This window comes from Mesorhizobium sp. M4B.F.Ca.ET.214.01.1.1 (assembly GCF_004791545.1).
In the GTDB taxonomy this organism is placed as follows: Bacteria; Pseudomonadota; Alphaproteobacteria; order Rhizobiales; family Rhizobiaceae; genus Mesorhizobium; species Mesorhizobium abyssinicae.
This window is the reverse complement of record NZ_SRUX01000009.1, coordinates 189376-245234: the sequence shown is the minus strand read 5'-3', so window position 1 is coordinate 245234 and position 55859 is coordinate 189376. Positions and strand designations below refer to the sequence as shown.

Here is a 55859-nt window from a genome sequence, read left to right as displayed (position 1 = left end):
TTGCCGTCTAGCGTGATCGTGCCCGCATCCGGCGTGTGCGAACCCGACAGGATCTTCACCAAGGTCGATTTGCCGGCGCCGTTGGCGCCCATCAGCGCCACGACCTCGCCGGAGGCGACGGCAAGGTCGGCGCCGGCGAGCGCACGCGTCGGGCCGAAGGATTTCTCGATGCCGGCAACGGAGACGGCGATGGCGGAGGCGGCTTGTGGCAAGGTGCGTTGGCTTCGGCTGGTGGGCTGCGTTGGGTGGGGCGGCGGGTGACGCTTGTCACCCCTCATATTCCAAGATCGCTGGTCCGGCATTGTGGTCTGGCGAATAGACGACGCCGTTGGCGTCGACGAACGTCGGTCGACTGGATCACCTGCGGCCGGTTCGGGCGCTTGTCGACCATGCAGGCAGGCGCCGCCGGGACCAGCGCGCCGGTTTCCATCGGCGTGTAGGGGTCGGATATGTCGAACACGCGCATGCCGGCATTCTGATAGGTGGCCCCTTTGAAAATCGGCCGCATTCTAGGAAGGGGTCTTGTTGCTTCCGAGAACGCGCGTTGCGAGTTTCGCGAACGCCAGAGCATTTCCGCTTCGTTTCCTTTCGGTTCGTAGCAATTGAAAGCGAGGCTGCGCCGGGTGCCGTGGAGGAACAGAAGTGTTTCAACCTGGGCGCCCTTGCTCTAAAGCTCGCCAATCGAATCCCTGGACCCGTTGTGAATGAGCGAACCGGTTAGCCCTTCGGAAATCGAACAGACGGATGACGCGCCCGAGCCGCGCCGCGAACCGATATTCAATCTGCCGCCGGTGGTGCTGGCGGTGATCGGCATCTGCGTCGTCGTCCACCTGATCCGCGTTTACGCGCTCACCGACGATCAGGATTTCGCCCTGCTGGTGCGGGCAGCGTTCATCCCGGTGCGCTATTCCGGCCGCTACGATCTCGATGTCTATGCTTTCACCAGCCCCTTCACCTATGCCTTCCTGCATGGCGGGCTCGCGCATCTCGTGATCAACATGGTGTGGCTGGCCGCTTTCGGCTCGCCGTTGGCGAACCGCTACGGCGCGCTTCGCTTCGCGCTGTTCTTCGGGGCGACCGGGCTTGCGGCGGTTGCGTTGTTCTTTGCCTTGCATCCGCTCGAGCAGACGCCGCTGGTCGGCGCGTCGGGGGCGATCTCGGGCATGATGGGAGCGGCCGCGCGCTACGGCTTCCGTGTCGATCGCTCGTCCGGCCATGCGGCCTTCGCCGGAGCGCCGCTGCCGATCGGCGCGGTGCTGCGCTCGCGCGGCGTCATGACTTTTCTTGGCGTCTGGATGGTCATCAACCTCGTCACCGGACTTGTCGGCTTTGCTCCCGGCATCGACGGCCAGATCGCCTGGGAGGCCCATATTGGCGGCTTCGTCGCCGGCTTTTTCGGGGTGCGCGTTTTCGACCGCCGCGACCGGACGCCCTGAGCGATCCCTGCTGCGGGCCAAGACGTGAGGTTTCCGAGCGCCATTCTTGCTCCGATTGCATCCCTTCGAAGCCTATTTATTGGAATCTCTCCATCATTCTAATGCTTTGGAACGTTGGCTTACCACCACTTTACACCTTTTCGTCATCTTGCATCGCGCTCCGCCACACGCATACATTGTGGAAAGGAAGCTAGGACGATGTCCAAATCCAACAATCTCGGGAAAGCCGAGGCCGCCATCGCAGGCGATGTTGGCCCCGATACGCAGGCCAAGGATCCTGCGAGCCCTTTGTTCAGCAAGAAACTCTATCAGCAGTGCGCCCTGGTCGCCGGAGCAAGCGGCGGGATTGGCAGATGCATTTCCTTGGCCCTGGCAATGGCTGGGGCGCGTTTATGTCTAGTGGGTCGAGACGAAAGTCGACTAAATTGCACAGCCGATCTCTGCAGGCCGTTTGGGCAACAAGTCAATATCAGGATATGCGATCTAACTGATGAAACAGCGATCAAACAATTGTGTCGTTGTATTGATCGGGCATTCGGCCGCCTTGACATACTGGTTCACTGCGCTGGAATCATAAGTCACGGAAAATTGGAAGAGGCCGCTGCGAAGCAGATCGATTTGCAATATGCCGCCAATGTGCGTGGGCCTCTGGTCCTTACACAGAAAGCGCTGCCTCTCCTTAGGCGACCCAGAGGTCAAATTGTCTTCATCAACTCAAGCGCGGGGCTGACTTGCGCAGCAGGACGAGGCCATTTCGCGGCTACCCAACATGCGCTCAAATCCATTGCCGACACCCTCAGGCAGGAGGTCAATGGGGACGATGTGCGCGTTCTCAGCGTATTTCCGGGCCGCACAGCGACGACCAGAACCGAAAATTTATGTGTGAACGAGGGACGAGCTTTCGAGCCAGATCTGCTACTCCAACCGGAGGATGTCGCCGCAATCGTGATTGATTCACTTACGCTCCCGTGGACCGCCGAGGTAACGGAGATCAGCATTCGGCCGATGAAGAAATCCTACTGAGATAGCGATCCGTCGGACTGCCGCGACGCGGCAGGCCAGACAGGCCGCGCCGCACTTGAAATGCAAACAATCACGGCGCACCATGTTCACCGGAACGTGAATGCCGGTCAGGGCAGGAACCGGCAGCAAAAGCTGAGGAGGACGCCATGACTGTTAAGGCAATTCTCGAGAAGAAGGGCCATGACGTGTTGACGCTCGGGCCGAACGAAAAGCTGAGCGAGGCCATTCGCATCCTGACCGAACACAGGATCGGCGCGCTGGTCATCACCAATGGCGACCACAAGATCGTCGGCATCCTCTCCGAGCGCGATATCGTGCGCGTGCTGGCCAAGGAAGGTGCTGCGGCGCTCGATATTGCGGTGCGTTCGGCGATGACGCCGAAGGTGAAGATCTGCAACGAGAACCACACCGTCAACGAGGTGATGGAGATCATGACCAAGGGCCGCTTCCGCCATCTGCCGGTGGAAAAGGACGGCCTGCTCTATGGCATCGTGTCGATCGGCGACGTCGTCAAGCGTCGCATCGAGGATGTCGAGCGCGAGGCCGAGGAGATCAGGGCCTATATCGCCACCGCCTAGCGGACGCACAGACGATCCGCCGGCCGCTGCCGGTCGGCGGAAGTTGAGGCGCGAACGCCTCTATCTGTTGTCGAGTTCGGCGCGTACGAGTTCGAGCCCGCGCCGGGTGATGCGGTAGGGGCCGCCGCCCGACGAGGACACCGCCTTCTTCCGTCTCAGTTTTCGAAAGAGCTCGAGATCGACGCCTGGGTAGCGCCAGCCGTCGCGGGTCAGGCATTGGACCGAAGCGATCTTCTTACTGGCATTCTTTTCCATTTCGATGCGCCCGCCCTGCGCGAGCAGGTGCAGGATGCGCTGTTCAATGCGCGAAATGTCCATCTGGAGAATTCCCGGGAAAACAACAAAAGCCGCCGCCGCGGGATTTCGCGGCACGGGGTTTCAGGTTTTGTCGCCCTGCCTCGCTACGAGGTCAGGGCCTTACCGGGACTGAGCGTAAGTGGACATCCACTCTCCATTGGATGGACGTCCTATAAGCGAAGGCGGCCGAAAAGGCCAGCATGCGGGCTTTGCGCTTGCCTGATGGAGCGGATTGCACTAGCGAAGGCCAACACCCAAATTCGCGAAAATCGCAAATCTCGCGAGCCAGAAGCGCAGGCCACCATGAGCATCATCGATACCCGCACGCCCGACGCAAAACGCCTGATCCCCGGCGCCACCGGCGACTGGGAAGTCATCATCGGCCTCGAAGTGCATGCCCAGGTCACCTCGGAGGCCAAGCTGTTCTCCGGGGCGGCGACCTCTTTCGGCGCGGCGCCCAATGCCAATGTCAGCCTGGTCGACGCGGCGATGCCCGGCATGCTGCCCGTCATCAATGAGGAATGCGTCAAGCAGGCAATCCGCACCGGCCTCGGCCTGAAGGCCGAGATCAATCACAAGTCGGTCTTCGACCGGAAGAACTATTTCTATCCGGACCTGCCGCAGGGCTACCAGATTTCGCAGTTCAAGCAGCCGATCGTCGGTGAGGGCAAGGTCATCGTCTCGGTTGGCCCGGACCGGCAGGGCGAGTTCGAGGACATCGAGGTCGGCATCGAGCGGCTGCATCTGGAGCAGGATGCCGGCAAGTCGATGCACGACCAGCATCCGACCATGTCCTATGTCGATCTCAACCGTTCCGGCGTGGCGCTGATGGAGATCGTCTCCAAGCCCGACATGCGCTCGGCCGACGAGGCCAAGGCCTATGTGACCAAGTTGCGCACCATCGTGCGTTATCTCGGCACCTGCGACGGCAACATGGACGAAGGCTCGCTGCGCGCCGACGTCAACGTCTCGGTGCGCAAGCCGGGCGGCGACTTCGGCACGCGCTGCGAGATCAAGAACGTCAACTCGATCCGCTTCATCGGCCAGGCCATCGAATACGAGGCGCGCCGACAGATCGCCGTCCTCGAGGATGGCGGCAAGATCGATCAGGAAACGCGGCTGTTCGACCCCAACAAGGGCGAGACGCGTTCGATGCGCTCCAAGGAAGAGGCGCATGACTACCGCTATTTCCCCGACCCGGATCTTCTGCCACTTGTATTCGACCAGGCCTATGTCGACGCGCTGGCCAAGGACCTGCCGGAACTGCCGGACGACAAGAAGGCAAGGCTGATAGCGGCGCTCGGCCTGTCGACCTACGACGCCTCGATCCTGGTGTCGGAAAAGCCGATCGCCGACTATTTCGAGAAGGTGGCTGCCGGGCGCGATGGCAAACTCGCCGCCAACTGGGTCATCAACGATCTGCTCGGCGCCCTCAACAAGGCCGGCAAAGACATCGAAAACGCTCCGGTTTCGCCCGAGCAGCTCGGCGCCGTCCTCGACCTGATCAAGGAAGGCACGATCTCCGGCAAGATCGCCAAGGACCTGTTCGAGATCGTCTGGAACGAGGGCGGCGATCCGCGCGCGCTCGTCGAAAGCCGCGGCATGAAGCAGGTCACCGACACCGGCGCCATCGAGAAGGCGGTGGATGAGGTGATCGCCGCCAATCCGGACAAGGTTGAGCAGGCGCGCGCCAAGCCGACCATGGCCGGCTGGTTCGTCGGCCAGGTGATGAAGGCGACCGGCGGCAAGGCCAATCCGCAGGCCGTCAACGACCTGGTCAAGGCCAAGCTCGGCATCGAATAAAGCGATGTTCGTCCGTACCGCCAGCGAGCGCGATCTTGTTGCGATCCGCGCGCTGCTGGTCGAGACGTGGCACGCGACCTATGACGCCATCTATGGCGTCGAAAGGGTGACGGCGATCACCGACGACTGGCATTCGATCGCCTCGCTGAAGGCGCGGCTGACGCGGCCGAACTCCGAATTCCTGGTCGCCGACGACGGCAAGCGGCTCGGCGGCATGGCTTTCGCCGCCGCCACCACCGACCCGAAGATTGTCCTCCTGCACCAGCTCTATGTGCACCCGGCCTGCCAGCGGCAAGGGATCGGCACGGCCTTGCTCGACGAGATCGAGGTCAGCTTTCCGGAGGCGAACAAGCTGCGCCTCGAAGTGGAAGAGGTCAACGCGGCGGCAATCGCCTTCTACCGATCGCAAGGCTTTGCGTCCGCCGGCAAAACCGCCGATTGCGGCGGCGGATCAGGGCTGCCGGCACTTATCCTGGAGAAGGCGCTCGGATAGTCACCGCGGGGGCAGCGCCGCGGGCGAAAGGTATGACCGGGCGCCTCAGGGCGGCTACATGCTGGCAGGGATTTCCAAGTTGTCGATCAGCCTGGTCGTGCCGAGCCAGGCGGCGGCGAGCAAGCGGCCTTCCCGATCGCGTCGCCAGGGAGCGAGTGTCAGGCTTTCGCGCGCGGCGACATAGTCCACCTTCTGGAAGCCTGCCTCGATGAGCGCCTGCCGGGCCTCGGCGGTCGCGCCGGCTTCGTCGGCGCCGGCTGCGAGCGCGGCCGCCGTCCGACGCAGAACCACGTTGAGCTGGCGCGCCACCGCAAGGCCTTTCTCGTCGAGATAGGCGTTGCGCGAGGACATGGCGAGGCCATGCGCGTCGCGGACCGTCGGCGCGCCGATGATGTCGACGGGCAGGTCGAGATCGCGGCAAAGCTGTCTGACGACGCAAAGCTGCTGATAGTCCTTCTCGCCGAAGATGGCACGGTCGGGAGCCGCCTGCAGGAAGAGCTTGGCCACGACGGTGGCGACACCGTCGAAGAAGCTCGGCCTGAACTCCGATTCCAGGCCGGAGGAGGGGCCGCCGACGGAAATCCTGGTGGCGAAGCCGGCCGGGTACATCTCCGCGACGCCTGGCGTGAAGGCGAGATGCGCTCCGGCTTCGGCCAGCCGGTCGAGGTCGCGGGCAAGTTGGCGCGGATATTTGTCGAGGTCTTCCGTCGGCGCGAACTGCGCCGGATTGACGAAGATCGAGACGACGCAGCGCTCGGCGCTTGCAAGCGCCATCCTGACCAGCGAGATGTGGCCGTCATGCAGCGCGCCCATGGTCGGCACCATGGCGATGCCGAGGCCCTCGCGCCGCCAGTCGCGGATTTGCTCGCGAAGGGCGGAAACCGTTTCGACGACGATCGGTCGGCTCATACGTTGTCCTTATCGGGTGTGGCGGCAAAGACGTGGTCCGGGCCGGGAAAAGTGCGGTCGCGCACCTCCGCCGCGAAGCGGGCGGCGGCGTCCGAGACGACATCGCGCAGGTGGGCATATTCCTTGACGAATTTCGGCACGCGGTCGACGGTCAGGCCGACCATGTCGTCGGTGACCAGGATCTGGCCGTCGCAATCGGGGCTGGCGCCGATGCCGATGGTGGGAATGGCGATGGCGCGGGTAAGGTCAGCCGCGACGCTTTCAACCGTGCCCTCGATGACGACGGAAAAGGCGCCGGCCTTTTCCACCGCTTCGGCGTCGCGGAACAGGGTCGCGACATTGTCCTCGGTCCGGCCCTTGATCTTGTAGCCGCCGTCCTTCTCCACCGATTGCGGCTGCAGGCCGATATGGCCCATGACCGGGATGCCGCCGGCCACGATCGCGGCGATCTGCCGGGCCATGTCGACGCCGCCCTCCAGCTTGACCGCCTGGCAGCCCGTTTCCTCGACGATCCGCCGCGCCGAAGCGACGGCCTCAGCCGCCGAAGTCTCATAGCTGCCGGCCGGCATGTCGACGACCACGCAAGCCCTGGTGGAGCCGCGCATCACGGCCTGCCCGTGCGCGATCATCATCTCCAGCGATGCGCCGAGCGTGGTCGTGTGGCCGTGCAGCACCATGGCGACGCTGTCGCCGACCAAGAGCAGGTCGACGTGAGGATCAAGCAGGCGGGCGACGGGATAGGTATAGGCGGTCAGGCTGACGATCGGCACGCCGCCCTTGCGACGGCGAATGTCGTCGGCGCTGATCCGGCCACTGGCGGGCGGGTCTTGGACCAATCTTCACCTCCCTCAGCCGGCACCGACCAGGCGCCCGTTGGCGGGCGAGCAGAGCTTTAGAAATATGGGAACTGCTTGGCAAGCATGGCTGCGACCGCCCGCGCCGCTGTATCGATTTAGCGCACGAACCATTTACATTGCGGCCACGGCAAAACCCTTGCCTTCGCGGTTACCTGACGCCATAAGCAGGATAAAGGCGCTGCCGCTGCCGCCGCGAGGACTTGGATGAAAACTTTCCTTACGCAGTTTTTCACCTGGTGGAACAGCCAGACGCTGGGAACGCGCTTCCACACCTGGCGCCACGGCAGGAAGGTCGGCCAGGACGAAGCCGGCAACGTCTATTACGAGGGCGGCATCGATTCGGAAGGCCGCACCCGTCGCTGGGTCATCTACCGTGACTACTCGGAAGCCTCGAAGATCCCGCCGGGCTGGCACGGCTGGATCCATCACCGTGTCGACGTGGCGCCGCCGAGCGATGACTACCGGCCGCGCGAATGGCAGAAACCGCACCAGGCGAACCTCACCGGCAGCCCCGCCGCCTACCGTCCGAAGGGCTCGGTGCTCACCAACCAGCATCGCCCGCAGGTGACCGGCGACTATGACGCCTGGACGCCCGGTTCGTAATCCACGGTCAAGGTGCTGATCGGTCCTTTGTCGCCACAATTGACGTTTAGCTGCTTGCTGATCTGAAAACGGCGACTAGCCTTGGCGTGAAAGAATCACCCGGGCGCAACCACCGGTATCCTCGCATGAGCATCTTTAGCCGAATCTCGATGGGCGCCGTGGCGGCGGCAGCAGCCGCTCTCGCCCTCTGCACGGTGACGTTTGCAGCCGCGCAGACACAGGCGGCGCCGGTGGCTGCCGACCGCATCACCAATCCGGTGGCCGAGTTCGCGGGCATTGACAAGATCACCGGCCGCATCATCACCTTCGATGTCTATATCGACGAGACGGTGCAGTTCGGCGCCCTGCAGGTGACGCCGCGCATCTGCTATTCGCGGCCGGAGACCGAGGAACCGAAGACTGATTCCTTCGTCGAGGTCGACGAGATCACGCTCGATCGCAAGATCCGCCGCATCTTCACCGGCTGGATGTTCGCCGAGAGCCCCGGCCTCAACGCCGTCGAGCATGCGGTCTATGACGTCTGGCTGAAGGGCTGCAAGCAGAAGTCGGACGTGCCGCCGCCCGAGGCCGCCAAGACCGGTGCGTCACAGGTCGATACGTCCAAGCCGAAGGCCGCCGCCGCTCCGGCTGCGACCGAGCCGGATAGCGGCGAGGCCAACTGATCCAACAGCAGATTCGGGGAACCGCTTCGTTCGCCACACGTTGGCAAAGAGCGATTGCGCACTGTTGCGCATGGAGGATCTTGCGATGTCAGCAACCAAGCACATGACGGCCAGCAAGAAGGAATTGCTTGACCTCGAAAGGGGATTCTGGACCGGCGATGCGGCCTACTATGCGGCCAACGCCGATGCCGAATGCCTCGTGGCCTTTCCGGAGATGGCGCATGCGATCAGCAATGCCGATCTGGCTAAAACCGCCAGCAAGCCACGTCGCTGGCGCGATCTCGACATCGACCTAAAGGGCATGGTGGAACCCGGCAGCGACATTGTCATGCTGACCTACGAGGCGCACGCGACGCGCGAGAATGGCGAAATCTACAGCGCGCTGGTCAGCACCGGCTACGTGCATCGCACCAATGGCTGGAAGATGATGTTCCATGCGCAAACGCCGATAGAGGCTTCAGCAAAAGGCTGATCGCTACGGCTTCATGGCGAGAAGATGGCCTCGCCCTTCAAGGCCTCGGCCAGCATCTTCTCATATTGGCCGCGCGGCACGTCGACGGCGCCGAAGCGCTTGAGGTGCTCGGTGGTGAACTGGGTGTCCAGCAGCGCGAAGCCGCGCGCCTTCAACCGCTCGACCAGGTGATAGAGACAGGTCTTGGACGCGTCCGTTTCCTTGGCGAACATGCTTTCGCCGAAGAACACGCGGCCGAGCGAGACGCCGTAGAGGCCGCCGACCAGCCGTTCCTCGCGCCAGGCCTCGACCGAATGGCAATGGCCGAGCCGATAGAGATCGACATAGGCCTCGCGGATCGGCGCGTTGATCCAGGTCGAGCGGCGTTCCTCTCGCCTTTCGGCGCAGCCGTCGATCGTCGCCTCGAAATCGAAATCGTAGCGGATCTCGAACGGGTGCTTGCGGATCGTCTTCTTCAGGCTGCGCGGCGTATGAAAGCCGTCCAGCGGTATGATCCCGCGCGTTTCCGGCCGCACCCAGAACACTTCCGGATCGCTGGCACTTTCGGCCATCGGGAAGACGCCCGACGCATAGGCCTTCAGCAACAGGTCGGTCGGGATGCGATAGCCGGGCGCATAGGGACGGGTCATCGCGGCATTATAACTGCAAGCTCAGCGGCTATTCCTCTTTAGCCAGATATTTTTCCAGCCAGTGGATGTCGTAGTCGCCATTGGCGATGTCGGGGTTGCCGACCAGGTCGCGGAACAGCGGCAGCGTCGTCTTTATGCCGTCGACGACGAATTCGTCCAGCGCCCGGCGCAGCCGCATCATGCATTCGACGCGGTTGCGGCCATGCACGATCAGCTTGCCGATCAGGCTGTCGTAGTAGGGCGGGATCTTGTAGCCGGAATAGACGCCGGAATCGACGCGGATGCCGAGCCCGCCAGGCGTGTGGAAATGGGTGATGGTGCCCGGCGAGGGCGTGAAGGTGCGCGGGTCCTCGGCATTGATACGGCATTCGATGGCGTGGCCGTTGAACTTGATGTCCTCCTGCCGGACCGAGAGACCGCCGCCGGAGGCGACACGGATCTGCTCGTGCACGAGGTCGATGCCGGTGATCGCCTCCGTCACCGGATGCTCGACCTGCAGGCGGGTGTTCATTTCGATGAAATAGAACTCGCCGTCCTCATAGAGGAATTCGATGGTGCCGGCGCCGGAATAGCCGAGATCGGCGACGGCCTTGGCGCAGATGCCGCCGATGCGCGCGCGTTCCTCGGCGTTGAGCGCGGGCGAATTCGCCTCTTCCCAGACCTTCTGGTGGCGGCGTTGCAACGAGCAGTCGCGCTCGCCGAAATGGACGCCGCGGCCGGCGCCATCGCCGAACACCTGCAATTCGATGTGGCGCGGCTTCTCCAGGTATTTTTCGATATAGACGGCGTCGTCGCCGAAGGCGGCGCCGGCTTCCGACTTTGCCGTCTGCAGGGCGATCTCGAGGTCGGCCTCGCTGCGCGCCACCTTCATGCCGCGCCCGCCGCCGCCGGCCGAAGCCTTGATGATGACGGGGTAGCCGATCTCGGCGGCGACGCGCTTGGCTTCCTTCTCTTCGCTGATCGCGCCGTCGGAGCCGGGAACGACCGGAATGCCCAGGCGCTTTGCGGTACGCTTGGCCTCGATCTTGTCGCCCATGATGCGGATGTGGTCGCCGGTCGGGCCGATGAAGGTGATGTTGTGGGCGGCGAGGATGTCGGCGAACTTGGCGTTCTCCGACAGGAAGCCGTAGCCCGGATGCACCGCGTCGGCGCCGGTGATCTCGCAGGCGGCGACGATCTGGTGGATGTTGAGATAGCTGTCGCGTGACGGGGGCGGGCCGATGCAAACGCTCTCGTCGGCCAGCCTGACATGCATGGCGTCGGCGTCGGCCGTCGAATGCACCACCACGGTCTGGATACCGAGCTCCTTGCAGGCGCGCAGCACCCTGAGGGCGATTTCGCCGCGATTGGCGATGAGGATCTTCTGGAACATTCCCGGCTCTACTCGATGACGACGAGAGGCATGCCGTATTCGACCGGCTGGGCGTCCTCGAACAGGATCGCGGTCACCGTGCCGGCGCGCGGCGAGGGGATCTGGTTCATCGTCTTCATCGCCTCGATGATCAGCAGCGTCTGGCCCTCCTTGACCTTCTGGCCGATCTCGATGAACGGCTTGGCGTCGGGCGAGGGCGCCAGGTAGGCGGTGCCGACCATTGGCGAGGGCACCGCGTTTTTCGACTGGTCGGCGGCCGGCGCCGCGGCGGCCGCCGCCGCGGACTGCGCCGGGGCTGCCGCCGGCGCATAGGCGGCCGCGGGAGCCGCCACCGCGTGCACTGTCTGCGCCTGCCGCGACACGCGCACCTTCAGGTCACCGAGCTCGACCTCGATCTCGGTGAGGTTGGTGTCGTTCAGTATGCCCGCCAGATCGCGGATCAGCTGCTGGTCAACACCGGTCTTCTTTATAGACATTTTCGAGCCTTCTGTTTGTTGGCCGGTCACAGGCGTGCCGCCAGCGCCTGCAGCGCAAGCGTGTAGCCGAGCGGCCCGAACCCGCAGATCATGCCGACGGCGACCGGCGCGACCATGGAGACGTGGCGGAACGGTTCCCGCGCATGGATGTTGGAGAGATGGACTTCGGCGACGGGCAGCGGCGCGACAGCGCGGATGGCGTCGTGAATGGCAATCGAGGTGTGGCTGTAGGCGCCCGGATTGATGACTATGCCAGCAGCCTTGTCGCCGGCTTCGTGGATCCAGTCGACGAGGTCGCCCTCATGGTTCGACTGACGGAAATCGATCTCCAGCCCAAGGTCGGCGCCTGCCTTCTTGCAGTCGTCGGCGATGGCGGCAAGCGTCTTGCCGCCATAGATGCCGGGCTCCCGCTTGCCGAGCGCGTTCAGGTTGGGACCGTTCAGGACGAAAACCGTTTTCAAGAATGCCGACCTTTCCCGGCGCCGGCCCCAAGCCGGCGCACTGGGCCTCTATAATGGGCATAGACGCCCGCGAAAAGAGCGCAAGTGCGTTCTTTCGCTGTCCACAACAGGCGGAAAACCGCCTGCCGCAAGGGCCCGACTGGGGTCAGAGCGCGGCCTTCGCCGCCTCGATCTTTTCGGTCAGGACGTTCTTTCCGAGGGCGCCGAACACCACCTCGTTGCCGACCACATAGGAGGGGGTGCCGGTGATCGACAGCTTGGTGGCAAGATCATAGGTGCGGGCCAGCGCCTCGTTGATGCTGGGATCCTTCATTTTCTCGCGCAGCTTGGCCTCGTCGGCGCCAAGCGAGACCGCGGTCTTGATGGCGATCGACTCGGTGGCGCGGCCCTGGCCGCCGAGCAGCGCGGTGTGGAAAGCGCCATACTTCTCCGGCATCATCAGGTGGAAGGCCATGGAGACGACGCTGGCCTTCTGCGAATCCGGGCTGAGGATCGGGAATTCCTTGAGCACGAAGCGCAGGTCAGGGTCGGCCTTGGTCAGCGCCTGCATGTCCTCGATGGCGCGTTTGCAGAAGCCGCAATTGTAATCGTAGAACTCGACGATGGTGACCTTGCCGTTCGGGTTGCCGACGATGCCGTCGAAGGTGGAGTTGAAGATCTCGTCCTTGGCGTTCTTGATGACGCCGAGGGCGGCAATGCGCTGCTCTTCCTTCTGCTTGGCCTCGAGCGCGTCCTGGACCTCGAGCAGCACTTCCGGGTTCTTCAGCAGATAGTCGCGGATAATGCCTTCCACTTCCTTGCGGTCGATTTTGGTGTCCGGGGACGCGGCCTCGGCGACTTGCGCCGTATCGGCCTTTGCCACCTGCGGATTTCCGGCGGCGAAGCCGACCGCCAGCATGGCGAGGGCCGCCACCGCCCCCGTCGTGCCAAGCAGGATTGCCTTGTTCATGATCCTCGATCCCTTTTTTGCCTGTTGCGGTCGCTTCAGTCGCCTGGCGCGGCCGGAAGGTTCACTTGGTTTTGCCCGAAGGCGCGTAGTTTATGATATCCTGGGCGCGAAGCCAGCCCGGCTCGCCACGCTTCATCTTCTGCTGCGCGCGCATGGCGAAGATCTTGGCGTTCCTGTAGTCGCCGGAATAGAAATGGCCTTCGGCGGTGGCGAGATCGGCCGCCGGAATCTCGCCGAGCTCACCATAGGCCTGCGCCAGGTAACGGTAGCCGGCGGCATTTTCCTTGTCGCGTCCGAGACCGTTGCTGATCTGCGCGGCCGCCTTCTTGAGCGATTCCGGGGTGCCGATCGCCATCAATGCCTGGCCAAGCGAGACCGGCAGCAGTCCCGATTTCGCCGGATCGAGGCTGACCGCCTTGGCGTAGGCGTCAGCGGCGTCCTTCGGCTTGTTCGCCTTCATCAGTATGTCGCCGCGCAACTCCTGGAAGTAAGGGTTCTTCGGCTGTTCCTTGATCAAGGCGGCGGTCTTGGCGAGCGCGGCATTGAGGTTGCCGTACAAATAGGCGATCTGCGCATCGCCATAACGCGAGGCAAGGCTGCCCGGGTTCTTGCGCATCAGACGCGAGGCGGCCGCCTGTCCCTGCATGTAGACGGCGATCTTGATGCGCATCATGTCATGCCGCTGCTGCAGCGCCGGCGGATCGAGCTTGTTGACGTAGGGGCTTTGCTTGACCAGCGTTTCGAGGTTGGCGATGCGCTCCTGCGGCATCGGATGGCTGATGCGGTAAGGATCGACCTGGGTGCCGGACAGCGACAAGGCGCTCTGGAAGCGGGAGAAGGTCTTCAACATGCCCATGCCGGACTGGCCGGTGGCGTTGAGATAGGTGATCGCCGAGCGGTCGGCGGTCGTCTCCTCGGTGCGCTGATAGGCGAGGATGCTGCGCTGCGCCATCTCGCCGCCACCCGCCGCGACACCCATGCCGGCGCCGGCGAGGCCCCGGCTGTTGGTGGTGGCGCCGGCCACGATGGCGCCGGCGCCGAGCAGCGTGGCGATGATCGCCATCGTCTTGGCGCGCTCCAGCTGGTCGCGCAGCTTCTGCTGGTGGCCGCCGGCGATATGGCCGGCTTCATGGGCCATGACGCCGATGATCTCGTTGGGCGTTTCCGCCGTCATCAGCGCGCCGGTGTTGATGAACATGCGGCGCCCGGTAACGAAGGCATTGAAGCTCGGATCGTTGACCAGCACGATGTCGATGCCGTCATTGGCAAGGCCCGCCGCCTTGAAGATCGGCCGCGCGTAGTCGCGAACCAGCGCCTCGATCTCGGCGTCGCGCACGATAGGCACGTTTTGCGCAAACGCGCTGACCGAGCCGGAGATCGCGACGGCGGCGGCAAGCAAAAGCGAGACGAAGCCGCGCGCGGTTCCTGCAATGGTCGATCTGGCAGTGGTCGATCTGGGTCGGCTCAACATGACAGGTCCACTGGTAGACGAGCGGGCGAAGGATGAAAAGTCGGCACCGAAAACTTCCTGCGCTTGTGATCCCCACATCAATCGGGCATTTGTGCGGCGCGGCCAGGGCGGATCCTGGCGTGTTGGATTTGAAAATGGTTGTTTCGCTTTCGCGCCGTGGCGAGGTCGAGCCGTTCCACGCCATGGACATCCTGGCCGAGGCCAACCGGCTGAAGGCGACCGGCGTGCCGGTGGTTTCGATGGCGGTCGGCCAGCCGTCTGACCCGGCACCTTCAGGTGTGCGGCAGGCCGCCGCCGCGGCCTTGAAGGTCGGCCGTATCGGCTACACCGATGCGCTGGGCCTGGCGGACCTGCGCCAGGCGATCGCCGGGCATTATGGCGAACATTACGGCCTCGATGTCCCGGCCAGCCGAATCGCGGTCACCACAGGGTCGTCCGCGGCCTTCAACCTGGCTTTCCTGGCGATGTTCGACCCGGGCGACCGCGTCGCCATCGCCGCGCCCGGCTATCCGGCCTATCGCAACATCATGGCCGCGCTGGGCATCGAGATCGTCGAGGTCGAGCTTGGCGGAGATGCCTATCTTCATGCCGAGCATCTGAGAACCGCGCACCGCGAAAGGGCGCTGAAGGGGGTGCTGTTCGCCAGTCCGGCCAATCCGACCGGCGCCGTAATCCCGGCCGACGAGCTCGCCGCGCTGGTTTCGACGGCGGAAGAACTCGGCATCGCCGTTATTTCCGACGAGATCTATCACCGGCTCGCCTATGCCGCGCCGGACACGACGGCGCTCGCCTACGGTTCGGGCGTGACGGTGATCAATTCCTTCTCGAAATACTATTGCATGACCGGCTGGCGCATCGGCTGGATGGTGCTGCCGGAAGCGCTGGTGCGCCCGGTCGAGCGCGTCGCCCAGAGCCTCTATATATCGCCGCCGGAACTGTCGCAGATCGCCGCGATCGAGGCGTTCAAGGCGACACAGGAGCTGGAAGCGGTGAAGGCACGCTACGCCTGGAACCGCGAGCTGTTGATGAAGCGCCTGCCGGAACTGGGCTTCGCGCTTGCCGCACCGATGGACGGCGCCTTCTACGCCTTCTGCGACGTCACAAGGCACACCAATGACAGCATGGCCTTCGCGCGTCGCATGCTTGCCGAGGCGCATGTGGCGGCAACGCCCGGCCGCGACTTCGATCCGCTTCAAGGCCATCGCACAATGCGCCTTTCCTACGCCGGCAGCCACGACGACATGGTCGAGGCGATGGCGCGCATCGAGCGCTGGCTGAAATAGCGGGGACGTCATGCCGGAACTCGAACAGGCGCTCGCCGAAGTCGCCGCCGAAATGGCCGAGCGCACTGACCGTGGCGACGTCGCCACCTACATCCCGCAGCTTGGCAAGGTCGACCCGAGGAAGTTCGGCATCGCGGCGGCCACCAATGACGGCCGCGTGCTGCTTGCCGGCGACGCCGAAGAAGCCTTCTCCATCCAGAGTATTTCCAAGGTGTTCACGCTGACGCTGGCGCTCGGCAATGTCGGCGATGCGCTGTGGCAGCGTGTCGGACGTGAGCCGTCGGGCAATCCGTTCAACTCGATCGTTCAGCTCGAGCATGAGAACGGCATTCCGCGCAATCCGTTCATCAATGCCGGCGCCATCGTCGTCTCGGACATATTGCTGGCCGGCCACCAGCCGCGCGAGGCGATCGGCGAAATCCTGCGCTTCATCCAGTTCCTGGCCGACGACGAGACGATCATCATCGACCGCGAGGTCGCGGCCTCCGAACGCGCCACCGGCTACCGCAACTTCGCGCTTGCCAACTACATGAAATCCTTCGGCAATCTCCACCATGCGCCGGAACTGGCGCTGGGCGTCTATTTCCATCACTGCGCCATTGCCATGAGCTGCCGGCAACTGGCGATGGCCGGTCGCTTCCTGGCCAATGGCGGCAAGAACCCGGCAACCGGACATTCGGTGGTGTCGGCCGAGCGGGCGCGCCGCATCGGCGCGATGATGCTGACCTGCGGCCACTATGACGGCTCCGGCGATTTCGCCTTTCGCGTCGGCATCCCCGGCAAGAGCGGCGTCGGCGGCGGCATATTGGGGATCGTGCCGGGCGTCGCATCGCTCGCCGTCTGGTCGCCGGGCCTCAATGCCAACGGCAATTCCAAGCTGGGCTCGATCGCGCTGGAGAAGCTGGCGAGGATGATGAACTGGTCAATCTTCGCGCCTTAGCGCCGACGGATCCTAGCGCCCAGAAGATCCTGGCGCCCAAACAAAAATCCCGCGTCGTGCACGACGCGGGATTTTCTTGTCAGAAAGTCAGTCCAAGCAACTGAAAAGCTTAGAAGAAGCCCTTGCGCTGCCACCAGCCGGCGCGCTTCGGCTTGTCCTCGGCCTTGGCCTCGTCGCTGACGCTTGACGAGATCACCGGCACGACGGGAGCATCCACCGCCGCCGGCTTGCGCCGGTTCGAGCGGACCGATGCTTCTTCCTCGGACGCAGCCGGAGCGGTGGCGGCTGGCGCCGGCTCGACCGGTGCCGGGTCCTTGACCGGGGCTTCCGTCACGACCTCTGCCACCGTCTCGGCGGCAACTGCCTCCACGGCCTTCTTCGATCTCGATGCACGCTTTGGCTTCTTTGGCTTCTCGGTGCTTGGCGCGTCGTCATTGGCGGGAGCAGGCACGGCCGGCTCCTCGACGGGCGCGGCTGCCACCGGTTCGGCCGCGACAGCCTCGGCTTCCGGCGCGTCGGCCTCGACGCCGTCGGCTTCCTCGCCGGCAGCCGCGTCAACGCCTTCGCCCTCTTCGCGACGATTGCGCTTGCCGCCGCGCTTGCCGCGCCGGCGCTTCTTGCCGTGACCGTCATCCGCTGCCTCGGCAGCCTCGGCAATGCCGACCGGAGCCTCGTCGCCCGCTTCGATCGCTTCGTCGCTTGCAGTGGCGGGAACGCCATCGGCAGGAGCCGGAGCGGAAACAGCGTCCGCATGGGCGCCATGCTCCCGTTCGCCGTGTTCGCGATCGCGATCCTTGCCGCCGCGCCGCCGGCGGCGCTTGCGGCGCTTGCGGTCACGGCCTTCGCCGTCCTCGCCGGACCTCGGCTGAGGTTGCTGCTGCTGGGGATGGCGCGGCTGTTCGGCCTGGGCGGCGGGTGCCTCGTCTTCGTCCTCGATGACGATCTCGTCCTCGGGCTCCTCCGGCTCGACATAGGTCGGCAGGCTGCGCGCTTCGACGAAGCCCTCCGGCTTTTCGGCGATCGCGCCGCGGAAGATCGCATAGTGCTGCGCGCCGACCGTATCGTCGGCCTCGATGGTGATGGTCAGGCCGAAGCGGCTTTCGAGCTCCACCAGCGTGCCGCGCTTGTGGTTGAGCACGTAGAGCGCGGTCGCGGACGGCGTGCGCACCGTGATGTGGCTGCGCGAATCCTTGAGCAGGAATTCCTCGATCGCCCTGACCACCATCAGCGCCACCGAGGAGTCGGAACGCACATGGCCGGTGCCACCGCAATGCGGGCAGGGCTTCATGGTCGATTCCAGCACGCTGGCGCGGATGCGCTGGCGCGACATCTCCATCAGGCCGAAATGCGAGATGCGGCCGACCTGGATGCGGGCGCGGTCGTTCTTGAGGTGATCCTTCAGCCGCTTCTCGACGGAGCGGTTGTTGCGGTTCTCCTCCATGTCGATGAAGTCGATGACGATCAGGCCGGCAAGGTCGCGCAGCCTGAGTTGCCGGGCGACTTCCTCGGCCGCTTCCAGATTGGTGTGGAGCGCGGTGTCCTCGATCGAGTGCTCCTTGGTGGAGCGGCCCGAATTGACGTCGATGGAGACCAGCGCCTCGGTCTGGTTGATGATGATGTAGCCGCCGCTCTTCAGCGTCACCTGCGGCTGCAGCATGCGATCGAGCTGCGCCTCGATGCCGTTGCGCACGAAGATCGGTGTCGTGTCGCGATAGGGCTGAACCACCTTGGCGTGGCTCGGCATCAGCATGCGCATGAAGTCCTTGGCCTCGCGATAACCGTCCTCGCCGGAGACCAGGATCTCGTCGATGTCCTTGTTGTAGAGGTCGCGCACCGAGCGCTTGATCAGGCTGCCTTCCTCATAGACCAGGGCAGGGGCCGTCGACTGGAGCGTCAGGTTGCGGACATTTTCCCAAAGCCGCATCAGATACTCGTAGTCGCGCTTGATCTCGGCCTTGGTGCGGCTCTCGCCGGCGGTGCGCAGGATAACGCCCATGCCCTGCGGCACTTCGAGATCGGCCACGACCTCCTTCAGCCGCTTGCGATCCTGGGCGTTGGTGATCTTGCGCGAAATGCCGCCGCCGCGCGCCGTGTTCGGCATCAGCACCGAATAGCGGCCGGCCAGCGACAGATACGTGGTGAGCGCGGCGCCCTTGTTGCCGCGCTCTTCCTTGACCACCTGCACCAGAAGGATCTGACGGCGCTTGATCACTTCCTGGATCTTGTACTGGCGGCGCACCGGCTTGCGGCGGTTGCGGACTTCTTCCAGCGCATCCTCGGCGCCGACCGATTCGATCTCGTGGTCGTCGGGATGCGAGGACTGCACCTCTTCCAGCATGCCGCGGTCGTCGTCGCTCGAAGGCGCTTCGCCATTCTGTTCGGGTTGCGGAACGGCCTCGGAAATCACATCGGCGTCGACGCTGGCGGCGATCGAGGTGGGGCCGCCCTCCAAAGATTCGCCGGTGTCGTCAGAAGCGGCCTCATCGCCATGCCCGGCAGCGCCTTCGTCCTGGCCGCCTTGCTCTGTCTCGGCCTCAGTGCTGACTTCGATGGTCTCGGCGACCGCCTCGACGACGTCTTCGCCGCCTTCGCCAGCAACTGAGGCGTCCTCGCTGCCTGCCGCCTCGCTGCTTTCGCCGTTCTCGTCCGAACCAGCGGCGCTCGCCTCGCGCTTGTGCTCGCCGCGATCGCGGTTCTTGCCGCCGCGCCGGCGGCCGCGCCGGCCGCGATCGCGGGCCTGGTGCTCCTCGCCGTCACCGTCCTCATCGTCGTCGTCCTCGGCCTCCTGCGCTTCCGCGCGCAGCAGCGCCTGACGGTCGGCGACCGGGATCTGGTAGTAGTCGGGATGGATTTCGCTAAAGGCGAGGAACCCGTGACGGTTGCCGCCATATTCGACAAAAGCTGCCTGCAGGGACGGTTCGACGCGCGTTACGCGGGCGAGGTAGATGTTTCCTTTGAGCTGCTTCTTGTCCTGTGATTCAAAGTCGAATTCTTCAATACGGTTACCGCGAATGACGACAACGCGTGTTTCCTCCTGGTGGGAGGCGTCTATCAGCATCTTGTTGGGCATTATTTCGTTTCCCCCCGGCAGCCGCCAGCCGCAGCCTGCGGGGCAAAGCCCGCTGCTTCGGTCCTGGGTAAACATGGGTGCCGGACAATTGAACGTCCGCCGGCCGCCGCTTGAGCGCCATGGCGGTGCCGCCCGCAGCCACAATGGCGCGGTTCGTTGCGGACCTTTCCATGATTGCGCTTGAAGCCATCGGCACCAGCAGAACCTTTTGAACCAAAGCCCGGACGAACCGGACCAGCTTGTTTGCTCATACAGAGCCGGCACGGGACAACCCGGCCGTTTTCCTCACGCAGGCGATTCCCCCGCCACGGGCGCACGCCTGCGAAATTCGTCGCGATCACCTGAAGCCTTTTCGCTGGAAGCGAAAGGAGCCGCCTTTCATCTGACCTGTAGCAGGAAGCTGCGGAGGAAGCGGTTCCAGGATTGCAGTGATCCACCATCGCTTTTATGATTTGGCGGCAGGGAAGGCAACCCCGATTTCCGATGCCGGCAAAAAGGAGTTCCCTTAGGGAAGCCCGGCCGTCGGTTCCTTGCGTGAAAAGGCTTGGTTAACCTTCTCTGGATACCAATCGTTAATCGAGTTCGCGGCCTAACCGGCACTTCGATGAAACGACCCGGCGCCTGGCGCCAAACCGGGAGCGACTGGAAAGAGATGGGACTGGCAGGCACCGCAAACAAGGGTCGTTGCGCCGCTTGGCCTATCCTGCATGCCGCCTGCGTGCTTGTGCTGATGGCGGCTTTCCTGGTGTTTTCGGGCGTTTCCCGCGCCGCCGACGCGCCGCTTGGCGCCACCGGCTTCAAGATGGCGGGTGATGCCACCAAGATGCGCATCGTCATGACTTTCGACCGCGAGCCAGACGTCAAATGGTTCCTGCTGCGCGGTCCCAGTCGCCTCGTCGTCGACCTGCCGCGCACCAGATTCGCCATTGGCGCGAAGGATGTGAAGGCGCGGGGCCTTGTCCGGGCAGTCCGCTACGGCGATCAGGGCGAGGGATCGCGGCTGATCCTCACCGGCAAGGGGCCGTTTTCGGTCGACAAGCTCGACGTGCTCAAGAACGACAACGGCAGCGGCTATCGCATCGCCATCGACATGTCGGCGGCCTCGGCGCGCGAATTCGATGCCGCCCTCGCCAACCAGGCGTTGACCACCGGCTCGACAGTGTCGACCGACAAGGGCGGCAGGGTCGGAACCGGACCGATCTCCAATCCCGGCCATCGCTTCACCGTCGTCATCGACCCCGGTCATGGCGGCGTCGACGGCGGTGCCGAGGGGCTCAACGGCACCATCGAGAAGAACGTCACGCTCGCCTTTGCCACCGAATTGCGCGACAAGCTCGTCGCGGTCGGCAAGTACGATGTGTTCATGACCCGCGAGAAGGACGAGTTCCTGCGGCTGGACGACCGCGTGCGCATCGCCCGCCAGCATGAAGCCGACCTCCTGATCTCGATCCATGCCGACACGATCAGCGTCAAGGGCATTCGCGGCGCGACCGTCTATACCGTTTCAGACAAGGCTTCCGATCCCGAGGCACAGGCGCTTGCCGATCGCGAAAACCTCTCGGATCAGTTCGCCGGCATGGAGATCAAGGACGAAAACAAGGAAGTGACCGATATCCTGATCGACCTGATCCGCCGCGAGACGCACGGCTTCTCGATGAGCTTCGCCCACACCCTGGTCGGGCAGCTTTCGACCAGCGTCGGCCTTATCAACAACCCGCAGCGCTCCGCCGGGTTCAAGGTGCTGAAGGCGCCGGACGTGCCTTCGGTGCTGGTCGAGCTGGGCTATCTGTCAAACGCCAAGGACGAAGCGCAACTGCTCAGCGCCGACTGGCGCGGCAAGGCTGCGCAGAGCATAACCAATGCCGTCGCGCTGTTTGCTTCGGCGAAGGCCGGAACGGGAACCGGGGGCTGACGTTGCTGCCGCCTGCAACCCCAGGCGGCGTTGCATGGCGACAACACCCGGCGCTATAATTTCCGCGGAGGGAAGCCGAAAACCCCGTGCTGCCGTATTTTGTCCACATGGTGGCGACATGGGTTTCCCATTGCGGATTGGGACCGTCCCGGAAGCTTGCGCGACAGGCGGCTTCGTTTAGGAAATTCCCGAACCACGGACTGGAGCGGGCATGATTCGTCTCATCGGCTATTTCTTCGGCATCGGCACGACGCTGGCCCTTATCGTGGCCGCCGGCGTGGCGATCTACATCAGCCACCTGGCGAAGGACCTGCCCGACTACGAAGTGCTGGCCAAATACGAGCCGCCGGTCACGACGCGCATCCATGCTTCCGACGGCGCGCTGATGGCCGAATATGCGCGCGAGCGGCGCCTCTATCTGCCGATCCAGGCGGTTCCGGATCGAGTGAAGGCCGCCTTTCTGTCCGCCGAGGACAAGAACTTCTACAACCATCCCGGTATCGATGTGACCGGCCTCGGTCGCGCCATCATCGTCAACCTGCAGAACTTCGGCTCGGGCAGGCGCCAGGTTGGCGCCTCGACGATCACGCAGCAGGTGGCGAAGAACTTCCTGTTGACCTCGGACCAGACCTACGAGCGCAAGATCAAGGAGATGATCCTGGCCTTCCGCATCGAGCAGGCCTATTCGAAGGATCGCATCCTCGAGCTCTATCTCAACGAGATCTTCTTCGGCTTCGGCGCCTATGGCGTGGCGGGCGCGGCGCTGACCTATTTCGACAAGTCGGTCAACGAACTCACCGTCGCTGAAGCGGCCTACCTTGCTTCGCTGCCGAAGGGCCCCAACAACTACCACCCGTTCAAGCATGCCGACCGCGCGCTGGAGCGCCGCAACTGGGTGATCGACCAGATGGTCGAGAACGGCTACGTGACGCGCGAGGAAGGCGACAAGGCCAAGGCCGAGCCGCTGGGCGTGACGCCGCGCCGCAACGGCTCCTATCTGTTCGCGGGCGAGTATTTCACCGAGGAAGTGCGCCGCCAGATCATCGCGCGCTATGGCGAGAATGCGCTCTACGAGGGCGGTCTTTCGGTGCGCACGACGCTCGACCCGAAGATCCAGCTGATTGCCCGCAAGGCGATGCAGAACGGGCTGCTGAAATACGACACGCTGCGCGGTTATCGCGGACCGGCGACCCACATCGATGTCTCCGGCGACTGGGGCGTGCCGCTCGGCAACGTCAAGGGGCTGGAGGACGTGCCGGAATGGACGCTCGCCGTCGTCCTCGACAGCTCCGACACCGGCCTCTCGATCGGTCTGCAGCCGGCGCGCCAGGTCTCGGGCGACATCGTCAAGGAGCGCGTCGAAGGCACCGTCAGCAAGGAGGACATGGGTTTTGCCATGCGCCACATCGTCGACGGCAAGAGCGTCAAGGCGAAATCGCCTGCGGATGTGCTGCAGCCCGGCGACGTCATTTTCGTGCAGAAGAACGAAGGTTCGGACAGCGCCTACAGTCTGCGTCAGGTTCCGCAAGTGGAAGGCGGCCTCGTCGCCATGGATCCGCACACCGGCCGCGTTCTGGCCATGGTCGGCGGCTTCTCCTATGCGCAATCGGAGTTCAACCGGGCGACCCAGGCGATGCGCCAGCCGGGCTCGTCGTTCAAGCCGATCGTCTATTCGGCCGCGCTCGACAATGGCTACACGCCGGCCTCGGTGATCATGGACGGCCCGATCACCATCCAGAGCGGCAACACCACCTGGACGCCGAAGAACTACGACGGCACGGCGGCCGGTCCGGCGACGCTGCGCTCCGGTATCGAGAAGTCGCGCAACCTGATGACGGTGCGGCTCGCCAACGACATGGGCATGAAGCTGGTGGTTGAATATGCCGAGCGCTTCGGCGTCTACGACCATCTGGCGCCCTACCTGCCGATGGCGCTCGGCTCAGGCGAGACGACCGTGATGCGCATGGTGTCGGCCTATTCGATCATGGCCAATGGCGGCAAGTCGATCAAACCCTCGCTCATCGACCGCATCCAGGACCGCTACGGCAAGACGGTGTTCAAGCAGGACGAGCGCGGTTGCGAAGGCTGCAACGCCGCCGAATGGAAGAACCAGGCCGAACCGGAACTGGTCGACAATTCCGAGCAGGTGCTCGATCCGATGACGGCCTATCAGATCACCTCGATGATGGAAGGCGTGGTGCAGCGCGGCACCGGCGCCACCATCGCCGAGCTCGGCCGCCATATCGCCGGCAAGACCGGCACGACCAACGACGAGAAGGATGCCTGGTTCATCGGCTATACGCCGAACCTCGTTGTCGGCCTCTATATGGGCTATGACACGCCGAAAGGGCTTGGCAAGGGCGCGACCGGCGGCGGTCTGGCGGCGCCGATCTTCAAGGATTTCATGCGCGTGGCGCTGGACGGCACGCCCAACATCGACTTCCAGGTTCCGGAAGGCATGAAGCTGATCGCCATCAACCGCAAGACCGGCATGAAGGCGGCCGAAGGCGAGGCCGGCACGATCATCGAAGCCTTCAAGCCGGGCACCGGCCCCGCCGACAGCTATTGGGTGATCGGCATGGGGGCCGACGGTTCGAACGGCGCCGGCGGCGCGCTGTCGCCGCAAGCCACGCAAGCCATTCAGGATGGCGGCGGCGGACTTTACTGACGGGCTCGTATCGAATGAGGCCGGTCGGGCCACGATCCGGCCGGCCATTTCGCTTTACAGGCGGCGGTGCCGTCCCTATGTATCGCGCCGACCAAAATCAACTGGACAGAACTGGCAGCCATGCGCGCGGAAACGCTCAACATCGTCGACGAGATCAGGCAGGCCATAACCCTGCTGAGGAGGCATCTTTGACTGGGACCAGGCCATCAAGCGGCTTGAGTACCTGAACGTCCGCGCCGAGGATTCCAGCCTCTGGAACGAGCCGCTGGAAGCGCAGAAGCTGATGCGGGAGCGCCAGGAGCTCGAAGATGGCATCGCCGCCGTTAAGGGCCTGACCCAGGCGCTTGAAGACAATATCGGCCTGATCGAACTGGGCGAGGAAGAGGGCGACGAAGGCGTCGTCGCCGAGGCAGAGGCGGCACTGCGCTCGATGCAGGGCGAGGCCAAGGCCCGCCAGGTCGAGACGCTGCTGTCGGGCGAGGCCGACGCCAACGACACCTATCTCGAAATCCATGCCGGCGCCGGCGGCACCGAGAGCCAGGACTGGGCCTCGATGCTTTTGCGCATGTATACGCGCTGGGCCGAGCGCCGCCGCTTCAAGGTCGAGGTGCTGGAAGTGCACGACGGCGAAGAGGCGGGGATCAAGTCGGCCACGGTGCTGATCAAGGGCCACAACGCCTATGGCTGGCTGAAGACCGAATCGGGCGTCCACCGGCTGGTGCGCATCTCGCCCTACGACAGCAATGCGCGGCGCCACACGTCTTTCGCCAGCGTCTGGGTCTATCCGGTCATCGATGATACGATCGACATCGCTGTCTCGGAATCGGATGTCCGCATCGACACCTACCGCTCGTCGGGTTCGGGCGGCCAGCACGTCAACACCACCGATTCTGCGGTCCGCATCACCCATCTGGCGACCGGCATCGCGGTCGCCTGCCAGGCCGAACGCTCGCAGCACAAGAACCGGGCCAAGGCCTGGGAGATGCTGCGCTCGCGCCTCTACGAGGAAGAGCTGAAGAAGCGCGAGGCGGTGGCCAACGCCACCGAGGCATCGAAGAGCGACATCGGCTGGGGCCACCAGATCCGCTCCTACGTGCTCCAGCCCTATCAGCTTGTGAAGGACCTGCGCACCGGCGTCGAAAGCACCAGCCCGTCGAGCGTTCTCGACGGCGACCTCGACGAGTTCATGGAAGCCTCGCTGTCGCACCGCATCGAGGGTGGGGCGGGCGAAGCGGTGGCGGATCTCGACTAGGATATGTCCATATTCAGGTGAGGCCGGCCTGACACCTCACCAGATGAAGGAGGCGCTTGTGACCAAGCCGGACAAGGCAAATACTCACAGGCTTTCCGGAAGGTGCTTTTGCGGCGCCGTCCAGTACGAGGTGGCGGACGAATTCGTTTATGCCTTGAACTGCCACTGCTCGAACTGCCAGCGCGCCACCGGGTCGGCTTTCAAGCCCTTCGCCGGCATCGAGCGGGACAAGCTGCGCCTGACCGCCGGCGACGACAGGCTGCTGGTCTTCGGCGATCCGAGCGGCGCTCACGACAAGCACTGCGGGCAGTGCGGCTCGCTGCTTTATTCGGTAGTGCGGGCGGGCGCCTACGTCCACGTCACCATGGGGACGCTGGTGGATACGCCGAGCATCCGCCCGACGGCGCATATCTTCGTCGGTTCCAAGGCGAAATGGTTCACAGTCACCGACGATCTGCCGCAGTATGATGAGCATATTCCCGGTTGAACGGCTGGAACCAGCTTCATCCGAATTTCGTTGTCCGGCACCAGACATCCGTCGCTAACGGCTCGTTAACCAAGCCGGCGCACGATTCTGGCTGCAGAGGTTTGGCGTGCGGCGCGGCGTTGCCGATGCGGCCGCTTCTTGCGCCGGCCAAGGAATCAGCCCAGCATTCGGGCTGAGGGGATAGAAGCATTTATGGCCGGACGCGGCGTATCTGCGACCTGACGATCCGGCCAGTGGGAAGACACGTTCCGGGAACGGGCAAGCGAAAGGCTTGGAGCTCGTTTGAAAGGAACGTTCCCATGTTTGCTGCCACAATTCGACAGGCCAAAGCCGTTGAACCGGTTGGCCGCTTCCTGTTTTTCCTGGCTGCGGCCGCGGTGGTCGTGGTGCTGACTGCGCCTGCGCACGCGCATGACGCCAAGCCTACGGCGGCATTGCCGCAAGGCTGGAGCTATCCGTTCTCGTGCTGCGCCAACTATGATTGCCGCACGACCCACTCCGGCGAAGTCCTGGAGAAGCCGGAGGGCTATGTGATCGCCGGCACGGGCGAGGTGGTTCCCATGACCGACAAGCGCGTCAAGGACAGCCCCGACGGCGAATTCCACTGGTGCGCGCATCAGGCGGGACTCGATGCCGGCAAGACCATCTGCCTGTTCGTGCCGCCGCGCTCCTATTGAGGCGACGGGCATCCGACCTGCGGGTCAAGGGGCATCGGGCTTTCCAGTTTTTGAGAGCGGGCAGGCAAGCCTGCCGACAGGCGATTGTCAGGAGCGATTCTTTATGTTGCCTTGCCGCGGTGGACGGCGGGCAACGGAGAGGAATTCGTTCATGACCATTAAGGGAAGCTGCCACTGCAAGGCGACGACATTCGAGGTTTCAGAAGCGCCGCAAACAGTGACGCATTGCACATGCTCCTTCTGTTCGAAACGCGGCTCGCTCTGGGCCTATTATGTGCCCGAGCAATTCAAGCTCACCAGCCCGCCCGAAAACGTCTCGTTCTACCGCTGGGGCTCCAAGACCATAAAGCACGGCTTTTGCGCCACCTGCGGCTGCGGCACCTTCACCGAAACGCCCGACTGGTCGACCGGTGAGCCGGACTTCGACAACCCGAAGATCAGCGTGAACTCGCGCCTGTTCGACGATTTCGATCTCGACAAGGTCGAGGTCGTCGTCATCGACGGCAAGAATCTCTGGTAGGGGGCACTGGCCGGAACAGCCGCGCATGGCGACGATGGAAAAGCTCTGATCGGCATTTTGCCGTTCCGCTTTTCGCCGTATTTCATGCTACAAGACCGCCGGAAGGGCTGATATGGCGCGGCTGCAATGGCCGCGGTTTGGAGAGGGACATTCTCATGAAGAAGACTGTGCTCGTCGTCGTGGCGACGGCTGTATTGGTGAGCGCTTGCACCACCACCGATCCGTACACCGGTGAGCAGAAGGTTTCCAACACGGCGGCCGGCGCCGGCCTTGGCGCGATCGCGGGTGCCGGGCTTGGCCTTCTGGCCGGCGGCAACGACCGTCGCAACGCGCTGATCGGCGCCGGCATCGGCGCGCTCGCCGGCGGCGCCATCGGCGCCACGATGGACCAGAACGAGGCCGAGCTGCGCCGTCAGCTCCAGGGCACCGGCGTCAGCGTCACGCGCACCGGCGACCAGATCATCCTCAACATGCCGTCCGACATCACCTTCAACATCGACCAGGACGCGGTGAAGCCCGGCTTCTATCCGGTGCTGAATTCGGTGGCGCTTGTGCTGAACAAGTTCCGCCAGACCACGGTCGACGTTTTCGGCCACACCGATTCGACCGGCGGCGACGAACACAATTTCGACCTGTCGCAGCGCCGCGCGCTCGCGGTCGCCAACTATCTGTCCGGGCAAGGTGTCGATTCGCGCCGCTTCGCCGTCACCGGATTCGGCAAGACCCGCCCGATCGCGTCCAATGCGACGACACAGGGCCGCGCGCAGAACCGCCGCGTCGAGATCCAGCTTTCGCCGCTCACCTGAGCCCTTCGGCATCGAAACGTATAGACGGCCCCCACGGGGGCCGTTTTCGTTTGAACCGACATTGGCAGCCTTCAGTTCACCCAGTCGTCCTGAAGAATTAGCTAGTTCTAACGAACTGCTTTTCCGGGATAGTGGAAAGGAATAGCATCGGACCGTTCCAGAGGGACGGGGCGGTACAATCGGCCGCGCAATCAAGAAGTTCGACGCCTCGGTCTTGCACGGCCAGATCAGAAAATCTGGGAGGAATGCATGACGAAAACAGTTCGCTTCGGTGTTCTCGCTCTGACGGGTCTCATCGGCGCCTGGCTTGGCGCGGCCACGGCTCAGGCCGAGGATGCCGGCAAGGCCGACATCGAGGCCTTGAAAAAGTCGCTCGCCAAATACGAGGACTACACCGCCGCCATCCGCGACCTCTATCTGTCGACTGTCGGCTGCGTCTACTACAGCGGCGAAAAGATAGCCGGCACGATGGATTATCCGAAGGGCGCCATGGGCATCCACTTCGTCAATGTTCCCAGCGTCGGGCAGAAACTCGATCCGATGCGCCCCAACGTGCTGATCTATGAGCCGACCAAGAAGGGCCTGAAGCTGGTCGGGGTCGAATGGCTGGTGCCGCTGACACCGGACGTCAAGGAAGCACCTTCGTTATTCGGCCAGAAATTCATGGGGCCGATGGAGGGACACTATCCGCTCATCCCGAAGGAGTTCGTCCACTACGACCTTCACGCCTGGCTCAAGGACAACCCGAACGGCGTGTTCAGCCCGACCAACCCGAACGTGAAATGCAACAAGGCCGAGTTCCCGATGCTGGAGAAGCCGACCAAGATGATGCCCGGCCCGATGTGAGGGCCCGCAAGGCCGTCCAGACAAGAAAAGGCAAGCCGAGTGCTCGGCTTGCCTTTTGTCGAAACGGAACAGAGATCAGACCTTGGCGACGATCCGCATGAAGGCGGGCATGTCGTCGCCGAAACCGACGGTGGCGTCGTCTTCTTCCTGACGGTGGCGGGCAGGGCGGTCGCGCTCCCGCTTCGGCTCGCCGCGCTGGTCGTTGCGATCGCCCCTGCGCTCGCTGTTTTCGGAACGGATCGCTTCCTTGCGCGCGCGCCGCTCGCCGATATCGGCCACCGTTGCCTCGGCCGCGACCGGCTGCTCCTCGCGTGCCGGGGCCGGCGTGTCTTCGCCGTGCCGGGCATGGCGCTCGCGCGGCTTGCGCTCGCCCCTGTCCTTGCGGTCCTCGTCCTTGCGGCCGGCGCGGCGCGGCGCGCCGCGGCCACGGCGGGGCGCTTCATCCTCGCCTTCGCTTGCGACCACCGTCGACAGGTCGCCGTCGTGCCACTCGATCTTGTTGCCGATCAGCCGCTCGATCGCATCGATGTATTTGGTGTCCGATTTGGTGGCGATGGTGAAGGATTTACCGGCGCGTCCGGCGCGGCCGGTGCGGCCGATGCGGTGGACATAGTCCTCGGCATGGATCGGCACGTCGTAATTGAAGACGTGGCTGACATCGGGGATATCGAGGCCGCGCGCGGCGACGTCCGAAGCGACGAGGTAGCGCAACTTGCCGTCGCGGAAATTGGCCAGCATCTGCATGCGCGCGCGCTGGTCCATGTCGCCATGCAGGGCGCCGGCATCGAAATCATACTTCAGCAGCGAGCGGAACAGTTCCGAGACCTCGACCTTGCGGTTGCAGAAGATGATGGCGTTCTTCAGTTCGGCGTCTTCGGCCTTCATCAGGTTGCGCAGCGTCTCGCGCTTGTCCCAGGGCTTGGAGCCGGACTTGACCAGGCGTTGTGTGATGCTGGTCGCGGTGGAGGCGGCCTTCGAGACCTCGACGCGCACCGGTGCGTGCAGGAACTTTTCCGTCAGCTTGGTGATCTCGGGCGGCATCGTCGCCGAGAAGAACAGCGTCTGACGCGTGAACGGGATCATCTCGCAAATGCGCTCGATGTCGGGGATGAAGCCCATGTCGAGCATGCGATCGGCCTCGTCGATGACGAGGATCTCGACGCCGTTGAGCAGCAGCTTGCCGCGCTCGCGGTGATCGAGCAGGCGGCCGGGGGTCGCGATCAGCACATCGGCGCCGCGCTCCAACTTCTTGTCCTGCTCGTCGAAGGAGACGCCGCCGATCAGCAGCGCGATGTTGAGCTTATGGTTCTTGCCGTATTTGACGAAGTTTTCCTCGACCTGCGCGGCAAGCTCGCGCGTCGGTTCGAGGATCAGCGTGCGCGGCATGCGGGCGCGGGCGCGGCCTTTCTCGAGACGCGTCAGCATCGGCAGCACGAAGGATGCCGTTTTGCCGGTGCCGGTCTGGGCGATGCCCAGCACATCCTTGCCCAGCAAGGCATGCGGGATGGCGCCGGCCTGGATCGGCGTCGGCTTGGTGTAACCGGCATCGGTGACCGCGGAAAGGACCTTCGGCGAAAGGCCGAGGTCCGCGAATGTCAACGCTTCTTGAGCAGTCTGGGTGTCTGAGGACAAGTTTGGCTGTCTTTGGCTTTTACAGGGGGAAGCGCAACGGTATCCGTCGCGGCAGGCGCCGCGCGCCTGCAAGATCGGCGTTGGAGTTAGGCGCAAGCCCACGATTTGTCAACAGAAACGGCCGGAAATGCTGCGATTGTGAAGACGTAAGCTTAATCGCGATGCTTAATCGAGGCCCTGTCCTGGTACCGGCTCAGTAGCGGAACTGTTCGGCGAGGATGCGCTCGTTCCATGAATGGTTGGGATCGAACAACAACGTCGCCGTCGCGGTCGGCGACTCCCGCACTGTAACCGAGGCCACGGCCTTCACTTCGGTATGGTCGGCGGCCGCGTTCACCGGCCGCTTTTCGGCTTCGAGTATGTCGAAGCGCACCGTCGCCTTGTTGGAAAGCAGGGCGCCGCGCCAGCGGCGCGGACGGAACGGGCTGACCGGCGTCAGCGCCAGCAGCGGCGCGTCGAGTGGCAGGATCGGGCCGTGCGCGGAGAGGTTATAGGCGGTCGAGCCGGCGGGTGTCGCGATCATCACGCCGTCGCAGTTCAGTTCCTCGAGCCGCACCTGCTCGTCCACCGCGATGCGGATCTTGGCCGTCTGGTAGGACTGGCGCCAGAGCGCCACTTCGTTGATCGCCAGCGCAGAGACGGTCTCGCCCTCATGCGTCACCGCCAGCATCTCCAGCGGACGGATGGTCTCGGCGACCGCGGCGGCGATGCGCTCCTCGAGGCCGCCGGCGCGGTATTCGTTCATCAGGAAGCCGATGGTGCCACGGTTCATGCCGTAGACCTTCTTTCCGGTGCTCATCGTGTCACGCAGCGTCTGCAGCAGGAAGCCGTCGCCGCCGAGGGCGACGACAATCTCGGCCTCTTCGACCGATGTCTGCCCATAGTGCGACGACAGGCTTTCCAGCGCCGCTTTGGCGTCGGCGGTGTCGGACGAGACGAAGGCGAAATGGCTGGCGGCTTTGCTCATGGCTTCCCGATTACGAGCGGCTGGCGGCGGCCCGTTTCCGGACCGCGCCAGCGCCGGGGTAGCATGGGCCGCCCGCATCTGCAAAGGCCCGCACAGGACGGCAATGAAAGGCAGTTGCTCGCGCATTGTGTCGCCGGATGGCCGAACGTGATGGTTAAGACGAAGCTTAAGCTCTCGTAAAGCCGGATGGGCCATGTTAGCCGGCAGTGGATGGGTTGGCGGGGGCCAGCAAGTCGAGACCTGTCTATTGCCGGTGACACGCCTGATTATCGTCTTCCTGATGCTGGGAAGTTTTGCCCTCGTCTTCGCCGAACTGGTACGGCATTCGGAAGATATGAGTTCCCGGCCCCAGCCGACGGCCTCGCGTTGCGGTGACACCGCCGGAATGCCCTGTCCGCAAAGAGCGCTGTAAGATCGCTGTCCTACGTCGCCGCGCTTCCGGCTCCTACTGCGTCACGACCTGAAGATTGGCGTTGCCGTAGAAAGTATAGGCAAGGTAGGTCGGGTCACCCGTTTCGTAAAAGCGCTTGCGCACGCCTTGCAGGATTTCGGCGAGGTAGACCGGCCCGTCCTTGAGCCGGGTGGTGATGCCGCCGTAGAAATCGGCAGAGAAGGCGGCCGCGGCGCGGTCGGTCAGCGGCCACATGCCGCCGATGAAACCGGAAGCGCCGCTCGCCAGCACCGCAGGTCCCCAGCCCTGCACGAAGCCACCGAACATCTGCGAGCGTCCGCTGTCGCAGGCGTTGAAGAAATAGAAGGGATTGCCTGTACCGTGGGCGGCCGCGACCAGCGCGCGCCAGGTGTCGGGATCGAGCGACTGATCGACGAGGTCGATGGCAAAAACCGGTCGGCCGCTGCCAGGCTGGTTGACCTCGCCATGGCCGGAAAAATGGATGAAGCCGGTCGAGACCTCGCCGACGAGCTTTTCGAAAGAGACGAAATCGCCGTCGAAGCGGCGATAACCGGAAAGCTTGCTGAGCGCCTCGATCTCGACCTCCTGGAACGACAGAGACTGCTTGTCGACATAGGAGGGGGCTACGGCCGCAACGCCGGTGAAGACCAGCCGGTCGAGCGGATTGTCGACCTGCGAGGACATGCTGCGCGGCGCCCAGCGCGCCAGCCGATAGCCCATGCCGAGGAAGCCGTCCTGCGTCGCGCCGTCGTCGCTTCGCGGGCGGATCAATTCCCAGGGCAGTGTCGGGCTGTTCGAGGTGATCTGGATCGAGCGCAGTTCGCCCTTGCTGCGCAACGACCAGAAAACATGCTTGAACACCTTCGGCACATAGTCGCGATAGAGCACATCGCCGAAGCCTTCGGCGGCAAGCGTGACGAAGCGCTTTTGCGCTTCCGGGTCATTGCTTGCGGCGGGCTGCTGCAACGAAACCGCGCCGCGCAGGCTGAGGCCGAGCTGCAGCAGGCGTTGGTATTCGGACTCCAGCCATGCCGCCATTTCCGGTGGTGTCGAGAAACTGTCGGTCACCGGTCCGGCCAGATGCGGCGAATGGATGATGATCTGTCCCGAGCCGAGGCCGCTCGGATCGTCATAGAGGATGGTGACGTCGAGATCGGGCACGTCGCCATCGCCGTTGAGGTCGATACTGCCGGTCAATGGCTGTCTCGGCGCCGAGGCGAGCAGCATCGCCGGGGCAGGGGTGGCGGCTTCGGCGCCGGGAGCGGGTATCCGCGTCCGCGCTATGGTGACGGGCCGCGATGCCGAGCCGAGAAAACGTCCGGCACTGTAGATGCGGGCGATGAACTGGCCTGGCTTGCTGTCCTGGCCGATCGGCCGCGCCTTGAGCTCGAAGCGGACGAAATCGCTGTCGCCTTCGCGATAGAGCGTGGTTGCCCGGCTCCATTTGCCGCCATCGGCGAGATCGAAGCCCGAGGCGAAGAGATCGATGTCGATCGGCCATTGCTCTGTGCCCGCTGGCATCGCCATGCGCAGTGCGCCGTCCTCGGTCACCGTCGTGCCGGGTGCGGCTTTCACCTTGACCTCTGGCGTCAATTGCTCCTCGGTCAACGCGATCGATACGGTCACGACGTCACCCGCCACCACCTCGTCCGGCGCATCGATGGCCGGGTGCCGGACGACCTGCTCCGTGGCCGGCTCCGGAGCGGGCGGCGGGGGTGGAAGGTTGCCATCGTCGGGATCGACATCCGCGCCGCCGGCAGGAACCAAGACCGGCCCGGTCGAGGGCTGGTCCTGGGCTGAGGCCGGTGCCGGATCAGGGGGCAGGGGCGGAAGGCCGTCACCGGGATCGATCTCGGTGTTGCCGGCGGGCGGCGGGCCAGCGCCCGTCGACGGCTGGTCCGGGGCCGAGGCCTTGGCGGTTTCCGCGGCGCGCTCCATTTCGGCCCTGAGTGCCTCAGCCTGTGCCCGCAGTTGTTGCTCATAGGCCTCGCGCTGGGCCTGCTCGCGCTTGTATGCCTCGTAGGCTGCGGTTTCCTCGGCCTGGCTTTCGGGATGGCTGGTCTCCGGGGCGACGTCCATCGGATACGGCTCCTGGCCACCGCTGCCGCCGCCGCCCCAGCCACCGCCGCCGTCCCAACCACCGCCGTTGCCGAGGCCGCCGCCGGCCAAACCGCTGCTGCCGCCGCCCCAGCCACCGCCGCCGTCCCAACCACCGCCGTTGCCGAGGCCGCCGCCGGCCAAACCGCTGCTGCCGCCGCCGGAACCACCACCGTCGCTGTCGGAACCACCGCCGCCGCTGCCCGAGTCGCCACTTCCGAGGCCGGCCGGTGGGCTGCCGTAGCCGCCGTCGCTCGCCCCGCTCATAGGCGGCGGCGCCGCGGTTGCGGGCGCATTGTCAAGCTGTGCCATTCCAGTCCGCTGGTCGGCCAGCCAGACATTGGCGAGGACGACCGCAAGCACGCCTAACATGGCGGCGACAACAATCAGGACAACAGTTTTGGCGCGCATGTACCCAAGCCCTGTGGTGCGGAATTCGTCTCCGTTGGCATCTGCTCCCGTAGGCTGGGCCTGCTGGACTGCGGGCCGGTTCGGTCCTCGCCGTGGCTCAGCAGCCCGACCGCAAAACCTATCTGCCGCAAGCTTGCCGCGATCCGCACGGCGACGGCGGGCGCGCCGTCACCGGCCGGACCGGCGACGACCAAGGCGATGCGTTCCTCGCCGCGCGCGGCGGAAAAGAGCCCTCTGGTCATCAGCAGCACAATCGCCCAAAAAAGGCGCATGACCCCCAACCCAACCCTGCAAGCCGCGGCTGTTCACGCCGAGGCTTGCCCCAATCCATCAATGCCCTCGTCGTTGACGATACCATGAGACGTTTGCCGGCGCATCGGCGCATTGGTCGGGTTTCCTACGCCTGCGAGGGGTCGCGCTTCCAACCGGGATAATACCCGCTGAAAGATATTGACTGTATATTTAGTCATAGTTACGTTGAGATCGAGTTGGCCAGTCGGCTCCGCCGGTGAATGGCCACGCATGAGAGGAACTATTTTCGTCGGACCCGAGGCCGCTTTTGCGGCCGGTCCCAACAATGGGAGAACAGCATGAACTGGAAATCGATCGCGACTGTCGCCGGGCTGTCGCTGATGGCCGCGACAGGCGCAGCCCGCGCCGACGGCGAGCTCAACATCTACAATTGGGGCAACTACACCAATCCCGACCTCATCAAGAAGTTCGAGGAGACCTACAAGGTCAAGGTCACCGTCACCGACTATGACTCCAACGACACGGCGCTGGCCAAGGTGCGCCAGGGCGCTTCGGGCTACGACATCGTCGTGCCGTCGGCCAGTGTCATGCCGGTCTGGATCAGCGAAGGCCTGCTGCTGGAGACCGATCCCAACAAAATGGAGAACTTCAAGAACGTCGATCCGAAATGGGTCGACGTGCCGTTCGATCCGGGCCGCAAATACACCGTTCCCTGGCAATGGGGCACGACCGGCGTCTCGGTGAACAAGTCGGTCTATTCCGGCGACCCGAACACGTCGGCCGTTTTCCTCGATCCGCCCGCCGAGCTCGTCGGCAAGATCAATGTCGTGCCGGAGATGGGCGACATCCTGTTCCTCGCCATCTCCTATTTCGGCGGCGAATACTGCACCGACGACAAGCAGGTGCTGAAGAAGGTGCGCGACAAGCTGGTCGAGGCCAAGGCGAAATGGCTTTCGTTCGACTATGCGGCCGTCGACGGCCTCGGCAGGGGCGATATCGCGGCCGGCGTGAACTGGAACGGCATATCGCTGCGCGAGCGGATGGAGAACGACAAGATCGTCTACGGCTATCCGAAGGAAGGCTATCCGATCTGGATGGACAATGTCGCGGTTCTCAAGGACGCAAAGAATGTCGAGAACGCCAAGCTGTTCCAGAACTTCATCATGGACCCGCAGAACGCGGCGATGATCTCGGCGTTCGCGCACTACGCGAACGGCATCAAGGGATCCGAGCCGTTCATGCCGGACGAGATGAAGGGTGCGCCGGAGGTCGAGGTTCCGGCTGAACTCGCCGCCAAGGGCAAGTTCATGCCGACCTGTCCGCCGGACGTGCAGGCGCTCTATACGAGGATCTGGACCGATCTCCAGAAATAGCCGCGCCGAAGTCTGTCCGGCCACAGTCGCCGGACCGCGACGCGCGGTCCGGTGTGTCCCTTCGCACCAAGCGCGGTTCCGCCGACCGTAGGAGACTGCCCATGACCGATCTCGATCTCTGCTACATGCCGGCCAGCGAGGCGCTGCGGCTGTTCAAGGCAAAGAAGCTCTCGCCGGTGGAACTGATGCGGGCCGTCATCGACCGCGCCGAGGCCACGAAGGAGACGATCAACTGCTTCACCTTCACGCATTTCGAGGAGGCCATCGGTCTGGCCAGGAAGGCAGAGGCGAAATACGCCAGGGGCGCAAGGACCGGGGCTCTCGAGGGCCTGCCGATCGGCATCAAGGACGAGAGCTACATCAAGGGCAAGCCGACATCGCACGGCTCGCTGCTGACCAGGGATGCCGTATGCGGCCATACCTCGACGATGAACGAGCGCATCATCAAGGCCGGCGGCATCGTGCATGCGCGCACGGCGACGCCCGAATTCAGCTGCGCCGGCTACACCTGGTCGAGGCGATGGGGCGTCACCCGCAATCCGTGGAATCCGGATTTCACGCCGGGCGGTTCGTCCGGGGGGGCGGCTGCGACGCTGGCCTCGGGCACGTCGTCGATAGCGACCGGGTCGGATATAGCCGGATCGATCCGCATCCCGGCATCGGCCTGCGGCCTTGTTGGCTTCAAGCCGCCCTACGGCCGCAATCCCGACGAGCCGCCGTTCAATCTGGACTTCTATTGCCACACCGGACCGCTGGCGCGAAACGTCAAGGACGCGATCCTGCTGCAGAATGTCATGGCTGGACCTAGCCCGCTGGACATCGCCACGCTGCGGCCGAAGCTGCGCCTGCCGGTCGACTACAAGCCGATCAAGGGCTGGAAGATCGCCTTCTCGATGGATCTCGGTTCCTTCGAAGTGGACGCCGATGTGCGCAGGAACACGCTTGCCGCATGCGATGTCTTCCGCTCGCTCGGCGCCACGGTCGAGGAAGTCGACCTGGGCTGGGGCGATGAGGTGCTCAAGGCCGGCATGGCCTATCTGGAGCATCTCTTCGGCGCCTCGCTGTCGCAATTGCTCGAGGAGCATGGCGAGGACATGACCAGCTATGCGCGGCGGTTCGCCGAAGATGGGCGCAAATCGAAGGCCACGGACTTTGTCGGTACGCTGGAGGTGGCGGCCCGGATGTATCAGACACTGGGTCCGTTGCTCGAAAAATACGATGTGCTGATCTGCCCGACGAACGCGCTTCCCGCGGTGTCGGCCGAGTTCGATCAGACCACGGACACTGTCGAGATCAACGGAAAGCAGGTGAACCCGTCGCTCGGCTGGGTGATGACAACCCCGTTCAACATGATGAGCCGCTGCCCGGTCCTTTCAATGCCGTCGGGGAGGGCGGCGAGCGGCGTGCCGACAGGCATCCAGATCGTCGGCCGCACCTATTGCGACGCCGATGTATTTCGCGCGGCGATGGCTTATGAGACGGCTCAGGGCCAATGGTATGGCAGCGCCGGGACCCGCCCTTCGCTTTGAGCAATCCCGGGCTCTCTCGCGTGGGTTCTGGCGGGCGGACGCCCGATGTCGCAAAATGGCGGTGGGACCGGAGGTTCCCCCGCAGGTTAGAAAAGGCCGATGAAAATGGCGCAGCGCAAGGCAACCGCAACTGCCGGAAAGCGGCCCACGATGGCTGAGGGCAGGGGGTCGGCGAATGATGCCGCGCCACCCAAGGACCGTCGGCGCGAGCGCGGCGAGGCGAGCGTCCAGCGCATCATCGATGCCACGATCGACCTCATCGCCGAGGAAGGGCTGGCGAGCGTCACCATGCAGCGCATCGCCGAGCAGGTCGGCTCATCGAACGCACTGGTCGTCTTCCATTTCCGCAGCAAGGAGAACCTGTTCCGGGCCGTCCTGCAGTATCTCAGCGATCGATATGATGAGCTGTGGGCCACCCTGGTGCGGGCGCCCGGCCTGACGCCGGTCGACAGGCTGCTGGGCGCCGTCGACTGCGCGCAACGCTTCGCCCGCCAGCATCCGAAATGGGTTTCGGTCTTCGTCGTGTTCTCCAGCGACCGCAAGAGCATGCAGATCTACAATGAAATCGGCTTGCCGAGCGACCTTGCCTACACCGCCGAAGCGCGCGAATTGCTGATCGAGATCTCGCGCAGCGGCGGCTATGCCGGCGTCGACATAAACACCCTGTCGGAGAGCCTGAACTATCTGGTGCACGGCGCATGGTACTGGGATCACCTGAACCCCTCCGGCCGCGACACCAATGTGCTGCGCAAGACCATGCTGCTCTTGCTGCATCAGGCTTTTCCCCGGCACTTTGACTTGATGCGCTAATGCTCGCTCAGGCGGGCTGCCGCAGATGGCAGCCCGCCTGCCGCTTTTGCGCCAGATACTCGTCGATGAGCTGGCGGTAGCGCACCTTGCCGAAGCTCGGGAAATGGCCGCCATGGACGACCGAGACGTCGAGGCCGCGCACGGAAAGCAGCGTCGCGACATAGTCGTCGACCAGCGAATGGTAGACGTCGTCGATCAGCGGCCCGTCATAGATGATGTCGCCCGACAGCAGGATGCCGGTCTTCTTCTCGAAGAGCGCGATGCCGCCCGGCGAATGGCCGGGCGTGTGGATGACCTCGAAGGCACGGTCGCCGAGATCGACGACATCGCCGCCCTCCAGCAAGCGACCCGCGGGCGCCGGCAGGATCTTGTAGCGCGCCGTGTCCCAATCTTGCGGCTGGCAATCGAACATCGCGTCGGTGGCATAGCGGTCGGCAACGGTCCATTCGTTGCGCGGGTCGGCGAGGATCGCCGCCTCGGCGGAATGCACGCAGCGGTCGGGGAATTCGTGGTGGCAGCCGATGTGATCGAAATGGGTGTGGCTGGCGACGCAGACGAGCTTGCGTTCGGTGACCAGAGGCACGTGGCGCCGAAGGCTGAAATGACCGAGGCCGGTATCGAAGAGCAGATCGCGGTCGCGGCCGCGCACGTGCCAGATGTTGCAGCGGTAGAACGGCTTTATCCACGGCTCGTGGATCAGCGTCACGCCGTCGCCCATGCGAATGGTTTCGTACCAGTCCGGGGCCTCGATGACCGGAAGCATGCTCGCCGCTCAGTTCGCCAGCAGGATGATGTCGGCAGCCTTGCATGAAACCGCCACCGTGTCGCCGGGCCTGACGGTCGCCGAGGCGGGCGCCTTGGCGATGAACTGCAGGGCGGGATCGAAAGCCGAGGTGGCGAGCACGCGTTTGAAGCTGCCCTGGAAGACGACGTCGCTCACCTTGGCGGCGCCGAGCGACACGTGTCCTTCCGCTTCGCCGAGGACAAGATGCTCCGGCCTAACGGCAAGGGCGACTTTCGCACCTGCCGCCGCGCTGCCGGGCAGCGAAATCGCGCCGGCCGGCGTCGCGATAGTAACTGACCCGTCCTTCGCCTCCGTCACGGTTCCGGAAAGGATCGTGCTTTCGCCCATGAAGGTGGCGGAAAAGCGCGTCGCCGGTCGCGCATAGACTAGCTCGGGCGCGCCTTCATCCTCGATGCGGCCGTCATTCATCACCACGCAATGGCCGGCCAGCGCCATCGCCTCTTCCTGGTCGTGGGTGACATGGACGAAGGCGGTGCCGACCCGCTTCTGGATCGCCTTCAATTCGTCCTGCATCTGCCGACGCAGCTTCAAATCGAGCGCGCCGAGCGGCTCGTCGAGCAAAAGCACGGCCGGCTCGATGACCAAGGCGCGGGCAAGCGCTACGCGCTGCCGCTGGCCGCCGGAGAGCTGATGCGGCTTCTTGTCGAAGGCGGCGGCCAGCCCGACCAGCGCCAGCGCCTCGCGCGCCTTCGCGGTGCGCGTTGCGCCGTCGACGCCCTGCATGCGCAGGCCAAAGCCAACGTTGCTGCCGACGCTCATGTGCGGAAACAGCGCATAGTCCTGGAACACCGTCGTCGTCGGGCGCTTGGCCGGCGGCACGGACGTGCAGTCCTCGCCGCGAATGAACACCTTGCCTTCGCTGGGCGTGACGAAGCCGCCGAGGATGGAGAGCAACGTCGTCTTGCCGGAGCCGGACGGCCCAAGCAGGATGGTGTAGCTGCCGGGCTCGATGGTCAGCGAAACGTTCTTCAACACCGCTTGCTGGCCGAAGCGATGCGAGACGTTGCGGATGTCGACCAGGGATGCGCTCATGCCGGCTTTCTCCGCAGCAGCGTCAGCTCGAAAAACACCACCAGGACGATGGAGACGGCGAAGACCAGCGAGCCGACGGCATTGGTCTTGGGATTGAGGCCGGAGCGCAGCAGGTTCCAGATCTCCACCGGCAGCGTGGTGTCGAAACGGGTGAGCAGGAAGGAGATGACGAACTCGTCCCAGGAGAAGGTCATCGACAGGAAGAAGCCGGCAAAGATCGCCGGCGCCATCACCGGCACCGTGATCAGCAAAAGCAACTTCCATTCCGGCGCGCCGAGGTCGCGCGCGGCGCGCTCGATGTTGATCTGGTGGTCGCCCATCTGGCTGTAGATGACGGCAAAGCAGAGCGGCAGGTTGATCACGACATGACCGATGCCGGCGGCGAGCAGCGATTTCGGCACTCCGGCCCAGTTGAACAGCACCAGAAGCCCCATGCCGATGATGAGGTAGCTGACCGTGAGCGGCAGCGTGATCAGCCCGCGCAGCAGGGCCGAGCCGGGCAGCGTGAAGCGCGCAAAGCCCCAGGCCGAGAGGAAGCCGAGCGTGACGGAGGCAGCCGAGGAGAGGATCGCCACCAGCAGCGAATTGACCAGCGCCGAAGTCAGCCGCGTGTCGGAAAGCACCGCCTGATACCAGCGCAGCGACGGTCCGGTGAAGGGCGGGATCGGGAAGGACGTCGCCTGCAGCGAAAACAGCACCAGCACGATCACCGGCAGGAAGATGAAGCCGTAGATGGCGATCGCGTAGAGCCAGGCAGCGGTGCGGACGATTGCGCGCATGGTCAGGCCCGCTCGATCTTCAGCCAGCGGGCGCAGGCGAGGTAGGCGACGGTTACGACCGCCATCAGGATGATCGACAGCGCCGAGGCGAGGGGGAAATCGCCACGCCTTCCGATCTGCATCATGACGAGCTGCGGCATGACCAGCTCATTGTTGCCGCCGAGGATCTGCGGCGTGATGTAGTCGCCGATGCAGAGCACGAAGGTGAGGAAGGCGCCGACCATGATGCCGGGCAAGGTCAGCGGCAGCACGACATGCAGGAAGGTGCGCACTGGCCCGGCGCCGAGGTCGGCGGCCGCCTTGCGATAGCTAGGGCTGAGCTGCTTGAGGTTGGCAAAGATGGTGAGCGTCAACAGCATGACGAAGAAGTGCACGAAGCCGGTGACGGTGGCGAAACGCGTGTTGGCAAGCTGCAGCGGCTCGGCAATGAGGCCAAGGCCTATGAGCGTCCGGTTGATGACGCCGTTCTGTGCCAGCACCAGCAGCCACGAATAGGAGCGCACGACATAGGAGGTCCAGAACGGCAGCACGGCCAGCATCAGCGCCAGCCGCTGCCAGCGTTCCGGCACCTGTTCGGCGAGGATCCAGGCGAAGGGATAGGCGAGCAGGATCGAGATGACGGTGACGATCGCCGTCACCTCCAGCGAGTTCACCATCGCCCGCCAATAGGACGGGTCGGTAAAGAACTGGCTGTAGTTGGCTAAAGTGAAGCCGCCGCCTTCATGCGCCGTGAGGCTGGAAAGACCCATGGCGATGAAGGGCAGCACGAAGAACGCCAGCGTCCAGCCGAGCGCCGGCGTGACCAGCGCCCAGGGCAGGGCACGGCCCGCCCGGGGCAGGGCGCGCGACCTGTTTCCCGCAACGCTCATCGGCCGCCTACTGCGCCTGCAGCATTTCGGTCCAGACGTCCTGCATCTTCTTGTCGAGATCGGGGTTCGGCGCCGGATAAGCCTGGGCGCGGGCGAGGAAGCCCGGCTGCTCGTCGAAGCGCAGGATCTTCTTCTGCTCGTCGCTCAGCGCCGCCTTGCTGTTGGCCGGCATGCCCCAGTAGCAGGAGGAGGTGGCAAGCCGCGCCTGGCCTTCCGGGCTCATGATGTACTCAATGAATTTCAGCGCCATGTCCTTGTTCTTGGAATCCTTGAACATGGCAAGCGACTGCGACCACAGCACCGCTCCTTCCTTCGGGATGGAGAAGTCCAGCGCCGGGTTCTCCTTGGCGAGACCGGCTGTCACCCATTCGCCGCCGCCGACCAGGATGTCGACCTCGCCGGTGGCCAAAGCGGTCTGGCTGGCGGTGACCTCGCCAACCAGCTTGGCGTTGGCCTTCATCTTGAGCAGCTCGGCCTTGATGGCGGGAAGGTCGGCCTCGGTGAGATCCGCCGTCTTCTTGCCGATGGCCAGAGCCGCCATGCCGATGACCGGAAGATAATAATCGTAAATGGCGACCTTGCCCTTGTACTTGTCGCTGGTGAGTGCCGCCAGCGACTGCATGTCGGCCGGGTCGACCTTGGTCTTGTTGAAGCCGATGGTGTTGTAGCCGAATTTTTCGGTGATGCCGTAGCGCTTGCCGCCGACGACCGTAGAGCCGTCCATCTTCACTTCGGGGAAGAGGTCGGCGAGGGGCAGCTTGTCTTCCGGCAGCGGCTCGAACAGGCCTTTCTCGACGCCGCGCGGCACATCGATGGAATCGATCACCATCACGTCCCAGTCGCCCGGCTGCGACTGCTCGACGATGGCGAGCCCCGCGCCGGTGCCTTCGAATTCCTTGACGTTGACCTTGACGTTGTTGGCCGTCTCGAAGGGGTCGAGCAGTGCCGGATCGGCATGGTCGCACCAGATCAGCGCGTTGAGGTCGGCGGCCTGAGCGGCGCCCGCCGCGAACAGCAGCGCCGTGGCCGCGCATGCGGCAGCAAGCTGCGACTTCAGGGCGGAAAGCGGATTCGTGGTTTTCAGTGACATTCGAGTGTTCTCCCTGCCTTGCTGGCTTGTTAAGGAAAAATTGAACCAATTCTAAAATTGAGTCAATTCTGTTTTTGTGGCAAGGAAGCGATATGAGCGGATTGCGAGCAAGGCAGAAGGCGGACCGGCACCGGCGCATCATCGAGGCGGCGGCAGCACTTTTCCGCGAGGCCGGCTATGAGGGCGCCAAAATCGAAACGATCGCCGCCCAAGCCGAGGTGTCGATCGGCACGATCTACAATTACTACCAGAACAAGGGTGACATACTCGGCGCCATCGTCTCGATGGAGGTCAACGAGGTGCTCAATGCAGGGCGAGGCGTGGTCGCCAGCCCGCCGGCCAATGTCGGCGATGCGCTGGACACGCTGCTCGGCATCTACATCGAGCATTCGCTGCATTATCTGAGCAAGGAGATGTGGCGGCAGGCGATGGCGATCTCGACGCAACAGCCCGACAGCCCGTTCGGCCAGGCCTACACCGGGCTGGACCGGGAATTGACCGAGCAGATCCGCGCGCTGATAGCCCGCCTGCAGGAGATCGGCCTGGTGCGCGCCGACATCGACGGGGCGGCGTTGGGCGAACTGATCTTCAACAACATGAACATGATGTTCATCGAGTTCGTGAAGCGCGAGGAGGCGAGGATACCGGAGCTGCGCGCGGCGATACGACGGCAGAACCGGATTTTGGTGGCGGCGATCGTCTCAGCGACAAAAACCGGGGAGGCGGCGAATTGATCACGATCCTAAGGTTGGCGCTGCTGTTGGAATCGATCTCTTCCACGAGAGACTCTCTGGAATCTGTGATTTCGGGATCGTGCGGAGCAATTCATACCTTGTGCGGTTTTCGAGCCACCAGAAGATAGTTCAGCGCGAACGTTGATGGGGTAGCGCCGCCTAAATACGCAAACCGCACATAGTATGCGAACAGCGAACGCATTACCTTCTTAATCGGAAGCGCGATCTTGGATTTCAACGTTACGGGAGATTCCTTAGGCGCGCGAAGCTCTTCGATCACAAAGCCAGCCGAACGCATCAATTCACGTATGATGCCAGAACCGAGGGCATGCACATGCGTTACGTCTGCATTCTGGATCGGAAGGGAGAATGGACTATCGCCGTTAGGGAACCTGGCTATCAAATAGCCACCCGGTTTCAGAGCAAAGAAGGCAAATTTACATGTTTTCAGTAGCTCTGAGTAATGGATATGCTCGAAAACATCGAATGCCACCACAGCGCTTAACGAACTCGCCGGCATATTTTCAATGCCATCTTTCACTATGAAGCCCATATCCAGGGCGCGGCCAATCAGCTCTGGCTGAAGCTCTGATCCAAATACGTCATATTGTTTCTCGCGTGCCCAGCCGAGAAACGACCCATTGCCGAATCCAATTTCAAAGATCGACGACACGCTTTCGCTAGGGCTCGGAAGCAGCGTCGCCACCTCAAGGTCATAAAAAAGATCCTCTCCTTTGTCGTATCTGCCGAATTGATCTTTGTCCCATCCTTTCCACTCGTGGTAACCTTCGTAGGACATAAATCACCCAAATCATCCGCGCGGCAGGCCTTGGGTCACGTGCAGGTCGTCAGAACATCTTTATGGCCAACGCCCTGGGCTTACAAACGCACTTATACAACTTTGCTAAAATACCTGGAAGCGGATCGCCTTGCCTGGCTTGAAGCGCGGTCAGGAGTAGCGAGCCTAACGCCAGTGAGCGGCTGACGTTCATTGAGACGGGACTGGAGCGGTTCGATGATCCGCCAACGGACGGCGACTTGTCGCATGACATCAAGTTCGACGGCTACCGAAGCTGCTCGCACAAATGGCCATCGTGCGGAGGGCAACACCGGAATTGGTTGAATGGCGAAATGCCGCTCGGCGAGCGGCTCAGAGAACTTCCCCCTTGAGATGTGATTGAAAACTGATACACTTTATTGGTGCATCAGGGGGGGGGTATGAAATGCAGTTTTCCATTTGGCATTGGGCGATAGTGCTGCTGCTGATCGGCGTGCCTGTCTTCTTCGCTGTCCAGTCTGCAAGAAAACCTTCACAGAGCCCGGCGGACCTGGTGGGGTTTGGAGGCTGGTTGATGCTGCTGGCGATAGGTCAGGCACTGGCACCACTGCGCACACTCGCCGGCCTGGGCAATTCGGCCGAAGGCTTCCAACAACTCATGACTCTGCCAAACGGACCCCTGGCGGTTTATGGCGAGGTTGCTCTCAATCTCGCATTTCTGGCGCTTCAGCTGGTTGTGCTCGTTTCGATGCTGCGGCGAAGCCACCGCTTCCCGCAATTGTTTCTAGTCCAGTGGTTTGCGATTCCTGCCGCTTTCATTTTGGATACGGCGTGGATTTCAACTGTGCTTGCTGTCCCGGTCAACCAGGTACTTGGCGGAGATGCGCTGGCAACGCCCCTGGCTTCGTTCGTCTTTACCGGGATTTGGACCGCCTATGTCTACAGATCGGTCAGGGTAAGCAACACATTCACCAGGACAAGCGCACCTGGCCAAGTCGCGAGTGCTTCGTAGAGGAACGTCGCGCGCGTAGTCGAGCCGGAAGGCCTTAGGTAAGCAGCAAAACCGAACAACACTAGCCGCGAAATTCGCAACGAACCGCCCCCAATGAGCCACTGCAACCGTGGGGACGGCCGTTTTGCGTCTTCCGAGGCGTGCTTACTTCTGAAGAACCAGCCCGCTTGCCTGAAGCAGTTCATTGAAGGTGCCGGTCTGGCACAACGTCCGAACGCCGGCGTCTCCGGTCTGCGATGCGACGACCGAGCGGCCGGTCAACTCCCTAAAGGCCTCGGCGATCTGCGACTTATCTAGGTCCGAGTAGCACAGTGTCATCTTTTGCGAAGGATCCAGAACAAGCCGCTCAGCACCAGGAGATTTCCTCCGCGCGGAGACCACTTGGCTCGCCGACACGACGGTGGGGTAGCATTTCCAGAACAGGACCTCGCCAGCCTCCCCCTCCCAAAGCGCACACCCGCCTGAACCACAGTCGAGGACCCAATGTTCAGTTTCGCATACAGACATTTTCCCACTTCATCACGCTGAGAGCACCCGCTCACGGCGCAATTCCTATCAGTGGGCCATCGGGAGACAATGAAATGGATCACATTGTCAGGGTTCGACAATTCGCCAAGAGGCCGCACTGCAAGCCGCCGACTGATGGAGAGCAGCAAGCATTCAGACAGGCGCTGCAACGTGAGCGAGGAAAGCGGAGTGCGAGATTCCAATGTGGCCACCCCACGGGGTAACCGTGTGGGTAATTTCATCGCCTCCTTCAAAGCTATGGAAACAGCGGCGAGATGCCGGAACGCGGCACTCCCGAACGCGCCCGTTACCCCTCTTGATCTGCGGCATCAGACTGGAAGTTGATCAGACAGCTGGTGCCCCCGGACGGGATCGAACCGCCGACCTTCGGTTTACAAAACCGCTGCTCTACCAGCTGAGCTACAAGGGCATGGCGCTCCGGTAGCATATTCCGTGCGCCAGTAAAGACAAAACTCCGTTCGCGGCGGCTATTGGACCCTGCGAGGGTGGCCGGGTGGCATGCTGAAAATGGCCGGCCGGCTTCCTATATCCTGGAGAGATGCAATTACCTGGTCGAGGGTTTTCGCATGATCCGGCTCATCATCATCTTCCCGCTTGTCGTGGTGGCCTGGCTTCTCGTGGTCAAGCTCGTCAGCGATCTGAAGAAGGCCAGCATCGACTGGACCGGCGTCACCACCATCATCGGCTTCATCGCGCTCGCCTTCTGGCTCCGCCACATCACCGGCCTGGGCGGTTGACCTCCAAAGAGATCTGCAGGTCGATGACAGAGGCTGTCGGCGGGCACCGTCGACTTTGACGGACGCAAAGTCCACGCGCCGAACGGACTATTTTCCGCCGCTCGAAAAAATTTCAAAAAACTTCGAACCTTTTTCCAAGCCGCGACGACTGATGATCAAGAGGCGGATGTCGCCTCTCCATGAAACAGGAGATCGTCATGTTCAAGCGCACCATTGTTTCCGGCCTCATCGCCACCTCCGTCGCCGCCGGCTCGCTCGTCGGCACCGTGCAGCCCTCGGCCGCCCACAGCCACCATCACAACCGCGAAATCGGCATCGGCATTGCCGCCGGCGTCGGCGGGTTCGTGCTCGGCAGCCTGCTCTCCCAGCAGCAGCCGCAGCCCGTCTATGTCGACGAATATGGCGGCGGTTCCTCGCACGTCCGCCGCTGCCTCGCCCGCTACGCCAGCTACGACCCGTACTCCGACACCTATGCCGGCTACGACGGCTATCGTCATTACTGCCAGCTCTGAGAGGAGGTGAACCGCCTCAGGCAACCGGAAGAAGGGGCTTCTCCGTGGCCCCTTCTTCTGCCGTCGGGGGGCTGGCCCTGTTGCGTTGACAAGGCTTTCAAGTTGAAAAGCCTCCGCCGTCGGCGGTGTACAGCGATTTTGCGAGCGTCTAATCTCGCCCCAACGGCCAAACCGAGGAGGGACGCTTGGACGAACAGGATCCGAAGCAAGACTTGATCGAGCCCGTTTTCCGCAACGGCACGGTCACCACCGTCGGCATCCTGCTGGCATTTTCGCTGGGCTTCATCACCCATTGGGCCGCCAACCCGATCCCATGGCAAACCTACCATCTGCTGGCGGTGCTGCCGATCCTGATCGGCATCGCGCTGCAGATGCGGGCGCTGTCCTTGCTGCTCGACGTAAGCTCGCTGCAAAAGCCGATCTACGAGCGGGCCAACCGCATCTTCATCACCGGCCTGATCTTCACCGCAAGCGGCGTCGGCCTGGCGATCCTGCTCGACTTCTTCGAGATCGCGGGCAAGAGCGCGCTGCCGAACGGGTAGCTACTGGCAGATGTCGCACCATTCGGCGCTGACCAGGCCCGCCATGCGATCGACGCCGATCCTGACCGCGGCATTGGTGGCGCCGGCGGCCGGCACGACCTCGGCAAAGGCGCGCAGCGACACATCGCAGTAGATCGGCAAGGGCGAGGCGAGGCCGAAGGGGCAGACGCCGCCGACCGGATGGCCGGTGATCTCGGCCACCTGTTCGGCATCGAGCATGCGCGGCTTGCCACCGAAGGCGTCGCGCGATTTGCGGTTGTCGATGCGCGCGTCGCCGCGGGCGACCACCAGCAGCACCCGCACGCCGACCCGCATGCAGATCGTCTTGGCGATCTGTCCCGGCTCGACGCCATGCGCTTCGGCCGCGAGCGCCACGGTCGCCGAGCTTGTCGGCGTTTCGATCACCGCGATGTCGGGGGCATGCTCGGCGAAGAAGGCTTTGACGGACTGGAGGCTCATGCGTTTCCGGGCGGGAATGGATCGGAGGCGCAGACTTCGACCCGTTGCCGGACCGGTGTCAAGTCGGGCCAGAGTCAAGGCAAGCGCGTGGCGCTGACCTCGAACAGCGATGCCTCGGCAGTGCCTTGTGAAGAATGCCCGCCGATCATCCTGGTTATCTCGGTCGCCGCTTCGCGCACCAGCGGACCGATCTCGGCCAGACGCTCCGGCGTCACCCGAACGGTGGGCCCGGACACCGAAACGCCGCCGATCGGCTCGCCGAACTCGTTGAAGATGGCGGCGGCCACGCAGCGCATTCCCGGGTGCCGCTCCTCGTCGTCGACCGACCAGCCGCGATGCTTGATCGCGACAAGGTCGCGGGCCAGCGCCGAGATGTCGGAAAGCGTCTTTTCGGTGAAGCGCTCAAGCCCGGCGCGGCGCAGGATGGCAGCGACACGCTCGGGATCGAGATGCGCCAGCACCGCCTTGCCGATGCCGGAGGCATGGAAGGAGCTGCGCGTGCCCGGCCGGAAGAAGGCGCGGATCGCCTGGTGCGTCTCGACCTGGCTGACGAAGACGACGCAATCGTCCTCGGCAACGCCGAGATTGGAGGTCTCGCCGGTCTTTTCCATCAGTTCCTGCATGACGATGCGGGCGCGATCGACCAGTTTGCGGCGGCGCAGGAACGCGGCGCCCATGCGGTAGGTCTCGACGCCGATCGACCACAGCTGGTCGGTGCCGTCGAACTCCACCATGCCGTGGTTCTCCAGCGTCGTAAGCATGCGGTAGGCGGTGGAGGCGGCAAGGCCGCTTTGCGCCGATATCTCGCTCAGCGACAGGCCGCTGCCTTCGGCGACGATGGCAAGGATGCGCAAGGCGCGGTCGAGCGACTGCACGGAGGCGGCTTCGGACGGGCCGTTGAAGGAGCGCGGACGGCCGCGCTGCCGTTTTTCGCTGGTTTCCATGATGGCATTCTCGCCGATTTCGCCGATTTGGCAATGAAAAAGTTTTTCATCGCTCCGCGAGGCTGAATTCTTGGAAAACGGAAAGCGCAGTAAAATCATATCGTAAAAGTCATTTTCTAGAAATGAAAAAATATTCTGAAAAAATTGAAAAATAGCGGGCGTGCTGGCATTCTCAGCCAACCAACAAATTCGTGGAGGCTTTGCAAATGGCCAGGATGCGCGCTGTCGACGCTGCCGTTCTCGTTCTCGAAAAGGAGGGCATTTCGTGCGCCTTCGGCGTGCCGGGCGCGGCGATCAACCCGCTTTATTCGGCGTTGAAGGCGAGGGGCACCATCCGCCACGTGCTCGCGCGCCATGTCGAAGGCGCCTCGCATATGGCCGAAGGCTATACGCGGGCCAAGGCCGGCAATATCGGCCTCTGCATCGGTACCTCGGGCCCGGCCGGCACCGACATGATCACCGGGCTCTATTCGGCGGCGGCCGACTCCATTCCGATCCTGTGCATAACTGGCCAAGCTCCCCGCGCGCGCCTCAACAAGGAGGATTTCCAGGCCGTCGACATCGCCGCGATCGCCTCGCCGGTCGCCAAATGGGCGGTCACCGTCATGGAACCCTATCTGGTGCCGATGGCGCTGCAGAAGGCCTTTCATCTGATGCGCTCGTCGCGGCCGGGTCCAGTCCTCATCGACCTGCCGGTCGATGTGCAGATGGCCGAGATCGAATTCGACATCGACGCCTACGAGCCGCTCGCCCGGTTCAAGCCGGCGATGACGCGCGCCCAGGCCGAGAAGGCGCTGACGATGCTCAATCAGGCGGAAAGGCCGCTGATCGTCGCCGGCGGCGGCATCATCAATGCCGATGCGTCCGACCTGCTGATCGAGTTCGCCGAGGTCACCGGCGTGCCGGTCATCCCGACGCTGATGGGCTGGGGCACGATCCCCGACGACCATCGGCTGATGGCCGGCATGTGCGGCCTGCAGACCTCGCACCGCTATGGCAATGCGACGATGCTGGAAGCCGACTTCGTCTTCGGCATCGGCAACCGCTGGGCCAACCGCCACACCGGCTCGGTCGACGTCTACACCAAGGGCAAGAAATTCATCCATGTAGATATCGAGCCTACCCAGATCGGCCGGGTCTTCGCGCCTGACCTCGGCGTCGTCTCGGATGCCGGTGCGGCGCTGAAGATGCTGCTCGACGTCGCCACCGAATGGCGGACGGCGGGCAAGCTGCGCGACTGGTCGGGCTGGGCGAAGGAATGCCAGCAGCGCAAGAAGACGATGAAGCGCAAGACGCATTTCGAGCAGGTGCCGCTGAAGCCGCAGCGCGTCTATGAGGAGATGAACAAGGCTTTCGGCCGCGACACCACCTATGTCACCACGATCGGCCTGTCGCAGATCGCCGGCGCGCAGTTCCTGCATGTCTACAAGCCGCGCAACTGGATCAATTGCGGCCAGGCCGGCCCGCTCGGCTGGACGCTGCCGGCGGCGCTCGGCGTGCGCGCGGCCGATCCGGACCGCGATATCGTCGCGCTCTCCGGCGACTACGATTTTCAGTTCATGATCGAGGAACTGGCGGTCGGGGCGCAGCACAAATTGCCCTATATCCACGTCGTCGTGAACAACGCCTATCTCGGCCTGATCCGCCAGGCGCAGCGCGGCTTCTCGATGGACTACGAGGTCAGCCTTGCCTTCGAGAACGTCAACCGGGCGAACGATCCCGAAGCGGGCTACGGCGTCGACCATGTCGCGGTCGCAGAGGCGATGGGCTGCAAGGCGGTCAGGGTGCGCAAGCCGGAAGAGTTCGCCGGCGCCTTCAAGCAGGCGCAGCGGCTGATGAAGGAGCACCAGGTTCCGGTCGTGCTCGAATTCATCCTCGAGCGCGTCACCAACATTTCCATGGGCACGGAAATCGACAAGATCACCGAGTTCGAGGAATTGGCCGAACGCAATGAGGATGCGCCGACGGCCATCATGATGTTGGATTGAGCCCGGCGGGGAGAAGGAGAAAAAGAATGCCGCGTTTTTCAGCCAATCTGTCGATGCTCTTTGGCGAGCACGAGTTCCTCGACCGCTTCGATGCCGCCGCCCGCGCCGGCTTCAAGGGCGTCGAATATATCGGCCCTTACGATCATGCGCCGGACGTCGTCGCCGCGCGCCTGAAGAAGAACGGGCTGACGCAGGTTCTGTTCAACTTGCCGCCGGGCGACTGGGCAAAGGGCGAGCGCGGCATTGCCGTGCTTCCCGATCGGGTACCGGAATTCCGGCAAGGGGTGGCCAAGGCCATCACCTATGCGCATGCGCTCGGCTGCGAGCAGATCAACTGCCTTGCCGGCATCGCACCACAGGGAGCCGACCGCGCGGTGCTGGAGAACGTCTTTGCCGAGAATCTGGCTTTCGCGGCCGAGAAGCTGGAGCAGGCCGGCATCCGGCTTTTGATCGAGCCGATCAACACGCGCGACATTCCGGGCTTCTTCCTGAACTATTCGGACCAGGCGCTGGCGCTGATCGACCGCATAGGCTCGAAGAACCTGTTCCTGCAATACGACATCTACCACATGCAGATCATGGAGGGGGATCTCGCCCGTACCATCGAGGCGAACCTCGGCCGCATCGCGCATATCCAGCTTGCGGACAATCCCGGCCGTCACGAGCCGGGGACGGGCGAGATCAACTATCCCTTCCTCTACGAACACATCGACCGGCTCGGCTATTCCGGCTGGATTGGCGCCGAATACAAGCCGAAGGCCGGCACGGACGCAGGGCTGGGCTGGTTCAAGGCATTGGCCGGCCAGGGCAGCGCGGCCGCCTAAAGCCTTCCTTCTCCCCGTCACTATACGGGGAGAAGGTGCCGGCAGGCGGATGAGGGGCAGCGCCGTACCTTCGGCTAGTTGCAGTTACGAATTTCAGGAGCGAACCAATGGAAACCATCGGCTTTATTGGCCTCGGCATCATGGGCGCGCCGATGGCGGGGCATTTGCTGGATGCCGGCTACCCCGTCGTCGCCAGCGACCATCGCTCCAAACCGCCGGCTGACCTGATCGGCAAGGGGCTGAAGACCGTCACCGGCCATGCCGCCGTGGCGAAGGCGGCTGATATCATCATCACGATGGTGCCTGATACGCCTCAAGTCGCCGACGTCCTGTTCGGCCAGCACGGCGTCGCCTCCGGCCTGTCCAAGGGCAAGCTCGTCATCGACATGAGCTCGATCTCACCTATCGCCACCAAGGAATTCGCGAAAAGGATCAACGATCTCGGCTGCGACTATCTCGACGCGCCGGTATCGGGCGGCGAGGTCGGCGCCAAGGCGGCCTCGCTCACCATCATGGTCGGCGGCGAGGAAACGGCCTTCGAGCGTGCCAGGCCGGTGTTCGAGAAGATGGGCAAGAACATCACGCTCGTCGGCCCGAACGGCGTCGGCCAGACGACCAAGGTCGCCAACCAGATCGTCGTTGCCCTCACGATCGAGGCAGTCGGCGAAGCCCTCGTCTTCGCCTCGAAGGCGGGCGCCGATCCGGCCAAGGTTCGCCAAGCGCTGATGGGCGGGCTCGCCGCCTCGCGCATCCTCGAAGTGCATGGCGAGCGCATGATCAAGCGAACCTTCGCGCCGGGCTTCCGTATCGAACTGCACCAGAAGGACCTCAACCTGGCGCTGGAGGGCGCCAAGGCGCTTGGCGTCTCGCTGCCCAACACCTCGACCACACAGCAGCTGTTCAATTCCTGCGCTGCCAATGGCGGTGCGAAGGAGGATCACTCGGCGCTGGTCAGGGCGCTGGAGCGAATGGCGAATTTCGAGGTCGGCGGCGACGCGGCGGAAACCAAAGGCAAGGCAGCATAGGATCAGGAGAGGGCGGCGCAACGTTCCCAAGCCGCCTGCTCCTTTCCTGTCCGAGAGCGGCTTCCAGCGTTGTTGCTGGGATCCGTTTCTCGTTCTTGATCTTTCCGGTTAAGGCGGACTGCCGCTTCGGTCTCAGCCGCGCTTCAGGAATGCGCGCGCCGCATAAAGGCTCACCGCCGCCGCGTTGGAAACGTTCAACGAGCGGATTGCACCCGGCATGTCGAGGCGGGCCAGCGCGGTCACCGTGTCGCGCGTCTTCTGGCGCAGGCCCTTGCCTTCGGCGCCGAGCACCAGGGCGATCTTGTCGCCGGCGAATGTTTTCTCCAGCTCGGCCGGTCCGTCCGAATCGAGCCCGATGGTCTGGAAGCCGGCCTCGTGCAGTTGTCCCAGTGCGTCGGCGAGGTTCTTCACCTCGATCTGGTCGATATGCTCGAGCGCGCCGGAGGCCGACTTCGCCAGCACGCCCGATTCCTGCGGGCTGTGGCGGGCCGTGGTGATCAGCGCGCCGACTCCGAAAGCGACCGCGGAGCGCAGGATCGCGCCGACATTGTGCGGATCGGTGACCTGGTCGAGCACGAGCACCAACTGAGTGTCGCCAAGCGCGTCAAGGCGCTTCGGCTTCAGCGGCTCGGCCTCGATCAGCACGCCCTGATGCACTGCATCGGATCCGGTGATCCTGTCGATCTCCTTTGGCTCGACCAATTCGGCCTTGAAGGGCAGGGCGGCGAGGTCGGCGATCGCCAGCCGCTCGGCCGCGTTGCGCGTCACCAGCATTTTCCTGATCTTGCGCCGGGAATTGTCGAGCGCCGCCCGCACCGTGTGCAGCCCATAGAGCCGCACCAGGCCGTCGCCGGGGGATTCGCCCGGCGGCAGCGGCTGGCGTGGCCGGAATGCGGGTGCGCCGCCGGCCTTCTGGTCGCGGTGGGCGCGACGCAGCTTGGCGTAGTGAGTGTCTTTGGGTGTTCCGGGCTTGTTGTCTTTGCTCATGGCGGGCTTCTATAGCCGTGTCGTCGGGCCATGGATACTGGCAGAAGCCGGCTTGCCGAGGATGCTGTCAAATTCAGCGCATTTTGCCGGGACGTGCGGTTGACACCCACCAGCCTTGCCGCCATAAGGCGCTTCGCTGATTTCGGAGAAGACTTCTACTCGGGCTCCGGATCGGCAAATGCCTCGTTGCATGGCTCCGGCGGCAGACTGGAGAGGTGCCCGAGTGGTTAAAGGGGACGGACTGTAAATCCGTTGGCTTAGCCTACGTTGGTTCGAATCCAACCCTCTCCACCACTGCCGGCCCGGAAGCCCTGAAACGAAAAAGTCTCGGACCGAAAAGCGCATGGCGCTTTTTGGGTGAATCCGGTACTTCAGTGTAAGGCGCGGGTATAGCTCAGTGGTAGAGCAGCAGCCTTCCAAGCTGAATATGCGGGTTCGATTCCCGCTACCCGCTCCAGATTTCCCGAATGAAAGTCACGGAAGTGCCGCCCAGAAATCCTGGGAGTCAAACGCTTGGCTGCCTGGCCTAGGCAACCGGTATCAGCCGGCGCCTTCTTTCGTCCAGCGACACGATGGCAAGGCCGCTGGCCACCACCAGCAGGATGCCGCAGACGGCGAGCGCGTTCGGAAACTGGCCGAACACCAGCAGGCCCGAGATGACCGCCCACACGGTGAAGCAATAATAGAACGGCGCCACCGCGCTCGTCGGTCCGACGCGATAGGCCATGAAGATGAAGAAATGGCCGAAGATCAGGAACAGTCCGGCGCCGGCGATGAGCAAGAGGTGGCGGGGCTCCGGCATGACCCAGGGCTCGGAAACGAGATGCGCGACGCCGGAGCCGACCAGCACGACCACGACCGCGGAAATGGCGACGATCATGCCCGGCACCTCGGCGCCGACCTTGCGGCCGGCAAGATCTCGCGCGGCCGACAGGACCGCGTTGCCGAGCGCCAGCAAGGCATAGACCGAAATCCCTTGCATCGTCGGCTGCGCCACCATCAGCGCGCCGATGAAGCCGACCCCGATCAGCGCCATGCGCGCGCCGCCGATACGCTCGCCGAACAGCACCGAGGCGCCGACCAGCATCAGCAGCGGCGTGATCTGCCCGAGCGCCGTTGAATCGGCGATCTGCATGTTGGCGAGCGCCACGACGTAGCAAAGGATCGCCGCCAGTTCGAGCAGGTTGCGGCGCAGCACCTTCCTTTCGAAGATCAAAGGGACCTGCCTGGCATAGCCGAGCAGGACAAGCAGCGGAATTCCCCAGAGCGCCGCCGCGACGCCGCGCAGGAACAGCACCTCGTAAGGCGGCAGGCCGGTGGTCGCGAGCTTCATCATCGTATCGTTGACCAGGTAGGACCCGGTCGAGACGACCATGAACAGCGGGCCGCGGATGTTCGTCGGGATGAACTGCATGCGGCGAAGAAATCAGACCGATGCGGCAGCGGCAATGGGCCAGCGGCCGGGGCGGCTTTCGCCCATTTCATTTTTCGCCTAGCGACCCTATATCCACGCCACACCCCCCGAAATCGGATCATGGGTTCGGACCGAGCGAGGGCGCTCAGCCACAAGGCACTTGTGTTTTTCAGCCGTTGTCGCTAATCGCCCCGCATTCGACTGAACTGAATGTCCAGGCCGTCCAAGGAAAGAGACTATGGCAAAAGGTAAATTCGAGCGCACCAAGCCGCATGTGAACATTGGCACGATCGGCCACGTCGATCATGGCAAGACGTCGCTGACGGCGGCGATCACGAAGTATTTTGGCGAATACAAGCGCTATG

Annotated in this window: 56 protein-coding genes and 3 tRNA genes (1 of these 59 running past the window's edge); 32 read left to right on the top strand and 27 right to left on the bottom strand. The window is 63.6% G+C overall.

The window, feature by feature from the left end; genetic code table 11:
• Nucleotides 1-212, bottom strand: partial view of a sugar ABC transporter ATP-binding protein gene (locus EN857_RS19640; protein WP_187331297.1) — the beginning only. Its footprint begins 1321 nt before the window's first position; 212 of the gene's 1533 nt are visible here — the first part of the coding sequence; its start codon is at nt 210-212; its stop codon lies off the left edge, out of view.
• 62 nt (nt 213-274) lie between these two features.
• Nucleotides 275-466, bottom strand: coding sequence for a hypothetical protein (locus EN857_RS19635; protein WP_320254650.1), 192 nt, complete (start codon nt 464-466; stop codon nt 275-277).
• Nucleotides 467-704: 238 nt separating this feature from the next.
• Here EN857_RS19635 and EN857_RS19630 point away from each other — a divergent pair, with 238 nt between their 5' ends.
• From EN857_RS19630 to EN857_RS19620, 3 genes are all read left to right on the top strand, one after another.
• Entirely contained in the window at nt 705-1436 is a 732-nt protein-coding gene (locus EN857_RS19630) for a rhomboid family intramembrane serine protease (RefSeq protein WP_127393669.1), read from the top strand.
• A gap of 198 nt (nt 1437-1634) precedes the next feature.
• Nucleotides 1635-2459, top strand: coding sequence for an SDR family NAD(P)-dependent oxidoreductase (locus EN857_RS19625; RefSeq protein ID WP_127286791.1), 825 nt, complete (start codon nt 1635-1637; stop codon nt 2457-2459).
• A gap of 146 nt (nt 2460-2605) precedes the next feature.
• Nucleotides 2606-3037: a CBS domain-containing protein gene (locus tag EN857_RS19620; protein WP_126054363.1), complete on the top strand. Its 432-nt coding sequence runs from the start codon at nt 2606-2608 to the stop codon at nt 3035-3037.
• A 60-nt stretch (nt 3038-3097) separates the two neighbouring features.
• Here EN857_RS19620 and EN857_RS19615 read toward each other — a convergent pair whose 3' ends face one another.
• Nucleotides 3098-3355, bottom strand: a complete 258-nt coding sequence (locus tag EN857_RS19615) for a YjhX family toxin (RefSeq protein WP_127286790.1) — start codon at nt 3353-3355, stop codon at nt 3098-3100.
• Nucleotides 3356-3637: 282 nt separating this feature from the next.
• Between EN857_RS19615 and gatB the strand changes: the two genes are divergently transcribed.
• Together gatB and EN857_RS19600 are read left to right on the top strand one after the other, a co-directional pair.
• Nucleotides 3638-5137: an Asp-tRNA(Asn)/Glu-tRNA(Gln) amidotransferase subunit GatB gene (gene gatB / locus EN857_RS19605; protein WP_127286789.1), complete on the top strand. Its 1500-nt coding sequence runs from the start codon at nt 3638-3640 to the stop codon at nt 5135-5137.
• 4 nt (nt 5138-5141) lie between these two features.
• Nucleotides 5142-5630, top strand: coding sequence for a GNAT family N-acetyltransferase (locus EN857_RS19600; RefSeq protein ID WP_128346591.1), 489 nt, complete (start codon nt 5142-5144; stop codon nt 5628-5630).
• 54 nt (nt 5631-5684) lie between these two features.
• On the opposite strand, the gene panC is transcribed toward EN857_RS19600, so the two are convergent.
• Entirely contained in the window at nt 5685-6539 is an 855-nt protein-coding gene (gene panC / locus EN857_RS19595) for a pantoate--beta-alanine ligase (protein WP_127287309.1), read from the bottom strand.
• Complete coding sequence (panB, locus tag EN857_RS19590) at nt 6536-7375, bottom strand: 3-methyl-2-oxobutanoate hydroxymethyltransferase (protein WP_127392476.1); 840 nt, start codon at nt 7373-7375, stop codon at nt 6536-6538. The genes panC and panB overlap by 4 nt, the downstream gene beginning before the upstream one ends.
• Before the next feature lie 225 nt (nt 7376-7600).
• Here panB and EN857_RS19585 point away from each other — a divergent pair, with 225 nt between their 5' ends.
• The 3 genes from EN857_RS19585 (at nt 7601) to EN857_RS19575 (ending at nt 9133) form a co-directional block, all read left to right on the top strand.
• The gene (locus EN857_RS19585; protein WP_127287276.1) at nt 7601-7999 is read left to right on the top strand and encodes an NADH:ubiquinone oxidoreductase subunit NDUFA12; all 399 of its coding nucleotides are present in this window, start codon (nt 7601-7603) and stop codon (nt 7997-7999) included.
• 125 nt (nt 8000-8124) lie between these two features.
• Entirely contained in the window at nt 8125-8661 is a 537-nt protein-coding gene (locus tag EN857_RS19580) for a DUF2155 domain-containing protein (RefSeq protein WP_127287275.1), read from the top strand.
• 85 nt (nt 8662-8746) lie between these two features.
• Nucleotides 8747-9133, top strand: a complete 387-nt coding sequence (locus EN857_RS19575; RefSeq protein ID WP_127287277.1) for a hypothetical protein — start codon at nt 8747-8749, stop codon at nt 9131-9133.
• 11 nt (nt 9134-9144) lie between these two features.
• Here the strand turns inward: EN857_RS19575 and aat are convergent, their stop codons facing one another.
• The 6 genes from aat to EN857_RS19545 form a co-directional block, all read right to left on the bottom strand.
• Complete coding sequence (aat, locus tag EN857_RS19570; protein ID WP_127287274.1) at nt 9145-9762, bottom strand: leucyl/phenylalanyl-tRNA--protein transferase; 618 nt, start codon at nt 9760-9762, stop codon at nt 9145-9147.
• A 28-nt stretch (nt 9763-9790) separates the two neighbouring features.
• A complete protein-coding gene (gene accC, locus EN857_RS19565) occupies nt 9791-11134 on the bottom strand; it encodes an acetyl-CoA carboxylase biotin carboxylase subunit (RefSeq protein WP_127392477.1) in 1344 nt (447 codons plus the stop codon).
• A gap of 8 nt (nt 11135-11142) precedes the next feature.
• Nucleotides 11143-11610 carry an acetyl-CoA carboxylase biotin carboxyl carrier protein gene (accB, locus tag EN857_RS19560; protein ID WP_127286058.1) on the bottom strand — a complete coding sequence of 156 codons (468 nt, stop codon included), beginning with the start codon at nt 11608-11610 and terminating at the stop codon, nt 11143-11145.
• A 26-nt stretch (nt 11611-11636) separates the two neighbouring features.
• Nucleotides 11637-12071: a type II 3-dehydroquinate dehydratase gene (gene aroQ / locus EN857_RS19555; protein ID WP_127310732.1), complete on the bottom strand. Its 435-nt coding sequence runs from the start codon at nt 12069-12071 to the stop codon at nt 11637-11639.
• A gap of 145 nt (nt 12072-12216) precedes the next feature.
• On the bottom strand, nt 12217-13020 hold the full coding sequence (locus tag EN857_RS19550) for a DsbA family protein (RefSeq protein WP_127392479.1): 804 nt from the start codon (nt 13018-13020) through the stop codon (nt 12217-12219).
• 61 nt (nt 13021-13081) lie between these two features.
• Entirely contained in the window at nt 13082-14491 is a 1410-nt protein-coding gene (locus tag EN857_RS19545) for a M48 family metalloprotease (protein ID WP_127392480.1), read from the bottom strand.
• A 134-nt stretch (nt 14492-14625) separates the two neighbouring features.
• Here EN857_RS19545 and EN857_RS19540 point away from each other — a divergent pair, with 134 nt between their 5' ends.
• Both EN857_RS19540 and EN857_RS19535 read left to right on the top strand, forming a co-directional pair.
• Complete coding sequence (locus tag EN857_RS19540; RefSeq protein ID WP_127392481.1) at nt 14626-15774, top strand: aminotransferase class I/II-fold pyridoxal phosphate-dependent enzyme; 1149 nt, start codon at nt 14626-14628, stop codon at nt 15772-15774.
• 10 nt (nt 15775-15784) lie between these two features.
• Entirely contained in the window at nt 15785-16714 is a 930-nt protein-coding gene (locus EN857_RS19535) for a glutaminase (RefSeq protein WP_127392482.1), read from the top strand.
• A gap of 109 nt (nt 16715-16823) precedes the next feature.
• Here the strand turns inward: EN857_RS19535 and EN857_RS19530 are convergent, their stop codons facing one another.
• Complete coding sequence (locus EN857_RS19530) at nt 16824-19784, bottom strand: ribonuclease E/G (protein WP_135858404.1); 2961 nt, start codon at nt 19782-19784, stop codon at nt 16824-16826.
• Nucleotides 19785-20436: 652 nt separating this feature from the next.
• On the opposite strand from EN857_RS19530, the gene EN857_RS19525 reads away from it, so the two are divergent.
• The 8 genes from EN857_RS19525 to EN857_RS19490 all read left to right on the top strand — a co-directional run bounded on the left by EN857_RS19525 (nt 20437) and on the right by EN857_RS19490 (nt 28952).
• The gene (locus EN857_RS19525) at nt 20437-21696 is read left to right on the top strand and encodes an N-acetylmuramoyl-L-alanine amidase (protein WP_128346464.1); all 1260 of its coding nucleotides are present in this window, start codon (nt 20437-20439) and stop codon (nt 21694-21696) included.
• A 211-nt stretch (nt 21697-21907) separates the two neighbouring features.
• Nucleotides 21908-24364, top strand: coding sequence for a penicillin-binding protein 1A (locus EN857_RS19520; protein ID WP_127393734.1), 2457 nt, complete (start codon nt 21908-21910; stop codon nt 24362-24364).
• A 120-nt stretch (nt 24365-24484) separates the two neighbouring features.
• Nucleotides 24485-25616, top strand: a protein-coding gene (gene prfB / locus EN857_RS19515) for a peptide chain release factor 2 (protein WP_127285894.1) whose coding sequence is annotated in 2 segments (ribosomal slippage) — nt 24485-24550 and nt 24552-25616 — 1131 coding nt in all. Because the reading frame shifts where the segments join, the coding sequence is not laid out codon by codon here.
• A 58-nt stretch (nt 25617-25674) separates the two neighbouring features.
• A complete protein-coding gene (locus EN857_RS19510) occupies nt 25675-26103 on the top strand; it encodes a GFA family protein (RefSeq protein WP_245511285.1) in 429 nt (142 codons plus the stop codon).
• A 299-nt stretch (nt 26104-26402) separates the two neighbouring features.
• Nucleotides 26403-26780, top strand: a complete 378-nt coding sequence (locus EN857_RS19505) for a hypothetical protein (protein WP_127392918.1) — start codon at nt 26403-26405, stop codon at nt 26778-26780.
• A gap of 151 nt (nt 26781-26931) precedes the next feature.
• Nucleotides 26932-27300 (top strand): GFA family protein, encoded by a 369-nt coding sequence (locus EN857_RS19500; RefSeq protein WP_127309498.1) that lies wholly within the window; start codon nt 26932-26934, stop codon nt 27298-27300.
• A gap of 155 nt (nt 27301-27455) precedes the next feature.
• The gene (locus tag EN857_RS19495; RefSeq protein ID WP_127285898.1) at nt 27456-28106 is read left to right on the top strand and encodes an OmpA family protein; all 651 of its coding nucleotides are present in this window, start codon (nt 27456-27458) and stop codon (nt 28104-28106) included.
• Between the two features lie 249 nt (nt 28107-28355).
• Nucleotides 28356-28952 carry a hypothetical protein gene (locus EN857_RS19490; protein ID WP_127309499.1) on the top strand — a complete coding sequence of 199 codons (597 nt, stop codon included), beginning with the start codon at nt 28356-28358 and terminating at the stop codon, nt 28950-28952.
• Nucleotides 28953-29027: 75 nt separating this feature from the next.
• Here EN857_RS19490 and EN857_RS19485 read toward each other — a convergent pair whose 3' ends face one another.
• From EN857_RS19485 to EN857_RS19465, 4 genes are all read right to left on the bottom strand, one after another.
• On the bottom strand, nt 29028-30584 hold the full coding sequence (locus EN857_RS19485) for a DEAD/DEAH box helicase (RefSeq protein ID WP_187331298.1): 1557 nt from the start codon (nt 30582-30584) through the stop codon (nt 29028-29030).
• A 193-nt stretch (nt 30585-30777) separates the two neighbouring features.
• Nucleotides 30778-31551 (bottom strand): NAD kinase, encoded by a 774-nt coding sequence (locus EN857_RS19480; protein WP_127392916.1) that lies wholly within the window; start codon nt 31549-31551, stop codon nt 30778-30780.
• Nucleotides 31552-31996: 445 nt separating this feature from the next.
• Complete coding sequence (locus EN857_RS19470; protein ID WP_135858406.1) at nt 31997-34471, bottom strand: CHAT domain-containing protein; 2475 nt, start codon at nt 34469-34471, stop codon at nt 31997-31999.
• Nucleotides 34447-34743, bottom strand: a complete 297-nt coding sequence (locus tag EN857_RS19465) for a hypothetical protein (RefSeq protein ID WP_127287428.1) — start codon at nt 34741-34743, stop codon at nt 34447-34449. Before EN857_RS19465 ends, EN857_RS19470 begins: the two co-directional genes overlap by 25 nt.
• A gap of 318 nt (nt 34744-35061) precedes the next feature.
• On the opposite strand from EN857_RS19465, the gene EN857_RS19460 reads away from it, so the two are divergent.
• The 3 genes from EN857_RS19460 (at nt 35062) to EN857_RS19450 (ending at nt 38435) form a co-directional block, all read left to right on the top strand.
• On the top strand, nt 35062-36096 hold the full coding sequence (locus tag EN857_RS19460; protein WP_127393610.1) for an extracellular solute-binding protein: 1035 nt from the start codon (nt 35062-35064) through the stop codon (nt 36094-36096).
• Between the two features lie 101 nt (nt 36097-36197).
• A complete protein-coding gene (locus EN857_RS19455) occupies nt 36198-37625 on the top strand; it encodes an amidase (protein WP_127393611.1) in 1428 nt (475 codons plus the stop codon).
• Nucleotides 37626-37775: 150 nt separating this feature from the next.
• Nucleotides 37776-38435, top strand: coding sequence for a TetR/AcrR family transcriptional regulator (locus EN857_RS19450; protein WP_245493509.1), 660 nt, complete (start codon nt 37776-37778; stop codon nt 38433-38435).
• 7 nt (nt 38436-38442) lie between these two features.
• Here EN857_RS19450 and EN857_RS19445 read toward each other — a convergent pair whose 3' ends face one another.
• Genes EN857_RS19445 through EN857_RS19425 form a run of 5 tightly spaced genes read right to left on the bottom strand, consistent with a single transcriptional unit; the run spans nt 38443 to nt 43010 of the window.
• Nucleotides 38443-39198, bottom strand: coding sequence for an MBL fold metallo-hydrolase (locus EN857_RS19445; RefSeq protein WP_127284019.1), 756 nt, complete (start codon nt 39196-39198; stop codon nt 38443-38445).
• A gap of 9 nt (nt 39199-39207) precedes the next feature.
• Nucleotides 39208-40272, bottom strand: a complete 1065-nt coding sequence (locus EN857_RS19440; RefSeq protein WP_127284020.1) for an ABC transporter ATP-binding protein — start codon at nt 40270-40272, stop codon at nt 39208-39210.
• Nucleotides 40269-41051 carry an ABC transporter permease gene (locus EN857_RS19435; RefSeq protein WP_127284021.1) on the bottom strand — a complete coding sequence of 261 codons (783 nt, stop codon included), beginning with the start codon at nt 41049-41051 and terminating at the stop codon, nt 40269-40271. Before EN857_RS19435 ends, EN857_RS19440 begins: the two co-directional genes overlap by 4 nt.
• A gap of 2 nt (nt 41052-41053) precedes the next feature.
• Nucleotides 41054-41920 (bottom strand): ABC transporter permease, encoded by an 867-nt coding sequence (locus EN857_RS19430; protein ID WP_127284022.1) that lies wholly within the window; start codon nt 41918-41920, stop codon nt 41054-41056.
• A 7-nt stretch (nt 41921-41927) separates the two neighbouring features.
• Nucleotides 41928-43010 carry a spermidine/putrescine ABC transporter substrate-binding protein gene (locus EN857_RS19425; RefSeq protein ID WP_127284023.1) on the bottom strand — a complete coding sequence of 361 codons (1083 nt, stop codon included), beginning with the start codon at nt 43008-43010 and terminating at the stop codon, nt 41928-41930.
• A gap of 92 nt (nt 43011-43102) precedes the next feature.
• Between EN857_RS19425 and EN857_RS19420 the strand changes: the two genes are divergently transcribed.
• Nucleotides 43103-43744 (top strand): TetR/AcrR family transcriptional regulator, encoded by a 642-nt coding sequence (locus EN857_RS19420; protein ID WP_127284024.1) that lies wholly within the window; start codon nt 43103-43105, stop codon nt 43742-43744.
• Nucleotides 43745-43835: 91 nt separating this feature from the next.
• Here EN857_RS19420 and EN857_RS19415 read toward each other — a convergent pair whose 3' ends face one another.
• Nucleotides 43836-44543, bottom strand: coding sequence for a class I SAM-dependent methyltransferase (locus EN857_RS19415; RefSeq protein ID WP_127284025.1), 708 nt, complete (start codon nt 44541-44543; stop codon nt 43836-43838).
• Nucleotides 44544-44967: 424 nt separating this feature from the next.
• On the opposite strand from EN857_RS19415, the gene EN857_RS19410 reads away from it, so the two are divergent.
• Entirely contained in the window at nt 44968-45534 is a 567-nt protein-coding gene (locus EN857_RS19410; RefSeq protein ID WP_127393407.1) for a DUF2569 family protein, read from the top strand.
• An 861-nt stretch (nt 45535-46395) separates the two neighbouring features.
• Here EN857_RS19410 and EN857_RS19405 read toward each other — a convergent pair.
• Nucleotides 46396-46471: transfer RNA gene (locus EN857_RS19405), tRNA-Thr, on the bottom strand.
• A gap of 157 nt (nt 46472-46628) precedes the next feature.
• Between EN857_RS19405 and EN857_RS34815 the strand changes: the two genes are divergently transcribed.
• The 3 genes from EN857_RS34815 (at nt 46629) to EN857_RS19395 (ending at nt 47853) form a co-directional block, all read left to right on the top strand.
• Entirely contained in the window at nt 46629-46799 is a 171-nt protein-coding gene (locus tag EN857_RS34815) for a hypothetical protein (protein ID WP_187331306.1), read from the top strand.
• A 179-nt stretch (nt 46800-46978) separates the two neighbouring features.
• Nucleotides 46979-47311, top strand: coding sequence for a BA14K family protein (locus tag EN857_RS19400; RefSeq protein WP_245493450.1), 333 nt, complete (start codon nt 46979-46981; stop codon nt 47309-47311).
• 185 nt (nt 47312-47496) lie between these two features.
• Entirely contained in the window at nt 47497-47853 is a 357-nt protein-coding gene (locus EN857_RS19395; RefSeq protein WP_127287295.1) for a hypothetical protein, read from the top strand.
• On the opposite strand, the gene EN857_RS19390 is transcribed toward EN857_RS19395, so the two are convergent.
• Together EN857_RS19390 and bhcR are read right to left on the bottom strand one after the other, a co-directional pair.
• Nucleotides 47854-48312, bottom strand: coding sequence for a YbaK/EbsC family protein (locus tag EN857_RS19390; RefSeq protein ID WP_127394214.1), 459 nt, complete (start codon nt 48310-48312; stop codon nt 47854-47856). It abuts the gene before it with no gap.
• Between the two features lie 74 nt (nt 48313-48386).
• Nucleotides 48387-49256, bottom strand: a complete 870-nt coding sequence (gene bhcR / locus EN857_RS19385) for an HTH-type transcriptional regulator BhcR (protein WP_127394215.1) — start codon at nt 49254-49256, stop codon at nt 48387-48389.
• Between the two features lie 206 nt (nt 49257-49462).
• Between bhcR and gcl the strand changes: the two genes are divergently transcribed.
• The 3 genes from gcl (at nt 49463) to EN857_RS19370 (ending at nt 53093) form a co-directional block, all read left to right on the top strand.
• Entirely contained in the window at nt 49463-51244 is a 1782-nt protein-coding gene (gene gcl, locus EN857_RS19380; RefSeq protein ID WP_127393970.1) for a glyoxylate carboligase, read from the top strand.
• Between the two features lie 26 nt (nt 51245-51270).
• Nucleotides 51271-52068, top strand: coding sequence for a 2-oxo-tetronate isomerase (gene otnI / locus EN857_RS19375; RefSeq protein WP_127393971.1), 798 nt, complete (start codon nt 51271-51273; stop codon nt 52066-52068).
• A 107-nt stretch (nt 52069-52175) separates the two neighbouring features.
• Complete coding sequence (locus EN857_RS19370) at nt 52176-53093, top strand: 2-hydroxy-3-oxopropionate reductase (protein WP_127393972.1); 918 nt, start codon at nt 52176-52178, stop codon at nt 53091-53093.
• 132 nt (nt 53094-53225) lie between these two features.
• On the opposite strand, the gene EN857_RS19365 is transcribed toward EN857_RS19370, so the two are convergent.
• Nucleotides 53226-54080: an RNA methyltransferase gene (locus EN857_RS19365; RefSeq protein WP_127394355.1), complete on the bottom strand. Its 855-nt coding sequence runs from the start codon at nt 54078-54080 to the stop codon at nt 53226-53228.
• A gap of 209 nt (nt 54081-54289) precedes the next feature.
• Between EN857_RS19365 and EN857_RS19360 the strand changes: the two genes are divergently transcribed.
• Both EN857_RS19360 and EN857_RS19355 read left to right on the top strand, forming a co-directional pair.
• A tRNA-Tyr gene (locus EN857_RS19360) sits at nt 54290-54374 on the top strand.
• Between the two features lie 89 nt (nt 54375-54463).
• Nucleotides 54464-54537 (top strand) — tRNA-Gly (locus EN857_RS19355).
• A gap of 69 nt (nt 54538-54606) precedes the next feature.
• On the opposite strand, the gene EN857_RS19350 is transcribed toward EN857_RS19355, so the two are convergent.
• Nucleotides 54607-55494 (bottom strand): DMT family transporter, encoded by an 888-nt coding sequence (locus tag EN857_RS19350; RefSeq protein WP_127287118.1) that lies wholly within the window; start codon nt 55492-55494, stop codon nt 54607-54609.
• 238 nt (nt 55495-55732) lie between these two features.
• On the opposite strand from EN857_RS19350, the gene EN857_RS19345 reads away from it, so the two are divergent.
• On the top strand, nt 55733-55859 hold a 127-nt coding region (locus EN857_RS19345; RefSeq protein ID WP_244571411.1), incomplete at its 3' end, for a GTP-binding protein.

Bases quoted from the DNA above. Each gene is read 5' to 3' on its own strand.
- EN857_RS19520 (WP_127393734.1), top strand. From the start codon at position 21,908: ATGATTCGTCTCATCGGCTATTTCTTCGGCATCGGCACGACGCTGGCC.
- EN857_RS19530 (WP_135858404.1), bottom strand. From the start codon at position 19,784: ATGCCCAACAAGATGCTGATAGACGCCTCCCACCAGGAGGAAACACGC.
- EN857_RS19585 (WP_127287276.1), top strand. From the start codon at position 7,601: ATGAAAACTTTCCTTACGCAGTTTTTCACCTGGTGGAACAGCCAGACG.
- EN857_RS19390 (WP_127394214.1), bottom strand. From the start codon at position 48,312: ATGAGCCTCCAGTCCGTCAAAGCCTTCTTCGCCGAGCATGCCCCCGAC.
- EN857_RS19615 (WP_127286790.1), bottom strand. From the start codon at position 3,355: ATGGACATTTCGCGCATTGAACAGCGCATCCTGCACCTGCTCGCGCAG.
- EN857_RS19350 (WP_127287118.1), bottom strand. From the start codon at position 55,494: ATGCAGTTCATCCCGACGAACATCCGCGGCCCGCTGTTCATGGTCGTC.
- EN857_RS19580 (WP_127287275.1), top strand. From the start codon at position 8,125: ATGAGCATCTTTAGCCGAATCTCGATGGGCGCCGTGGCGGCGGCAGCA.
- EN857_RS19435 (WP_127284021.1), bottom strand. From the start codon at position 41,051: ATGCGCGCAATCGTCCGCACCGCTGCCTGGCTCTACGCGATCGCCATC.
- EN857_RS19535 (WP_127392482.1), top strand. From the start codon at position 15,785: ATGCCGGAACTCGAACAGGCGCTCGCCGAAGTCGCCGCCGAAATGGCC.
- EN857_RS19505 (WP_127392918.1), top strand. From the start codon at position 26,403: ATGTTTGCTGCCACAATTCGACAGGCCAAAGCCGTTGAACCGGTTGGC.
- EN857_RS19575 (WP_127287277.1), top strand. From the start codon at position 8,747: ATGTCAGCAACCAAGCACATGACGGCCAGCAAGAAGGAATTGCTTGAC.
- EN857_RS19460 (WP_127393610.1), top strand. From the start codon at position 35,062: ATGAACTGGAAATCGATCGCGACTGTCGCCGGGCTGTCGCTGATGGCC.
- gatB (WP_127286789.1), top strand. From the start codon at position 3,638: ATGAGCATCATCGATACCCGCACGCCCGACGCAAAACGCCTGATCCCC.
- aat (WP_127287274.1), bottom strand. From the start codon at position 9,762: ATGACCCGTCCCTATGCGCCCGGCTATCGCATCCCGACCGACCTGTTG.
- EN857_RS19415 (WP_127284025.1), bottom strand. From the start codon at position 44,543: ATGTCCTACGAAGGTTACCACGAGTGGAAAGGATGGGACAAAGATCAA.
- EN857_RS19420 (WP_127284024.1), top strand. From the start codon at position 43,103: ATGAGCGGATTGCGAGCAAGGCAGAAGGCGGACCGGCACCGGCGCATC.
- EN857_RS19470 (WP_135858406.1), bottom strand. From the start codon at position 34,471: ATGCGCGCCAAAACTGTTGTCCTGATTGTTGTCGCCGCCATGTTAGGC.
- accC (WP_127392477.1), bottom strand. From the start codon at position 11,134: ATGTTCCAGAAGATCCTCATCGCCAATCGCGGCGAAATCGCCCTCAGG.
- EN857_RS19495 (WP_127285898.1), top strand. From the start codon at position 27,456: ATGAAGAAGACTGTGCTCGTCGTCGTGGCGACGGCTGTATTGGTGAGC.
- EN857_RS19630 (WP_127393669.1), top strand. From the start codon at position 705: ATGAGCGAACCGGTTAGCCCTTCGGAAATCGAACAGACGGATGACGCG.
- EN857_RS34815 (WP_187331306.1), top strand. From the start codon at position 46,629: ATGATCCGGCTCATCATCATCTTCCCGCTTGTCGTGGTGGCCTGGCTT.
- EN857_RS19490 (WP_127309499.1), top strand. From the start codon at position 28,356: ATGACGAAAACAGTTCGCTTCGGTGTTCTCGCTCTGACGGGTCTCATC.
- EN857_RS19625 (WP_127286791.1), top strand. From the start codon at position 1,635: ATGTCCAAATCCAACAATCTCGGGAAAGCCGAGGCCGCCATCGCAGGC.
- panC (WP_127287309.1), bottom strand. From the start codon at position 6,539: ATGAGCCGACCGATCGTCGTCGAAACGGTTTCCGCCCTTCGCGAGCAA.
- EN857_RS19465 (WP_127287428.1), bottom strand. From the start codon at position 34,743: ATGCGCCTTTTTTGGGCGATTGTGCTGCTGATGACCAGAGGGCTCTTT.
- accB (WP_127286058.1), bottom strand. From the start codon at position 11,610: ATGTCTATAAAGAAGACCGGTGTTGACCAGCAGCTGATCCGCGATCTG.
- EN857_RS19500 (WP_127309498.1), top strand. From the start codon at position 26,932: ATGACCATTAAGGGAAGCTGCCACTGCAAGGCGACGACATTCGAGGTT.
- EN857_RS19455 (WP_127393611.1), top strand. From the start codon at position 36,198: ATGACCGATCTCGATCTCTGCTACATGCCGGCCAGCGAGGCGCTGCGG.
- EN857_RS19400 (WP_245493450.1), top strand. From the start codon at position 46,979: ATGAAACAGGAGATCGTCATGTTCAAGCGCACCATTGTTTCCGGCCTC.
- EN857_RS19410 (WP_127393407.1), top strand. From the start codon at position 44,968: ATGCAGTTTTCCATTTGGCATTGGGCGATAGTGCTGCTGCTGATCGGC.
- EN857_RS19440 (WP_127284020.1), bottom strand. From the start codon at position 40,272: ATGAGCGCATCCCTGGTCGACATCCGCAACGTCTCGCATCGCTTCGGC.
- EN857_RS19445 (WP_127284019.1), bottom strand. From the start codon at position 39,198: ATGCTTCCGGTCATCGAGGCCCCGGACTGGTACGAAACCATTCGCATG.
- EN857_RS19430 (WP_127284022.1), bottom strand. From the start codon at position 41,920: ATGAGCGTTGCGGGAAACAGGTCGCGCGCCCTGCCCCGGGCGGGCCGT.
- EN857_RS19480 (WP_127392916.1), bottom strand. From the start codon at position 31,551: ATGAGCAAAGCCGCCAGCCATTTCGCCTTCGTCTCGTCCGACACCGCC.
- EN857_RS19600 (WP_128346591.1), top strand. From the start codon at position 5,142: ATGTTCGTCCGTACCGCCAGCGAGCGCGATCTTGTTGCGATCCGCGCG.
- bhcR (WP_127394215.1), bottom strand. From the start codon at position 49,256: ATGGAAACCAGCGAAAAACGGCAGCGCGGCCGTCCGCGCTCCTTCAAC.
- EN857_RS19370 (WP_127393972.1), top strand. From the start codon at position 52,176: ATGGAAACCATCGGCTTTATTGGCCTCGGCATCATGGGCGCGCCGATG.
- EN857_RS19620 (WP_126054363.1), top strand. From the start codon at position 2,606: ATGACTGTTAAGGCAATTCTCGAGAAGAAGGGCCATGACGTGTTGACG.
- otnI (WP_127393971.1), top strand. From the start codon at position 51,271: ATGCCGCGTTTTTCAGCCAATCTGTCGATGCTCTTTGGCGAGCACGAG.
- gcl (WP_127393970.1), top strand. From the start codon at position 49,463: ATGGCCAGGATGCGCGCTGTCGACGCTGCCGTTCTCGTTCTCGAAAAG.
- EN857_RS19635 (WP_320254650.1), bottom strand. From the start codon at position 466: ATGCGCGTGTTCGACATATCCGACCCCTACACGCCGATGGAAACCGGC.
- EN857_RS19540 (WP_127392481.1), top strand. From the start codon at position 14,626: ATGGTTGTTTCGCTTTCGCGCCGTGGCGAGGTCGAGCCGTTCCACGCC.
- EN857_RS19365 (WP_127394355.1), bottom strand. From the start codon at position 54,080: ATGAGCAAAGACAACAAGCCCGGAACACCCAAAGACACTCACTACGCC.
- EN857_RS19450 (WP_245493509.1), top strand. From the start codon at position 37,776: ATGGCTGAGGGCAGGGGGTCGGCGAATGATGCCGCGCCACCCAAGGAC.
- EN857_RS19545 (WP_127392480.1), bottom strand. From the start codon at position 14,491: ATGTTGAGCCGACCCAGATCGACCACTGCCAGATCGACCATTGCAGGA.
- EN857_RS19550 (WP_127392479.1), bottom strand. From the start codon at position 13,020: ATGAACAAGGCAATCCTGCTTGGCACGACGGGGGCGGTGGCGGCCCTC.
- EN857_RS19525 (WP_128346464.1), top strand. From the start codon at position 20,437: ATGGGACTGGCAGGCACCGCAAACAAGGGTCGTTGCGCCGCTTGGCCT.
- EN857_RS19425 (WP_127284023.1), bottom strand. From the start codon at position 43,010: ATGTCACTGAAAACCACGAATCCGCTTTCCGCCCTGAAGTCGCAGCTT.